The following is a 56231-nucleotide window of genomic DNA, read 5'->3' as shown; positions in this document are numbered from 1 at the left end:
GTTCGACTGGTACCGCGAGGAATGATCCCCAAGCTCTAGACGGGGCCTTCCCTCATGAGTCAATACGTTCTGCGTCGCCTGCTGATCGCGATTCCGAGCCTGCTCGGGATCTCGGCCGTGCTGTTCTTCGTGCTGGCGCTTGCGCCCGGCGATCCATTCTCGGAGCTGGCGACGAACCCGAACGTCCCGCCCGAAGTGCAGGCCGCACTTCGGGCCAAGTTCGGCCTCGATGATCCGATTTACCTCCGCTACCTGCACTGGCTCAACGCCATGCTGCACGGCGACTGGGGCTTCTCCTTCGTCAGCCGGATGGACGTTGACAAGCTGATCCTCCAGCGCCTGCCGACTACGCTCTATGTGATCGGCTCGGCGCAGATCCTGGCGCTGCTGATCGCGATTCCCGTCGGCGTCTATGCCGCGACGAAGCCGTATTCGCTGTTCGACCAGGTCGCCAACACGCTCGCCTTCGTCGGCTTCTCGCTGCCGACCTTCTTCACGGGCATCCTGTTCATCCTGATCTTCTCGGTGACGCTGGACTGGCTGCCGTTCGTCTACACCACCGACATCAAGGCAACCGGAATTCACTGGGTGCTCGAGATGATCCGTCAGGCGATCATGCCGGTGGCGGTGCTCGGCCTGTTCCAGGCGGCGTCGATGACGCGTTTCGTGCGCTCGGCAATGCTCGACGTGATCCGGCTCGACTATGTCACCACCGCGCGGGCCAAGGGGCTCGGGCAGGCCACGGTCATCGTAAAGCATGTGATGCGCAACGCCATGATCCCGGTCGTGACGCTGATCGCGTTGCAGATCCCCGCAGTGTTCGGCGGCGCCATCGTCACCGAGCAGATCTTCCGCATCCCCGGCATCGGCTCGCTGCTGATCTCCTCCATCCTTTCCAACGACACGCCGGTGGTGATGGCCGTCACTTTCGTCTTCGCGTGCCTGGTGGTCCTGTTCAATCTCATCGCGGACGTCCTTTATGGCTGGCTTGACCCTCGCATCTCCCTCCGCTGAGCGGCGGGTCTACTCGCCCTGGCGCGAGACGTGGCGGCGCTATAGCCGCCACAAGCTTGCCGTCGTCAGTGCGTTCCTGCTCCTCATTCTGATCCTGGCGGTGGTGGCTGGCCCCTTCATCTGGCGCGTCAAGATCGACGACATCGATATCGTGGCCGGCTTGCAGGGGCCGTCGCTCGCCCATCCCTTCGGCACCGACGATCTCGGGCAGGACATCCTCGCCCGCATGATCTATGGCGGGCGTATCTCGCTCGCGGTCGGCCTTGCCGCGATGCTGGTCTCGGTCTTCATCGGCGTGCTGGTCGGCGCGCTCGCCGGCATGTCGCGCGGTGCGCTCGGTCATGGGCTGATGTGGCTCACCGATCTCTTTTTGTCGTTGCCGCAATTGCCACTGCTGCTGCTGCTCATCTATCTCTTCCGGGACGGGCTCAAGGCCGCATTCGGCCCCGAAGGCGGCATCTTCATCCTGATCGTGCTTGTGATCGGCGGCCTGCGCTGGATGCCGGTCGCTCGCCTCGTGCGCGCGCAGTTCCTGTCGATCCGCGAGAAGGAGTTCGTCGAAGCCGCGCGCGCGCTCGGAGCCAGCCCGGTGCGGCAGGTGGTGCGCCACATCCTGCCCAATGCGCTCGGTCCGGTGATCATCGCCGGCACCATCGACGTCGCCGCCGCCATCATCGCGGAATCGACGCTGTCCTTCCTCGGCCTCGGCTTTCCGCCGGATACCCCGACCTGGGGCCGGCTGCTCTATGATGCCAAGGACTTCCTCGACATCGGCCCGCACTGGGCGCTGTTTCCGGGCGGCGCGATCTTCATCGCGGTGGTCGCCATCAACTTCATCGGCGACGGCCTGCGTGACGCGCTCGATGCGCGGCGGGTGATCTGATGGCGCCACTGCTCGAGATCAAGGGCCTGAAAACCCATTTCTCCACCGACGACGGCATCCTTCAGGCCGTCGACGGCGTCGACATCTCGATCAACCGTGGCGAGACGCTCTGTGTCGTCGGCGAATCCGGCTGCGGCAAGACCGTGACCGCGATGTCGATCCTGAAGCTGATCGCGATGCCGCCGGGCCGCATCGCGGCGGGCCAGATCATCTTCGAGGGCCGCGATCTCGTGCCGCTGACGAGCAGTCAGCTCGACGAGATCCGCGCCAAGGAGATCGGCTTCATCTTCCAGGAGCCGATGACCTCGCTCAATCCGGTGCTCACGATCGGCGAGCAGATCGCCGAAAGCCTGCGCCGCCATGAGAACGTCACCAGGAAGCAGGCGATCGAACGCACCATCGAGATGCTCAAGCTGGTGCAGATTCCCAACGCCGAAGGCCGCGTGCACAATTATCCGCACCAGTTCTCCGGCGGCATGCGTCAGCGCGTGATGATCGCGATGGCGCTCGCCTGCAAGCCGAAGCTGATCATCGCCGACGAGCCCACCACCGCGCTCGACGTCACCATCCAGGCACAGATCCTCGATCTGCTCCAGGACATGAAGGAGCGCTTCGGCATGGCGGTGATGCTGATCACCCATGCCATGGGCGTCGTTGCCGAAACCGCGCAACGCGTCGTCGTGATGTATGCCGGCAAAGTGGTCGAGGAAGCGCCGGTCGACGATCTGTTCAGCAACCCGGGCCATCCCTATACGCAAGGGTTGATCCGTTCGATTCCGCGCATCGACCTGGACAGCGAGCACAAGACGCGGCTCGAGGCGATCGGCGGCTCGGTGCCGATCCTGATCAACCCGCCGGTCGGCTGCCGCTTTGCGCCGCGCTGCAAGTTCGCAATGAACGTCTGCACCGAGAAGGAGCCGCTGCTGCGCGAGATCGCACCCAGCCATCGCATGGCCTGTCATCTCGGCGATACGCAGTTGGGAGGTGCGGCATGACCGAGCCCTTGCTCCGCGTCAGCGGCCTGAAGAAATATTTCCCCGTGCTCGGCGGCCTGCTGTCGCGCCAGGTCGGCACCGTCTATGCGGTCGACGGCGTGTCGTTCTCGGTCAATCGCGGCGAGACGCTCGGTCTCGTCGGCGAATCCGGCTGCGGCAAGTCGACGACGGGACGCTGCGTGCTGCGCCTGATCGAGCCGACTGACGGCGAGGTTACTTTCGACGGCCAGGACGTGCGCCAGCTCGGCGGCAACGATCTGCGCGCGATGCGGCGGAACATGCAGCTCGTGTTCCAGGATCCGTTCGCCTCGCTCAATCCGCGCATGACGGTCGGCGCCATCCTCGGCGAGGCGCTCGTGATCCATAAGCTTGGTTCATCGGCCAAGGAGCGTGAGGATCGCGTCGCGAGCCTGCTGGTGAAGGTCGGTCTCAAGGCCGAGCACATGCGGCGCTATCCGCACGAATTCTCCGGCGGCCAGCGCCAGCGCATCGTGATCGCCCGCGCGCTCGCGGTCGAGCCGAAGCTGATCGTCTGCGACGAGCCGGTGTCCGCGCTCGACGTGTCGATTCAGGCCCAGGTCATCAACCTGCTGGAAGATCTCCAGGCCGAGCTGAACCTCACCTATCTCTTCGTCGCGCACGACCTCTCGGTGGTCGAGCACATCTCCGACCGCGTCGCGGTGATGTATCTCGGCCGCATCGTCGAGCTGGCGAAGGCGAACGACCTCTACCGCAACCCGCAGCATCCCTACACCAGGGCGCTCCTGTCAGCGGTGCCGGTGCCGGATCCCAAGCTCAAGCGCGAGCGCATCCGTCTCAAGGGCGACGTGCCGAGCCCGATGAAGCCGCCGTCCGGCTGCCACTTCCACACCCGCTGCCCGATCGCCCAGCCGCGCTGCGCCGAAAGCGCGCCGGAGCTGAAGGAGGGAGCAGGCGGGCACTTCGTGGCGTGCCATCTCGCCTGAAGGGGACTTTACCCGTCAAGCGTAAACCCGACCCGCAGCGTCACTTGATAGTGGCGGACCGCGCCGTTCTCGATGTGGCCGCGCGTCTGCGTGACCTCGAACCATTTCATTTCGCGAATGGTCTTGGCGGCGCGGCCGATTGCGTTCTTGATCGCATCCTCGATCGAGGTCTCGGACGATCCGACCAGCTCCAGGATCTTGTAGACGTGATCTTTCTCGGCTGTGGGCATCGCTATTCTCCCCTGCTGTGGCGGGACCGGATACGACCGTCGCGGACAGTCAGCGCCCGCAAGACATCCGCCCCTCGACTCTGAACGGACGCAGGCGCTTAGGGTTCCGTCCTGGGCGACGGCCCGCCAGCTGCTGTCGACGAATTTTGGTCGATTTCTTGCGAGGCACGAAAATGTGGGTCGCGTGTGCGGGCGGCGCTTCCGAATTGGCGTACCGTACAATGGCTGCTCTTGCCCGTCCCGATGCGGGCGATCTAACCTCCATCCGTTCCTGGCAATTTCGAAGCGCGGTGATGATCGAGCGTTGGACGGGGGGCGCTCTGGCTGCGGTCGGTCTCTGCGCTGTGCCCGCACCAGGCATTGCGCAGGACGAGCTCGACGGCGCGCCGGTGAGCATGTCGCTGCAGGTGACGACCGATCCTTCCACCTTCGAATGCCGACGGCCAGGTCTACGACCCCGACCGTATCATGTTCCTGCGCAACTATTCGACCAGATGCAGCGCGCCACCATCGAGGGCGTGCCGATTCGGCAAGCGTTTCGGCCTCTACCGCGTTGACTTCGAGACCCAGGCAAGGGTCCCGAAGCTGAGCGCGGCATTCTATCTCGACGTGGTGGCAAGGAATGCGATCGGGATGTGAGACCAGAGCCTACGGATCCAGCTCCGTATCCCAGTAGAGATAGTCCAGCCAGCTGTCGTGCAGATAGTTCGGCGGGAACAGGCGGCCATTGCGGTGGAGCTGGTGCACGGTCGGGGCGAAGGCGTGCTGGCGCGGAAACATTTTTGCCTGCACCGGCGTAAGATTGCCCTTGCGCAGATTGCAGGGCGAGCACGCCGCGACCACGTTCTCCCAAGTGGTCTGGCCACCTTTGCTGCGCGGGATGATGTGATCGAAGGTGAGGTCTTCGGGCGAGCCGCAATATTGGCAGGCGAAACGATCGCGCAGGAAGACGTTGAACCGGGTGAATGCGGGGTGGGTGGTCGGCTTGACGAAGGATTTGAGCGAGACCACGCTAGGCAGCTGCATTTGCAGCGTCGGGCTATGGACCGCCTGATCGTAATGCGCGACGATGTTGACGCGGTCGAGGAACACCGCCTTGATCGCGTCCTGCCACGACCACAGAGACAGTGGGTAGTAACTCAGCGGCCGGAAGTCCGCGTTCAGCACCAACACCGGCCAACTGCCTTGCGAGACATGTGCGTTCAAGTAACGCTCCCGGCCTCCATGTACGCTGCGAAGCAGCATGTATTGACATACTACATGCAGCGTGACGGGATTGTGAAGCCCGTTGAGCGACTTATTCAGGCGCAAGCAATACGGCGGCGGGGTGGCAAAACGCTCAAAAACGCCGCGATCTGGGGAGCCGCCGCCGGGACGACGTTGGGGGACGACGGCGTTCAATAACGCGGCGGCCTTGCTGGGCAGCTACCCCTGCAGCCGTTCCAGCTTCTGCAGGCATCGTGTCGCGCGCACCGTGGCCGGCATTTCCTCGTCCGGGAAGCTGGTGTCCCAGTTGGTTACGCCAACCTCGCCGACATAGATGTCGCCGCGTGAATCCAGTGCGATGCCGTGGGGTGCTAGGAACTTTCCGCTGGCAACGCCCGGCCCTTCCTCGCCTCCCAGCCGCGCGATGCGTTTTCCCTTGGCGTCGACGATCGACAGCCGCGGGCCGAGATTGGGGACATTGCGATTGATGGCGAGCCCCGGGCCGAGCTCGCCGATCACGAAGGTCGGGGTCTTGCCGCCGCCGCAGCAGCACAGCGCGCAGGGGCGATGCAGATTGTTCCACTGCGTTTCGTATTTGCCCTCGCCGTTGAACACCTGAACGCGGTGGTTCTCGCGGTCGGCGACATAGACCCAGCCGTCGGCATCGGTGGCGATATTGTGCACGATGTTGAACTGGCCGGGGTCGGTGCCGGGCTCACCCCAGCTTTTGATCAGCTTGCCGTCGGGGGTGTATTTGTGCACGCGCGCATTGCCGTAGCCGTCGGACACGTAGATCTCGCCCTTCGGCGACAGCGCCGTGTGGGTGCAGCGGTGGAACGGCTCGCCGCTCATGAACGGGGACGGCTTAGCCGGGATGCCGATCGTCAGCAGCACCTTGCCGTCGGTGGTGCATTTTCGCACGGTGTGGTCGCCGTCGTCGGTGCAGTAGAGATTGTCGTCGGCGTCGATGTGCAGCCCGTGGGCGCGCGAGAACAGCCCTTCGCCGAAACTGCGCAGGAAATTGCCTTCGCGGTCGAGCACGACCATCGGATGGGCGCCGCGGTTGAAGACGTAGACGCGGTCCTTGCTGTCGACCGCGACGGACGCGACGTCGGTCAATTGCCAGCCTTCCGGCAGCTTTGCGAAGTTTTCGACGACGCGGTAGCGATGCTCGCCGGTGCCGAGAATGGCTGGCATTGGTTTCTCTCCTGTCATTCCGGGGCGCGCCCCAAAATCCCTTCCTCGATCCCCTTGATCTGGAGCGCGAGATATTTCGAGTTGATCCGGCATTGCGCCAGGCTGCCGGCGATGAACCACAGGCCGGGCTGGCTCGTGCGCGCATACATGTTGCGCAGCTCGAGGCCGTCGCCAAAGCCCCAGATCGGGCCGACGCGATCGGCGACGGCATCGCCGAACAGCTTTCTCACCAGATATTCCTGTGGCTTGTAGCCCGTGGACAGCACGATGAGATCGGCTGCGATATTCGAGCCGTCCTTCATCCGGGCGCCGCCGGCCGTGAAGCTCTCGACGTCTGCAAACTGCATGAGCTTGATCGCGCCCTCGACGATCAGGTTGGAGCAGCCGACATTGAAGTAATAGCCGCCGCCGCGGGTGAGGTATTTGAATTGCCAGCCAGTGCCGGCCTCGCCGAAGTCGAGCTTGAAGCCGACTTTGCGCAGACCGTCGAGCAGCTCCTTGTCGAGCTCCTTCGACTGCTCCGTCAGCATCACATGCGTCTTCTTCGCCAGCGGCGTCGGCATCGAGGTCGCTATCAGATCATTGTCCTCCAGCGTACCCTCATTGTAGGTCGCATAAGCTAGCTGGGCAGACGGCTCGATATTGGTAACCAGCGTCGGCGAACGCTGCAGCAGCGTCACCTCCGCGCCGCTGGAATGGAGATCCTGCGCGATGTCGTGGCCGCTGTTGCCGGTGCCGACGACGATGGCTCGCTTGCCCGTCCAGTTCTCTCCGTCCTCGTAGCGGCTGGAATGCAGCAATGTGCCCTTGAAATTCTCGAGGGTCGGAATGTCAGGCACGTTGGCGATACCACTGACGCCAGTTGCCATGACCACATGGCGCGGGTGCATGGCGCGCGAACTGCCATCGGCGCGTCGCAGCGTGACGGTCCAGCAGCCTCTGGCCTCGTCATAGGCGCCGCCCTCGAACTCGGTGCCGGTCCAGAAGTTCAGCTCCATCGCGTCGACATAGGCTTCGAACCAGTTGGCGAGCTTGTCCTTGGGGATATAGGTCGGCCAGTTCGGCGGGAACGGCATGTAGGGCAGGTGATTCACCTGCACCTGGTTGTGCAGGGTCAGCGCGTGATAGCGCTTGCGCCAGTTGTCGCCGATCCGGGCCTCGCGATCGACGATCAGCGTGTCGATTTTCAGCTGCTTCAGCCGCGCCGCGATCGCAAGCCCGGCCTGGCCGCCGCCGACCACCAGCACGGCCGGATCGCGATCGGAATACTCGCGCGAGGCGTTGCGTAAATCGAGCCAGTTCGGGCCGCGGAAGTCGCGCGAATAGGCCTGGCCGCGCGGCCGCGACGTGCCAAGCTGTTCCTCGAACCCTTTGAGTGTGTCGAGTGCGGTGAGGAGCGTCCACGCCTTCAGCCGGTCGCCGTCGGCCGCATCGGGCACGAGCCGGACGATGCCGCTGCCGCGGCCAAACGCGGTCTCGAAATCGAAGATGGCTTCGATGTTACTGGTGCCGGCGCGGATCACCCAGCGCGGCGGCGCGCGATTCGGCGCGACCTTGAAATTGGAAGGCACCACCTTGGGTGCAAGCGCAGCCAGTGCCAGTGCAACTTCGTTCCGGCCACCGATCGTCTGCAGGTTCCAGCTCAGCGCCAGCGCGTCGCGCCAAAAGCTGTCGGCGAGGAAGAGGCGGTCGAGCGCGGCGGGATCAGGCTTGACCAGCGTGCGCTCGAATTCATCGAGCCAGGCTTGCGCCGAGACGGAAATATCCTTCGTCTTGTCCAGCATGCGCGACCTCGTGGCCGTCTTCGCGGCATTTGCTCGGAGGTCAAGCTATACCGGATCAGCCGACGTCAAAAGCGCTTTACCCGAGCAGTGAAAGCATGTGGCCCTGCTCCGGCGGAATGCACCCCTTCAGCGTATCGAGATAGATCCGCCGCACCGCCTCCGGGCCGCGGCTCTCGACCACGCTCAGGCTTCTCTGCAGCAGCGGCGCAAAGCCGGACCATGCCGCGCCAAAGCGCTGCTCGATGCCGCCGGGGCCCCATTCCTTGGCGCGCTTGCGGATCTGGTCGGGCGCGAAGAACCAGCGCGGTCTTGCGCCGGGCAGGGCGCCTTCGCCGGCGTCGGTCGCGCGATGCGTCAAACCGACGCGCACCGAGCATTTCATCTGCTCGCCGAAGTGCTGGTGCAGTCCGGCGCGCAACGCGCTGTTGCCGGCCATGTCGACGAAGGCGACAGGCGTATCCGTCGGCAGCGACGTCACGCGGTCATAGGTGGCGACCTCGTCGTAGCAGCCGAGCGAGGTCACGAAGCCGGTGTTGCCGGCCGAGGTCAGCCCGATCACCTTGCGGCCGCGGGTATGCAGGAGATGGGCGAGCCCAAACGCGGTCTTGCTCGAGGCGCTCGAGAGCAGCACGGTGCGCGCGCCGAAATCGCCGGTCTCTGCGAGGAAATCGTCGACCAGGAACGACAGCATGAACAGCGGCCGCAGCAGCGCCTGGTAGTCACCCTGCCGGCCGTCATAGGCGGGATCGCCGCTGACGCGCGCATAGGCGTTGTAGACCGGCGCCACGCCCTGCCGGTGCGCGGCACCGTCGCGCAAGCCGCGCTTGCTGACGTCGGTCGCCTCGATCACGAGATGCGTCGCCATCGGGAAATAGCCGAACAGGCGCTCGCCCACGGCCACGCTGGGGTGTTTCGAGGCGATCACCTGGCCAAAGCCCCATACCGGAATGTTGCCAAAACCGTTCGGCGCGGGAAACAGCTGCCAGTATTTCAGCTCGTCGCCGAGCACCGCATAGGTGATGTTGTTAGCCGTAAAAGCGAAGCGGTCGATCTTGACGAGCAGCGCGTCAGGCGGGAGCGAATCCGCGTCGGGAAGCTCGGTCGCAATCACCTTGCACTGCTCGAGATCATCTCGCGCAACGATGAAGTCGGTCGATGTCATGGCTGTGATCCCGGCTCTATTCGCCGGCATCTCATCATTTACCGGCGACCCTTTTGCAACAGCAACATAGTTTTAAACGCTGTTTGCAGCCGTTCGTCACGCACCGGCGCGTGCATGGCCTGCCCAATAGGGCTCCCGCAGCTTGCGCTTGAAGATCTTTCCGGTTGCCTCGCGCGGCAGCTCGTCGCGGAATTCGACGTCCTTGGGCACCTTGAAATTGGCAAGCCGCTCGCGCAGGAACGATCGGACGGCGTCGGCCGAGAGCTCGGCGCCCGATTCTGGCTCGACAAACGCGCACAGCCGCTCGCCAAATTCGGCGTCGGGAATGCCGAACACGGCGCAGTCGCGCACGCCGGGCATTCCGATCAGCGCGTTCTCGATCTCGGCGGGATAAATGTTCACGCCGCCGGAGATCACCATGTCGCGCTTGCGGTCGCACAGGAACAGATAGCCATCCTCGTCGAGGTAACCGACGTCGCCGACGCTGACGAGGCCGTCGCGGCCGGCCTCGGCCCTGGCCTGCGGCTTGCCGTGATAGTCGAAATCGGGCACCGCCATCTGGCGCATGTAGATCTCGCCGACCTCGTTGGCGCCACAGAGGCCGCCGTCCTCGCGGAAGATTTTGACGATGCCGCCCTCGATGGCGCGGCCGACCGTGCCGGGCTTCGTCAACGCCTCCTCGGCCGAGTGCCACACCGGGATCCCGGTCTCGGTGGAGCCGAAATATTCGTTGATGACCGGCCCCCACCACTCGATCATGGCGCGCTTGATTTCGAGCGCGCAGGGTGCGGCACCGTGCACGACGAAACGCAGCGACGACAGGTCGTAACGCTGCCTGACGGTCTCGGGCAGGCGCAACAGCCGGACGAACATGGTCGGCACCATGTGGATGTGCGTGACCCGGTGGCGCTCGACCAGCGCGAGCAGCTCCTCGGCGTCGAACCGCGCCTGGAGGACAATGGTGCAACCGTTGCGGAACGCCATCATGCCGTAGGAGTGCGGCGCCGAGTGATACATCGGCCCGTTGATCAGCACGACCTGGTTGTCCCGCGGCTTGATGCCATAGGCGATGGCGCCCACGCGCTCTGAGGCGGCCGCCTGGTCAGGCTGCATCGGCATGCGCCGCACGCCTTTCGGCATGCCCGTGGTCCCGGATGTGTAGATCATCGCTGCTGCGCGCCGCGGCGGCTCCTGCGCTTCGGTCTGGCCGTCGCGCCAGCGGTCCCAATCGGGAAGTCCGGCCGGGACCTCGGTCATCACAGGGGGAATGGCGAAGGTCGCGGCGAGCTCGGGCGGCGTCTCGACGACGAGGACGCGGACATCCGCCGGCACGCCGTCACGGATCTGCGGCAGCAAATCGGCGTGGCAGACCAGGATCTTCGCGCCGCTGTCGGCGAGGATGTAGCGGACCTCCTCGGCCTTCAGATGCCAGTTGATCGGCACCACCGGATTGCCCAGCGCGGCGGAGGCCGCGACCACCTCGAACAGGGCGAAATCGTTGCGCAGCATCATTGCGACCGGCGCGGCCTCGGCGAGGCCCAGGGCGCGGAAGCCGCTCATCGCCCGCCTGATGCGGGCCTGGATATCGTCATGGCCGATCCTGCGTCCGCCGCTGATGATCATGGCGCGTCCTTATTCCGCTCGGGTCTACCGATCATCCAGCACGGCGCCAAATCCGACCCAGCTCTTGCCGTTGAAGCGGCGGAGCTGGAGCTGCTGGAACGGCAGGTAATCGTCGGGGCCGGTCGTGACAGACATGCCAGGCAGCAGCAGCGGCAGTTTCACCTCTTTGAGCGAGGCCGCCTGGCGCATGATGTTGTCGCGGCTGACGTCGTCCTTGCACGCCCTGAGCACCGTCATCAGCAGCGTCGCATAGTGATAGCCGGCCGCGTAGTTGGAGTTGGAGAGGTCCGCGGTCGGCATGTATTGCTTCATGAACGCGAAGTACTCTTTGACGCCGGGATCGTCGGCCCATTGAGGGTCCATCGTGTCCTTCTGGTTGCTCGACGAGATCAGGCCGACCGCATTATCGAGCCCTGCCGGCTCCAGGAACGAGATCGACGAGGCGGAAGTCGGCACGAAGAACAGCTCCGGCTTCCAGCCGATCTCGGCCACGCCCTTGACCATCTGCGAGGTGAACTTGCCGAGCACGACGCCGAACAGCACGTTGGCCCCCGAGGCCTTCAGGGTCGAGAGCTGCGAGCTGATCGTCGGCGCACTGGTCTCGTAGCTCGCTTCCGCGATGATCATGCCGGCCGCCTTGGTGCCGAGCGCGCGCTTGAAGCCCGCGACGTAGTCGTGGCCGAAATCGTCGTTCTGCGCTAGGATCGCGATCCTGGCGTCGGGTTTGGTCTGCAGGATGTATTTGGCATAGACCACGCCTTCGGATTCGTAGGCCGCCATGCCCGGCATCGTCCACGGGTTCTTCTGGGGATCGGCCCATTTGGTGGCGCCCGAGAGCACGAACAGCTGCGGTACCTTCTTGGCATTGAGGTAGCGCTGCACGGCGCTATTGGTGGCGGTGCCGAGCGAGCCGAACATCATCAGCACTTCATCCTGCTCCACCAGCTTGCGGGTCTGCTCGACCGTCTTCGGCGGCGAGTAGGCGTCGTCCAGCGTAGTGAACTTGACCTTGCGGCCGTTGATGCCGCCTTCTGCATTGACCTTCTCGAAGAACGCCTCCTGCGTCCGTCCGATCGTGCCGAAGCCGGATGCCGGACCGCTGTAGGGCAGGGTCTGCCCGATGCGGATCTCGTCGCTGCCTTCGGCGCGGGCGCTGCAGGCGGCGAGTGTCAGCAACGACATGCCGATCAGTGCGGATGCAAGCTTCATGTTGTCCTCCCGATTTCTTGTCAGTCCGAGCCGTTTAGGCGCTGGCGCGCATCAGGAAATCCTGTCGCGCCTGGTCGAATTCGCGCTTCATCCGTTCGACGAGTTCGGCGACCGGCGGCGCGTCGGCGATCTGGCCGATGCCCTGGCCTGAGCCCCAGATGTCGCGCCAGGCCTTGGACTTCATGTTGCCGCCTGAGCCGAAGTTCATCTTCGTCTTGTCGGCGACCGGCAGATTATCCGGATCAAGTCCCGCGGCGGCGATGGAAGGGCCGAGATAGTTGCCGTGCACGCCGGTGAAGAGGTTGGTGTAGACGATGTCATGCGCGGCGTGCTGCGTCAGCGCGGACTTGTAGGCTTCGTCCGCGTTGGCTTCCTTCGTCGCGATGAAGCGCGTGCCCATATAAGCAAGGTCGGCACCCAGCGTCAGCGCGGAGGCGATGGCGAAGCCGTCGCTGATGGCACCCGACAGCAGGATCGCGCCGTCGAACCATTGCTTGACCTCGCGCACCAGCGCGAATGGCGACAGCGTGCCGGCATGGCCGCCGGCGCCGGCGCACACCAGGATCAGGCCATCGACGCCCTGTTCGGCGGCCTTGCGCGCGTGCTTGACGTTGATGACATCGTGGAACACGAGGCCGCCATAGGAATGCGCGGCCTCGACGATCTCCGCCGGCGGCCGCAGCGAGGTGATGATGATGGGCGCCCTGTGCTTCACACAGGTCTCCATGTCCTTCATCAGCCGGTCGTTGGAGGCATGGCAGATCTGGTTGACGGCGTAGGGCGCGACCTTCTTGCCCGGATTGCGCGATTTGTATTCGCCGAGTTTGTCCTCGATGCGGCTCAGCCATTCGTCGAGCTTCTCGACCGGACGGGCGTTGAGCGCCGGAAACGAACCGACGACACCGGCCTTGCACTGGGCGATCACCAGCTCCGGTCCGGAGACGAGGAAGAGCGGCGAGCCGACCACGGGCAGCTCGAGCGAATCCTTCAAGAGAGCGGGCAGCGCCATGATGTCCTCCCGGAAGACGCCACCCGCCGACATGCGGAGGACGAGGCGTTTCCCTGTTGATTGTCGCGGGCGGGTTGCCGCCGCTGTTTCGTTTGACGCCACTATAAGGGTTGGAGAGCCGGCTCCTATCGTTCAATATTGAACCGATGGCTATTCAGATATGAACGGGGCGGTCGATGGACTGGGACCTTTGCAAGACCTTCGTCGCGGTCGCCGATACCGGCAGCTTCACCGCCGCCGCGCGCCGGCTGCACACCAGCCATCCCACCGTCAGCCGCAAGATCGCGGCGCTGGAAGCCCAACTCGGCACCAGACTGGTGGCGCGCGCCGCCGACGGTCTGGCGCTGACCGCGGATGGACGGACACTGCGCGAGCATGCCGAGGCGATGGCCGCGGCGGCGCTGCGGGCGGAGACGGCAGTCTCGGCCGGCGGGCGCAAGGCGCGCGGCACCGTGAAGCTGTCGATCGGCGCGACGCTGGCCTCGCATTGGCTGATGCCGCGCCTGCCTGCCTTCCTGCGCGCGCATGATCACATTCAGCTCGAGATCATCACCCATCCGTTTCCGGCCAGCGTGCGCCGGCGCGAAGCGGACGTGGTGCTGCGGCCTTTCGACAGCGGCGAGGAAAACCTCGTCGGCCGCAAGATCGGCCGTCTCGGCACCGGATTCTACGCCTCGCGGGACTATGCCGGCGGGCGGGCCTTGCCGGAACGGCGTGGCGAGTGGAAGGGGCACAGCGTCATCGGTTTCGCCGACCAGACGTCCAATGTGCAGCTTGCGCGCTGGAGCGATGTCGTCTCGCGTCAGGCCAGGGTGGTGATGCGCTGCTCGTCGCAGGGCGACATGCTCGCGGCGGCGCGTGCCGGGATCGGAATCTCCGCGCTGTCGTGCTTCGTCGCCGAAACCTATCCCGATCTCGTTCGCGTCGCGCCGCACAAGCTCGCCAGCGTGGCGGACCTGTGGCTGCTCGCCCATCCCGACCTCGTCGAGCTGCCGGCGGTGCGCGCCGTCGTCGATTTCGTCGCCGAGTGCGCCCGGGCCGATCGCATCAGGTTGCGAGGCTAGGCCGATCCGGCGAGTACGCCCTCGCGCTTTTTCACCGCGCGGTAGTAGCTCCACCACAGATGCGCCGCCGCACCGCGCAGGGGACGCCAGGGTTCGGCGAGCGGCGCCATCTGCTTCTCCGTCGGTCGCGTCTTCAGTCCGAGACCAATCCTGATCCCTTCCTGCACGGCCAAGTCCCCGGCGGGCCAGGCATCGCCATGGCCGAGGCAAAACAGCAGATAGAGGTCGGCGGTCCACGGCCCGATGCCGGGCAGCGAGATCAGTGTGTGATGCGCGGCGTCGGCATCCTCCTCGGCGAGCACCTCGAGGTTCAGCCGCTCCGCGATGATCTCGCGCGCGAGATGTTTCAGCGTCTTGATCTTGGCCGCGGAGAGGCCGAGCCGCCCCAGCCGGTCGGTGCGCGCGCGGCGCACGGCGTCATGGTCGAACGGATCGAAGGCCGTCGACAGCCGTCCCCAGATCGCGGAGGCGCTCGCGGTCGAGAGCTGCTGTCCGCAGACGATGTGGGCAAGCCCGGCAAAACCCGGCTCACGCCGCCGCAATGCCGGCATGCCCGCGATCTCGAGCACGGGCTTGAGGCGCGGATCGCGCTTGATCAGCGTGTGGACGGCCTCTTCGAGGTCCGACTGGGTTTCAAGGTGAATGGTCATGGTGGTTCAACTCGTCATGCGCGGGCTTGACCCCTGCATCCATCTCCTATCGTAACTGAGTCTTGCAGGAAGGATTGCCGGGTCAAGCTGGCAATGACGAGTAACATGAAAGCGATGCCACCCGTTTTCCGATTCGCCCCGAGCCCGAACGGCCTCCTGCATCTCGGCCACGCCTATTCGGCGCTGCTGAACTTTGACCGCGCGTGCGAAACCGGCGGACGGCTGTTGCTGCGGATCGAGGATATCGACGCGACGCGATGCCGGCCGGAATACGAAACTGCAATCTACGAAGACCTCGCCTGGCTCGGGATCGCCTGGGAGACGCCGGTGCGGCGGCAGTCGGAGCATCTCGGCACGTATCGCGCGGCACTGGACGCGCTCTCGGCGCTGGGTCTCGTCTATCCCGCCTTCGAAAGCCGCGCCGAGATCGCAAGGCTCGTCGCGGCGCGCGAGGCGGATGGGCCGTGGCCGCGCGATCCCGACGGTGCGCCGCTCTATCCCGGCGACGCCAAATCGCTGCGCGCCGACGAGCGGGACCGGCTCATCGAGTCCGGCGCGCCTTATGCGCTTCGGCTCGACATGGCGGCCGCCTGCCGCCTCGCCACCAGCCTGAGCTGGAATGAGCTGGGCGAGGGCCCCGACGGCGAGCGCGGCACCGTCCCGGCGCGGCCGGCGGCCTGGGGCGACGTCATCCTGGCCCGCAAGGAGACGCCGACCAGCTACCATCTCTCCGTGGTGGTCGACGACGCGCTCCAGGGCGTCAGCGAGATCGTGCGGGGCCAGGACCTGTTTCACGCCACCTCGGTGCACCGCCTGCTCCAGGTCCTGCTTGCCCTGCCCGACCCCGCCTACCGCCATCACCGGCTGATTCGCGACGAGACGGGGAGGAAGCAGTCGAAATCGGGCCACGCGACCGGTCTGCGCACCTTGCGCGCGGCCGGCGTCACGCCCGCCGGCATCCGCCAGCTGGTGGGATTAGGTTAAGTTTCTCTGGGGGTTAGCCAAACGCCGCCGTGACTCCGGGTGTTCCGCCGTGCCATGCTTGTCCGACAGCCTGGGGTTCGAAGGGGATCAATGGCGGCGAAAACGCGCCCAGCGCGCACCAAGCGGACGCCCAGGCAACCGTCTCGGAAACGGTCCGGGGCAACCGGGCTATTGCGCGAGCGCAGCACGAAGGCGGTCGCGCCAGACGTGATCCAGGCTGCGCTCGCCGCCTTTGCCCATGAGGTCCGCACCCCCCTGACCGGCATTCTCGCGATCAGCGACCTGCTCGCGACCTCCGATCTCGGTGAACGGGAACGGCGCTGGGCCGACACGATCAAGGCCGGGGCCGAGCATCTGGCCAGCCTTGCCACCCTGTTCGTCGATGCCGCCAGGACCGGCAAGGGACCCGGTGGAAGCACACTGCGGCAAGATTTGTTCGACCTGCGTGCGCTTGCCCGCAGCGCCGGCGATTCGCTCGCCGGTCGCGCCGCAGCCAAGGGACTTCAGGCCGAGGTCGATATCTCCGTGAAGCTGCCGGGGCTGGTGGTCGGTGACCCCGTCCGGCTGCGCGCTGCGCTCGAGAACCTGATCGACAACGCCGTCAAGTTCACCGAACACGGCCGCGTGGCGCTCGCGGTCGCGCCCTGGCGTTCCACCAAGGGCGATGCAAAGGGCAACGTCAAGGGCAAGGTGAAGGGCAAAGGCAGGGTCGGTGTCGCCTTTGCGGTGTCCGACAGCGGCATCGGCCTGACCATGGCCGAGATCAAGCGGCTGTTCCGCCCGTTTACCCAGGCCAATGTCACCATTGCCTCGCGCTTCGGCGGGGCCGGCCTGGGCCTGTCCTCGGTCAAGCAACTGGCGCGTGCGATGGGCGGCGATATCACCGTCGCCCCGCGGCGCGGCGGCGGCGCCACCTTCACGTTGACGGTGTCGCTGGAGGCGACCGGATCGGGCAAGTCCCGAAAGTCGAAGGGAGAAGCCGAGGCGGACGCAATGGCGGCGCTGCGCGTGCTCAGCGTCGAGGACAATCCGTTCGGCCGCGTCGTGCTGAACACCATTTTGACCGAGCTCGGCCATCATGCCGAGTTCATCGGGCGCGGCGAGGACGCCGTCGGCCGGCTGGCGCTTGGAGCGTTCGACGCCGTGCTGATGGACATGGTGCTGCCGGGTATCGACGGCGTCGAAGCCATCCGGCGGATACGCACCCTGCCGACGCCGCTGGCTCAGATCCCCATCATCGGGGTGTCCGGTCGCGGCGAGGACGAAATCGCCTCGCGCGAGGCCGGTGCCGACGCCTTCCTGGTCAAGCCTGTGTCTCCGCGGGCTCTAGCGACTGCGCTGCTTGAAGCGACACGCCGTGAGGAAGCCGCGACTTGATGATCGCCGCGTTGAGTTCGCCGCCGTAAACGAAGATCGCGGCGATGAAGTACAGGAACACCAGCGCGATGATCACCGAGGCGAGTCCCGCATACATCGTCACGTAATTGTTGGCGAAGCGCGCCAGATATTGCCCGAACACGACGCCCGAGATCAGCGACGCCACGATGGTGAAGACGATGCCGGGCAGTATCTGGAGGAAGGCGCGCCGTCCCGCAGGCAGCCAGGCATGCAGGATGATGAGCGCCACCACCAGCGCGCCCACGGTGATGCCGTAGCGCAGCCAGGTGAGGATGCTCTCGTTGGATTCGACGACCAGCGGAATGTGGCGCCGTGCCGCCTCGATGAAGAGCGGACCGAGCACGATCAGGAACGCCATGGCGAGCGCGGTGAAGGCCGCGACCAGCGTGTAGCCGATCGACTCCAGCCGCAGCCAGTACCAGCGCCGCATCTCCACCACCGCATAGGCGCGGTTGAGCGCGACCCTGAGCGCCTCGACGCCATTGGAGGCGAAATAAACCGATAGCGCCGCGCCGATGGTCAGCACGCCGGTTCGGGTCGTCGTCAGCACGTCGTGGACCTCTCCCGAGATCGAATCGGCGACCTGCTTGGGCCAGACCTGGAGCATCAGGCTGGCGGCCTGGTCGGCGAGTTCCTTGGAGCCGAAGAAGCCGGCGAGCGAGGTCAGCACGATCAGGAACGGGAACAGCGCCATCAGCGTCGACAGCGCGATATGGCTCGCGATCGCCCAGCCGTCGTCGGCCAGGAACGTGTAGAACGCGTCCATCACGACAACGTAGATGTAGCGGATTGCCTTCACGCGCCACCTACACCGCTGTCGCCGCTCCCTCGCCCCGCTTGCGGGGAGAGGCGAAGAAGGCGGGCAATTCGCGCAAATCAGAAATCATCCAGTCAGCTTCTGATATTATTGGCTTAAAAGCCAGATCGGGAACGCCATAGCGGACCGGCGCACACGGTGATATCTACGCTTGGATGGCATCTGTCCTTGGTACTTTCATCCTGCCGGTGGCGGCCGGCGCCGTGGCGTTGGTGCTGCTGCTCGGCCTCGTCAACATGATGCGTGGCGGCTCGCCCAACACGTCGCAGAAGCTGATGCGCTGGCGCGTGCTGCTTCAGTTCGTGGCGATCGTCATTGCCATGATCGCGGTCTGGGCGATGGGGCGTTGAACATGGTTGTGCTGAATCGCATCTATACGAAGACCGGTGACGACGGCACGACAGCGCTCGGAACTGGCGAGCGCCGTCCGAAATACGATCTGCGCATCGAGGCCTACGGCACTGTCGACGAGACCAACGCCGCGATCGGCGTGGTGCGTCTCCACACCCGCGACATGCCCGAGTTCGACGCGATGCTGGGCCGTATCCAGAACGATCTGTTCGACCTGGGTGCCGACCTTGCGGTACCGGAGCGAGAAGGCAAAGCCGAGCGGCTGCGGGTGGTGGCAAGCCAGGTCGAGCGGCTCGAGCGCGACATCGACGCGCTCAACGAAAAGCTTGCGCCGCTGACCTCCTTCGTTCTGCCGGGTGGCACGCCGTCCGCCGCCTACCTCCATGTCGCCCGCACGATTTGCCGCAGGGCGGAACGCACGATGGTCGAACTGGCGGCCCGGCCCGGCGAGCCCGTTGGCGCGGCTGGCATCCAGTATATGAACCGCCTGTCGGACTTCCTGTTCGTGGCGAGCCGGGCCGCCAACCAAAATGGAGCCGGCGACGTGCTCTGGGTTCCGGGCCAGAATCGCTGACCCATTGAGCGGCGCATTTCTGAGGGCCAAAATTAGGCCCCTTCTCGCGTTGACCGGGCCGGATCAGGCCTTTAGGTTCCGCGCCAGTTGATAACCCCCCTCCCAAATTGAGTGAAAGAGGATCGATGAAGGTCTTGGTACCGGTAAAGCGGGTGGTCGATTACAATGTCAAGGTCCGCGTCAAGGGCGATGGATCGGGCGTTGAACTGGCCAACGTCAAAATGTCCATGAACCCGTTCGACGAAATCGCGGTCGAGGAAGCGCTGCGCCTGAAGGAAGGCGGCAAGGCCACCGAGGTCGTCGTGGTTTCCATTGGACCGGCGCAGGCGTCGGAGACGATCCGCACCGGTCTTGCGATGGGTGCCGACCGCGGCATCCTGGTGAAGGCCGACGGCATCGTCGAGCCGCTCGCTGTGGCCAAGATCCTCAAGAAGGTCGCCGAAGAAGAGCAGCCGGGCCTGATCATTCTCGGCAAGCAGGCAATCGACGACGACAGCAATCAGACGGGCCAGATGCTGGCCGCGCTGCTCGGCTGGTCGCAGGCAACCTTCGCCTCGAAGCTCGAGGTCGAAGGAAGCGACTTCAAGGTCACCCGCGAAGTCGATGGCGGCCTGCAGACCGTGAAGCTGAAGGGGCCGGCGATCGTCACCACCGATCTGCGTCTCAACGAGCCGCGCTACGCCTCGCTGCCCAACATCATGAAGGCCAAGAAGAAGCCGATCGCGGACAAGACCGTCGCCGATTATGGCGTCGACGTCGCTGCGCGCCTGGAAGTTCTGAAGACGGCTGAGCCCGCGGGCCGCAAGGCCGGCGTCAAGGTCAAGGACGTCGCCGAGCTGGTGTCGAAGCTCAAGAACGAAGCCGGGGTGCTCTGATGACGACGTTGCTGATTGCCGAACACGAACACGAGGTTCTCAAGGACTCCACCAACAAGGCGCTGACCGCGGCCTCCCAGCTCGGCGGCGACGTCCACGTGCTGGTCGCCGGCGGCGGGCAGGGCACCAAGGCCGCGGCCGATTCTGCTTCCAAGCTCGCCGGCGTTGCCAAGGTGCTGGTCGCCGAGGGCGAGCTCTATGCGCACGATCTCGCCGAGCCGCTGGCTGCGCTGATCGTCTCGCTGGCCCCGTCCTACGACGCGATCGTCGCGCCCGCGACCTCGCGCTTCAAGAACGTGATGCCCCGTGTCGCCGCCCTGCTCGACGTCATGCAGGTCTCGGAGATCACCAAGGTGATCGCGCCCGACACCTATGAGCGTCCGATCTATGCCGGCAACGCCATCCAGACGGTGAAGTCCAGGGACGCCAAGAAGGTCATCACGGTGCGTACCTCGACCTTCGCGGCGGCAGCTGCCGGCGGCAGCGCGCCGGTCGAGAGCGTTCAGGCTGCGGCCGATCCGGGCCTGTCGTCCTTCGTCGGCGAGGAAGTCGCCAAGAGCGATCGTCCCGAGCTGACCTCGGCGAAGATCATCGTCTCCGGCGGCCGCGCCATGCAGAGCCGCGAGAACTTCGCAAAGTACATCGAGCCGCTCGCCGACAAGCTCGGCGCCGGCGTCGGCGCCTCGCGCGCAGCGGTGGATGCCGGCTATGCGCCCAACGACTGGCAGGTCGGCCAGACCGGCAAGGTCGTGGCCCCCGAGCTCTATGTCGCAGTGGGCATTTCCGGCGCGATCCAGCATCTGGCCGGCATGAAGGACTCCAAGGTGATCGTTGCGATCAACAAGGACGAGGACGCGCCGATCTTCCAGGTCGCCGATTATGGCCTGGTCGCCGACCTCTACCAGGCGGTTCCTGAGCTCACCGACGCACTCGCCAAGCTCGGCAAGTAAAAACGCGATAAAAACACCGGCCGGAGTGGTACACTCCGGCCGGTGTTTCTTTTTCGAGGCGTTTTCTTTGGCGCGGGGCACGCCGGGGGAGCGATCCAATCTAGGTTTCGGGCCGAGATTCTGGTTAGATCAAGCTTCTGATTAAATCAGACCTCCCAGCTCGGGGGACAAGGCAGGCGCGACATGCGCGCCGTTCCGGTGGATGACATTATGGCGGCAGTAATCAAGAAGGTCGGCGTGATCGGCGCGGGTCAGATGGGCAATGGCATCGCGCATGTCGCGGCGCTGGCCGGCTTCGACGTGGTGCTCAACGACGTCTCGGCTGACCGCCTCAAGTCGGGCATGGCGACCATCAACGGTAATCTGGCGCGCCAGGTCTCCAAAAAGGCCGTCAGCGAGGACGACAAGGCCAAGGCGATGGCGCGCATCGTGGCCGCCGAAAAGCTGGATGACCTCGCCGACTGCGATCTCGTGATCGAGACCGCGGTCGAGAAGGAAGAGGTCAAGCGCAAGATTTTCCACGAGCTCTGCGCGGTGTTGAAGCCGGAGGCGATTGTCGCCTCGGACACATCGTCGATCTCGATCACGCGGCTCGCCGCCGCCACCGACCGGCCCGAACGCTTCATCGGCATTCACTTCATGAATCCGGTGCCGTTGATGGAGCTGGTGGAGCTGATCCGCGGCATCGCCACCGACGACCAGACCTTCGAGGCATCCAAGGAGTTCGTCGCCAAGCTCGGCAAGCAGGTCGCGGTCTCCGAGGATTTCCCGGCCTTCATCGTCAACCGCATCCTGCTGCCGATGATCAACGAGGCGATTTACACGCTGTACGAAGGCGTCGGCAACGTCGAGGCGATCGATGCGGCGATGAAGCTCGGCGCGCACCATCCGATGGGCCCGCTGGAGCTGGCCGATTTCATCGGCCTCGATACCTGCCTGTCGATCATGCAGGTGCTGCACGAGGGCCTCGCCGACTCCAAGTACCGTCCATGCCCGCTCCTGGTGAAATACGTCGAGGCCGGCTGGCTCGGTCGCAAGACCCAGCGCGGCTTCTACGACTACCGCGGCGCCAAGCCGGTTCCGACGCGATAACGCCGCCATCCGCACTGTGACAATTCATGTCGCGTTAACCGCTCGCCTCTAGGTTACGGCCAGTACGAGGGTTCGCGTAATGGACATGATGGCAATGGTCAGCGGTATGCTGGCCGCTCAGCAAGGCGCGCTGCAGTCGAATATCTCGGCGACGCTGATGAAGCAGAACGCGGATACGGAGAAATCCACGGTCCTGACGCTGCTCGGCGCCGGCCAGCCCTCGCTCGCCAATGTCGGCGCCGGCGTCGGCGGCAACCTCAACGTCACCGCCTAGCGCTGATCCGGAAAAGTGGATCCCGGTTTTCCGATCAGATCATGCGCCAATAACTAGAGCGACGCGGCGGCATTGCCCGTCGCCGCCCGGATCAGCTTGAGCGCATCCTCGCTTGCCCATTCCGCCGGCCCCGCGATCGTCGCGATCTCGCAGCCCTGGGGATCGACCAGCACCGAGGTCGGCATGCCTAAAGCCCGGCCTATGGCCTTAAGATCCTGGAAAACCTTGGCTTTCTGGTCGTTGAAATAGCCGAGCCTAGTCAGATTGGCCTCCTTCAGGAAGGTCTTGGGCTTCTCGGCGTCGCGGGTGTCGATATTGATCGCCACCACCTCGAAATTCGGGCCCGACAGCTTGCCCTGAAGCTCGTCCAGCGCCGGCATCTCTTTTCGACATGGCACGCACCAGGTGGCCCAGAGGTTGACCAGCAGCGTCTTGCCGCGGAAATCGGACAGCTTTTTCGGCTTGCCGTCGGCGTCCTCGAAGGCGAGATCCGGCAGCTTCAAAGGGGCGCTCGCCATGGTCAGGGCGGCCACCTCGCCATGGGCAAGCGGGGCGATTTTTTGCGCTGTTGCCACCGCCGCCCGGCAGGCCGGGTCGCCGGACGGGGCCCGGCTCAGGCCCAGCCCATAGAGCGCAGCGAAGCCGGCCAGTCCCCCGATCGCCACGGTGGCGATGACGAAAGGGACCCGGCGCGTGGCGGAGGGCTTCTGGTCGAGCATATCGTTTGTCATCCGGTCGCAGATATGGCTATCAGGGGCCTCTTAGTACGGCTGGCAGCAGTCGGCAAACATACGGCAGCCAGCGACAGGCAAAGGCGTGAGCAGGGGATCATGAGCAACAAGATGTGGGGCGGCCGGTTCTCGGAACGTCCCGACGAGATCATGGAAGAGATCAACGTCTCCATCGACGTCGATCGTCACCTCTTTGCCCAGGACATTGCAGCATCCAAGGCCCACGCCGCGATGCTGGCCGCGCAGGGCATCATCACGGCCTCTGATGCGAAAAATATCGGCAAGGGTCTAGACACGATTTTGTCAGAGATCGGCAAGGGCGGCTTCGAATTCAAGCGTGCGCTCGAGGACATTCACATGAATGTCGAAAGCCGCCTGTCCGAGCTGATCGGGCCCGCCGCCGGCCGCCTGCACACCGCGCGCTCGCGCAACGACCAGGTCGCGACGGATTTCCGTCTCTATGTCCGAGACGTTCTCGACGAGACCGACGCCGCGCTGGCCGCGTTCCAGGCCTCGCTGGTCAACCGCGCGCTCGAACATGCCGCGACCGTGATGCCCGGCTTCACGCATCTGCAGACCGCGCAGCCCGTGACCTTCGGCCATCATCTGCTCGCCTATGTCGAGATGGCGGCGCGCGATCGCGGCCGTTTCCAGGATGCGCGCAAGCGGCTGAACGAGTCTCCGCTCGGCGCGGCCGCGCTCGCCGGCACCTCGTTCCCGATCGATCGGCACGCCACCGCCAAAGCGCTCGGCTTCGACCGCCCGATGGCGAATTCGCTCGATGCGGTCTCCGATCGCGACTTCGTGCTGGAGACGTTGTCGGCGGCCTCGATCTGCGCCGTGCACATGTCGCGCTTCGCCGAGGAGATCGTAATCTGGACCTCGCCGCTGGTTGGTCTCATCCGGCTCAGCGACAAGTTCACCACCGGCTCGTCGATCATGCCGCAGAAGCGCAATCCTGACGCCGCCGAGCTGGTGCGTGCCAAGACCGGCCGCGTCATCGGCGCGCTCAACGGGCTGCTGATCGTGATGAAGGGGTTGCCGCTCGCGTATCAAAAGGACATGCAGGAGGACAAGCAGGGGGCCATGGAGGGCTTTGCCGCGCTGTCGCTTGCGATCCGCGCCATGACCGGCATGGTCCGCGACCTCGTCCCCGACGAGGCGAAGATGAAGCTTGCTGCCGGCGAGGGCTATGCCACCGCCACCGACCTCGCCGACTGGCTGGTACGGACGTTGAAGATGCCGTTCCGCGACGCCCATCACGTCACCGGCCGCATCGTGGCGAGGGCCGCCGAGGGCGGCGTGGCGCTGCACGAGCTGCCGCTCAAGGAGATGCAGGCGATCGAGCCGAAGATCACGAAGGACGTGCTTGGCGTGCTCTCGGTCGAATCGTCGGTGAAGAGCCGGACCAGCTTCGGCGGCACCGCGCCGACGAACGTGGCGAGCCAGGCCAAGGCCTGGGCGAAGCGGCTGGAAAAAGAGCGAAAATTGGGCTGAGGGCAAAATTTCGCTTATGTTTCATGGTCATCCGGGTCTCGCCAGAGCGCGCTAATCTCTGTATGGTGCGCCGCGCGTAGTGGGGATTTCGTCGTGACGTCAAAGTTTCGCCCGGCCGGCTCGGCGTGGGCCATCATTGTCTTGAGCCTGACGGCGCTCGCGCTTGCCGGCTGCGGCCGCAAAGGTCCGCTGGATTTGCCGCCGACCGCCTCCAGCGCGTCGACGGCCAACATCGCGCCTCCGACCGACACCGAGACCGAAGCCCAGAAGACGCCGAGCGTGTTCAATCCCACCTATGGTGCGGACGCCGCGCCCGCGGCCGCCAAGGGCAGGAAGAAATCTTTCATTCTCGACCCGCTTCTGGACGACACACCCAGCAGATGAGCTGGGGCAACTGAGCCAACGCCATGAATCATTTCGACTATCGCAACGGCGTGCTGCACGCCGAGGCGGTGAACCTGTCCGAGCTGGCCGCGACCGTCGGCACGCCATTCTATTGCTATTCGACCGCGACTTTGGAGCGCCACTATCGTGTCTTCACCGACGCCTTCGCCGGCGAGAAGGTGCTGGTCTGCTACGCCATGAAGGCGAACTCGAACCAGTCGGTGCTGCGCACGCTGGCAAAGCTCGGGGCCGGCGCCGACGTGGTCTCGGGCGGCGAATTGAAGCGGGCGCTGGCCGCCGGCATCCCGGCGAGCAAGATCCTGTTCTCCGGTGTCGGCAAGACCGAGACCGAATTGCGCGCCGCGCTTGCCGCCGACATCCTCTGCCTCAACGTCGAATCCGAACCGGAGCTCGAGCTGCTGTCGCGCCTTGCGACGGAGATGGGCAAGACCGCGCGCATCTCTATTCGCGTCAATCCGGACGTCGATGCCGGCACGCATGCCAAGATTTCCACCGGCAAGTCGGAGAACAAGTTCGGCATTCCGATCGCCTATGCCCGCGAGGTCTATGCGCGCGCCGCGAAGCTGCCGGGCATCGAGGTGACCGGCACCGACGTGCATATCGGCAGCCAGATCACCGATCTGTCCAAGATGGAGACCGCGTTCCGCATCCTCTCCGAATTCGTGCAGACGCTGCGCGCCGACGGCCACAACATCTCGCATGTCGATTTCGGCGGCGGCCTCGGCATTCCCTATTACATGGACCGCGAGGCGCCGCCGGCGCCCGACGCCTATGCGGCCATGGTCAAGCGCATCAGCCACAATCTCGGCTGCACGCTGATGTTCGAGCCGGGCCGCATGATCGTCGGCAATGCCGGCATCCTCGTCGCCAAGGTCATCTATGTGAAGCATGGCGACGGCAAGAATTTCGTCATCATCGACGCCGCGATGAACGACCTGATCCGTCCGACGCTGTATGAAGCCCATCACGACATCTTGCCGGTAACGCAGCCTGCGAGCGGCACTTCCACGATCCTGGCCGACGTCGTCGGCCCGGTCTGCGAGACCGGCGACTACCTCGCGCTGGATCGTACGCTGCCGACGCCGAAGCCCGGCGATCTCCTCGCCATCATGACAGCGGGCGCCTATGGCGCGGTCCAGGCCGGCACCTACAACACGCGGCCGCTGGTGCCCGAGGTGCTGGTGAAGGGCGACCAGTACGCGGTCGTGCGCCCGCGCATCGAGGTCGAGCAGTTGATCGCGATGGATACGCCCGCGCCGTGGTTGTGAGGCGAGGCGCTACTTCCCCGCCAATCCGCCGGCCTTCCCGCCAACCACTACGCCTGCCTTCTTCTCGATCGGCTTGATCGCGGCGGTGAAATCGGACTCGGCGCCTTCCGCGCTGATCACGGTCTCCCACAGGCGCCCGACCGCATCGGCGACCTCCATCGACAAGCCGAGCTGCTTCATTTCCTCCAGCGCCAGCCGGACGTCCTTCACCATCAGCCCCGTGGCGAAGCCGAAATCGAAGCTGCGCGGCAGCACCGAGCGTGGAAACTTGTCGCGGCTCGCGGTGTTCATGCCCGATCCCGCATTGATAACGTCGATCATCACGGCGGGATCGAGCCCGGCTTTCACCCCCATCACCACGGCTTCCGACGTCGCCACCATCGCGGTGGCCGAGAGGAAATTGTTGGCGAGCTTCATGGTCTGCGCCGCGCCCGGCTTCTCGCCGATGAAGAACACTTTTCCGATCACGTCGAGCGCCGGCTTGAGCAGCTCGAAATCCGCCTTCGGCCCAGAGACCATCACGGCCAGCGTGCCCTTCTCGGCGCCGCCGACGCCGCCGGAGACCGGGCAGTCGATTTGCACGATGTCGTGCTTGGCGAGCAGGCCATGGATCTTCGATGCCATCTGCGAGCCGACGGTCGAAAGGTCGATGAAGCGTCTGACCCGCTTACCCTCGATGACGCCGTTCGCCCCGGTCGCGACCTCGAGCGAAGCTTGCAGCGACGGCAGGCTCGCCATCACCGTCTCGACCTGGTCGGCGACGTCCTTCGGCGAAGTCGCCGCCGTCGCACCGCGCGCCACCAGTTTGTCGACGACTTCCTTGCGCGTATCGAACACGACCAGCCTGTGTCCCGCCTCAACCAGCCGCCGCGCCATCGGGAAACCCATGTTTCCGAGGCCGATGAATCCGATGTCCATGGTGTTGTTTCCTTCCTGTCGTCATTGCGAGGAGCGAAGCGACGAAGCAATCCAGTCTGTTGCCGCGGAGGCTTTCTGGATTGCTTCGCTTCGCTCGCGATGACGAAGCAATAGCGTTAAGAGCGGTTAGTCTGGCGTCACGCCTTCCCGTCGATCTCCGCGAACACCTCGCGCGCGATGCGAAAGCTGTCGACCGCGGCCGGCATGCCGCCGTAGATCGCGACCTGCATCAGAATCTCGCGGATTTCGTCGCGGGTCACGCCATTGGTCAGCGCGCCCTTGAGATGCGCGCGAAACTCGTGCTGGCGGTTGAGGATCGCGATCATCGCGATGTTGAGCATGCTGCGGGTCTTGCGCGGCAGCTCCTCGCGGCCCCACACCGTGCCCCAGCAATATTCGTTGAGCATCTCCTGGAACGGACGGTTGAAATCGTCGACGCTCTTCAGGGCATTGTTGACATAGGCCTCGCCCAGTACCGCTTTGCGGACTTCCAGGCCCTTGTCGTGCATCTTCTTGTCCATGGCGTTTCCTTTGTTTCCCTTGCATTTCCCTTGGGAACGGCGCGCGGAAATTACGGGGTTGCGGCCGGCCAGTCACGTCCTCGTGTTATGCGGGAAAAGGGGTGTCTCCCGTACAGGAACGGATGCCTCAGTGCTGCCGTTGTGGTACGCTTCTCTTCCGGGCAACCTGGAGAGTTGATTGAACGGCGTCACCCCCGACCCGTCAGACCCGATCCGCGATGGCGACGCTCTGTCGCGGCTGAAGCTGGCGCAGGCCCTGCAACGGGCCATTTATGCCATCGCGTGGGAGCGTGCCTGGCCGAATTTGGCGCGGCTTTTGACCGTTGTCGGCCTGTTCCTGGTGGTGTCCTGGGCCGGCCTCTGGCTGTCGCTGCCGTTCATTGCCCGCGCCATCGGTCTCGTGGTTTTCGCCGGCATCGCGATTGCCGTCCTGTTCCCGTTGATTCGTTTCCGCTGGCCGAGCCGTGAGGAGGCGCTGGCCCGGCTCGACCGTGGCTCCGGCATCCGCCATCGACCGGCCACCACGCTGACGGACACGCTGAGCTCAAAGGATCCGGTGGCGCTGGCGCTGTGGCAGGCGCAGCGCGAGCGCACGCTGGCTTCGATCAAGCGCATCCGCGCCGGTCTGCCGAACCCGCGGCTGGCTCTGCATGATCCCTGGGCGCTGCGCGCGCTGGTCATGGTGATGCTGGTGGCGACCTTCTTCGCAGCCGGAGACGAGCGAGCCATGCGGCTCGGGGCCGCGTTCGACTGGAACGGCGTGCTGGCACCGGCCAATATTCGTGTCGACGCCTGGGTCACGCCGCCGCTCTATGCCGGCAAGCCGCCGATCATCCTGTCGGCCGCCAACAAGGAGGCCGCGGCGCTACCCGCCAGCGGTCCGCTTGCCGTTCCCGCCGGCTCGACCCTGATCGTGCGCTCCTCCGGCGGCAGCCTCGATGTCGTCGTTTCCGGTGGCCTCAAGGAGGTTGCCCCCACGGAAGCCGCGCCCAAGGGCACCAACGAGAAGCATTTTGCCATCGCCGGCGACGGTACCGCGCATGTCCGCGCGCCCTCCGGCCAGCCGCAATGGGCGTTTGTGGCAACGCCGGACCGGCCGCCGACGATTGCGCTGGCCAAGGACCCCGAGCGCCAGGCGCGCGGCGCGCTCCAGCTCTCCTACAAGATCGAGGACGATTACGGCGTCACCGGCGCCGAGGCGCAAATCGGCCTGCGCCCCGCCGATGCCAAGGATGGTGTGAAGGATGGCGTGAAGGACGCCGGCAAGGAGACCGACACCAAGGCGGCCGCGCGGCCGCTGTTCCAGCCGCCGCAGTTTCCGCTCGTGCTGCCGAATGCGCGCACCCGCAACGGCGTCGGCCAGACGGTGAAGGACCTCAGCGAGGACCCGTATGCGGGCGCCGACGTCACGCTGACGCTTACCGCCAAGGACGAGGCCGGCAACGAGGCCAAGAGCGAACCCTTCAACATGCGCCTGCCCGAGCGGCTCTTCACCAATTCGCTCGCCCGCGCGCTGATTGAGCAGCGCCGCATCCTCGCGCTCGATGCCAACAGGAATTCCGACGTCTACGCCGCGCTCGACGCGCTGATGATCGCGCCCGAATTGTTCACGCCGGACGCGGGCTGCTATCTCGGCCTGCGCAGCCTGGCGCTGCAGCTGGAAGCCGCCCGCACCGATGATGCGTTGCGCGATGTGGTGGGAAGCATGTGGGCGTTCGCGGTCACCATCGAGGATGACGGCGTCGCCGGCAGCGTCAACGCCGCGCTGCGCTCGGCGCAGGACGCGCTCAAGCGTGCGCTGGAACGCGGTGCCAGCGAGGACGAGATCAGGGTGCTGACGCAGAAGCTGCGCGAGGCGATGGCCGGCAAGGTGCGCGATCTCGCCCGCCGTTCCGAGCAAAATCCGCTCGGCGCCCGGCAGCCGTTCCCCGCCGAAGTCCAGCTCATCCTCGACAAGGCTGTCGAGCTGAAACAGAAGACTCAGAAAGCCACGCCCGACCAGTTCGAAGAACTGTCGAAGCAGCAGGATGCGTTGCGCGAGCAGCTTCAGGCCTATCGGAAATCGGCGAACAACCGGGCCAACAAGGCGGGCAACGACGGCGCCAATCAGTTCACACGGGACCGGAAATGCGGAAGCTAGCGCGCGTGCCAGTCTTGAAGGCGATCTCGATCGCCGCTCTCGCCGTCCTGCTCGGAGGCGTGCCCGCAGCCGTCTCGGCCCAGCAGGACCAGGATCCCGATGCGCTGCTCGACAGCGCCGAAAAGGCGATGCAGGAGTCCGGCGACAGCCTCAGGCAGAAGGAATCCGGAAAGAGCCTCAACAATCAGTCCGACGCCATCCAGAAGCTCGAGGACTACAAGCGCGCGACCGAGCGCAGCCAGTCCTCAAGCCGCGATCGCTCCGTCATCACCCAGCGCGACCTGGACGAACTTCTGAAGCAGATCGAGAAGGCGGCCAAGGAAGGCAATAAAGAAGCGGCCGAGCGCATGCTCGAGCAGCTTGCGCAGATCATGGAAAACCTCCAGATGGCGCAGCCCGGGCAATCCGGCGACAGCGACATGGAGCAGGCGCTCAACGAGCTCAGCGACATGATCCGCAAGCAGCAGCAATTGCGTGACAAGACATTCAAGCAGGGCCAGGACTCCCGGCGTGATCGCTCGCGCGGCAAGCAGCAGGGCGACCAGTCGATGTCGGACCTCCAGCAGGATCAGCAGTCGCTGCGCGACCGCCTGAAGAAGTTGCAGGACGAGCTCGCCAAGCGCGGCCTCGCGCAGAAAGGGCAGAAGGGCCAGAGCCAGAAAGGGCAGAAGGGGCAGCAGGGCGAGCAGGGGCAGTCCGGCCAGGATGGCGATCAGGACGGTGACCAGGGCGATGACGATGGCAGCCTGGACGCCGCCGACGGGGCCATGGGCGATGCCGGCTCGAAGCTCGGCGAGGGCAATTCCGACGGTGCCGTGGACTCGCAGGGCAAGGCCCTCGACGCCTTGCGCAAGGGCGCGCAGAAGATGGCCGAGGCGATGCAGCAGGGCGACGGCGACGGGCAGGGCGATGGTCCCGGCAATCGTGCCGGCCGCCAGCAGAGCGGCGGCAATCAGACCGATCCGCTCGGCCGCCCCCTGCATGGCCGCGATCTGAGCGACGACTACACGGTGAAGATCCCCGGCGAGATCGACGCCCAGCGCGTCCGCCGCATCCTCGAAGAGCTCCGCCGCCGCTTAGGGGATTCCTCGCGCCCGCAGATCGAGCTCGACTATATCGAGCGGCTGCTGAAGGATTTTTGAGGCTGCGGCGGCTCTCGTAGCCCGGATGAGCGAAGCGATATCCGGGGCCGCCGGTCCTGCATATCGCCCACGCGGGCTACAATCCCGCCCGCGCTACGCCTTCTTCGCCGCCAGCGCATCCGCCACGGCGGTGCGGATGTCGGCGACCGAAAACGGCTTGGTCACGACGTCATGCACCAGCGCATTGAGGTTCGAGGCGCGCTCGCGTTGATCGGCGAATCCGGTCATCAGCAAAATCGTCAGGTCGGGGAAATCGCGCGCGACGGACAACGCCAGCGCGATGCCGTCCATGACGGGCATCTGGATGTCGGTGAGCAGCAGATCGAAGGCGCCGTCCGCGCGGGTCAGGATTTCAAGTGCCTCTGCGCCGTCCTGCGCGGTGACGATCTCGTGGCCGTCCATGGCGATGGCACGCGCCACCAGCTGGCGCATCGAATCCTCGTCGTCGGCGATCAAGATTTTCGGCATGAGATCAAACCTTGGGACCAACCTCCCGTGCGGGCCTGCGGGACCGATTATACGCTGCCGCCGGCGATGTCGCGCCGGTTGAAGAAGCGAACGTCGATATTGCGGCCCTCCGGCGGCGGCGAGGCCAGGCGCGAGCGGAAGAAGGCCCGCTCGCCGGGCTGCAGCACGGTCTGCTCCAGAACGGTGTTCCAGGCGTAGATCTCGGCGCCTTGCGCGTCTCGCACCGCGAAACGCAGCCTGGGAATGTCGAGCGGCTTCTTGCCTTGACCGACGATGACGCCCTCGATCACCAGCACCTGCTTACCGTCCACGGTCTCGCTGGAGAGCTTGACGTCCTTGAAGGCCAGTCCGCGCAGGTTAACCTCAAGGCCGACCATCTTGTAGAAGGCCGCCGTCTGCGGGAGCAGCCGCACCATGTCGCCGCGCCAGACGACGAGCGCAAGCACCAGCGCACCCATGGCGGCGCAGGCGGTCGGCAGGCCGAAATAGGATTTTCGCGGAGCTACGGTGGGCGCCTGACGCCTCACCCGCGCCCCGCGGCGGCCGAACAGGCCGCGGAACCAGGATTGATGCTGTGCGCCGACGACCTCCTCCTCGGCATCCCGGGCCGCCGCTGACCATTCGTCCTCGGTTTCCCGGGCCTCCTCGTCCGGCCAGTCGCTGGCGATCGACGGGCTGTCGACAACGGGCGCATCGGTGGCGCCGTCGTCCTTTGCGTAGGAGTTCCACTGCTCGGCGAGGTCGGACTGGTCGTCGGCCTGGCTGGCCGCGGCCATGGCCGGGATGGACGCCTCCTCGATGGCATCCTCGGCATGGGCGACCCAGGTCTCCTTGCAACGGGAGCAGCGGACCGTCCGGCCGTTCGCGCCCAGGCTCGCAAGCTTGATGGCGTAGGATGTCGTACAATGGGGGCAGACGATATGCATGGACGAGCCTTGATGCATGGACGGGTCTTGACGATGACGCGGTCGCGGAGAACCGGGCGGCAATTATGCTACAAGGCGACCGTTAACGAACCGGAAACCATAACGGCCGCAGAACCCCTTGATCGCGTGCGGCGGAGCGCAGCGACGCGGCCCGCGCCCTCTCTCGAACGGAGCTGAACTTGGTTCGGTTCGAAAATGTCGGATTGCGTTACGGTCTGGGGCCGGAGATCCTGCGCGACCTCAGCTTCCAGATTCCGGCGCACTCCTTCCAGTTCCTCACCGGCCCGTCCGGCGCCGGCAAGACCTCGCTGCTGCGCCTGCTGTTCCTGTCGCATCGGCCGACGCGCGGCCTGGTCAATCTGTTCGGCCACGACATCTCGCAGCTCGGCAAGGACGAGATCGCGGATCTGCGCAAGCGCATCGGCATCGTGCTGCAGGATTTCCGCCTGCTCGACCACATGACGACCTATGAGAACGTCGCGCTGCCGTTCCGCGTCATGGGCCGCAGCGAATCGAGCTACCGCAAGGAGGTCATCGACCTGTTGAAATGGGTCGGGCTCGGCGAGCGCATGGACGCGCTGCCGCCGATCCTGTCCGGCGGCGAGAAGCAGCGCGCGGCGATCGCGCGCGCCGTGATCTCGCGGCCGCAGCTCCTGTTGGCGGATGAGCCGACCGGCAGCGTCGATCCGACGCTCGGCCGCCGCCTGCTGCGACTGTTCATCGAGCTCAACAAATCGGGCACCGCCGTCATCATCGCCACCCACGACATCGCCCTGATGGACCAGTACGAGGCGCGCCGCTTCGTGCTGCATCAGGGCCGGCTGCACGTCTATGAGTAGACCCGACGAGCGCGGCGTCTTGGTCGACCTCGGACAGGAGGGGCCGCCGCTTCCTCCTCGGGCGCGCAACCTGTCGCCGATCGTGCCGCGCGCCTCGATCCATGGCCGTGCCCTGGTCGCCGTCGTGGCCATCATGACCTTCCTGGCGTCGATGACCACGGGCACGGTGCTGCTGGTCAGCGCCTCCGCCGCGGAATGGCAGTCGGACGTCGCCAGCGAAATCACCATCCAGGTCCGCCCGCAGACCGGCCGCGATCTCGAGCGCGACACCGCGGCGGTGGCCGAGGCCATGCGCGCGCAAGCCGGCATCGTCGAGGTCAAGCCGTTCACCAAGGACGAGAGCGGGAAGCTGCTCGAGCCTTGGCTCGGCACCGGGCTGTCGATGGACGATCTGCCGGTGCCGCGCATGATCATCGCGCGCGTGCAGCCCGGCACGCCGCTCGATCTCGGCGCCCTGCGCGCCCGGGTGACCCAGGTGGCGCCGAGCGCCAGCGTCGACGATCACCGCGCCTGGATCGAGCGCATGCGCTCGATGACCAATGCCACCGTGCTCGCCGGCCTCGGCATTCTCGCGCTCGTCATCATCGCGACCATCATCTCGGTGTCGTTTGCGACCCGCGGCGCCATGGCGGCGAACCGTCCGATCGTCGAGGTCCTGCACTTCGTCGGCGCCGGCGACCGCTACATCGCCAACCGTTTCCTGCGGCATTTCCTCAGGCTGGGCCTGGAGGGCGGCGTCATCGGCGGTGGCGCCGCAATGCTGGTGTTCGGCTTCTCCGAGTCGATCGCCGGCTGGTTTTCCGGCACCCCCGTCGGCGACCAGTTCGCAGCCCTGCTCGGCACCTTCTCGCTGCGGCCGTCCGGCTACATCGTGCTTGCGGTGCAGGCCGTGCTGATCGGCGCCATCACCGCCGTGGCCTCGCGCCAGACCCTGTTCGCGACGCTGAACGATGTCGATTGAGAATATTTGTGCGTGTGGCTTCTTCCCCTCTTCCCGCTTGCGGGGCGAGGGAGCGCACCGCTGACGCGGATAGGGTTGTGTCCATTGCGTTCGCGGAGCCCGATAAACCGGACTCCACTTCGCCTCAAAACGTCCTAAAATCGTCCGGGGAAGGGATTACCGACATCACATGACCTCGCCGACCGATGATCGACCGCCGAAACTGCCGCGCGGCTGGCTGCGTGCGGCATTGGTGTCGACGATTGCGCTCGCCTTCGTCGGCGCGGCGGCGGGCTTCATCGCGTTCCTGTCGCAATTGCGCGGCGCCGAGATCGCGCCGGATCGCAAGGCTGATGGCATCGTGGTGCTCACAGGCGGCTCGTCGCGGGTGTTGGACGCGATGGAGCTGCTCGCGGCCGGCTATGGCAAGCGGCTCCTGATCTCCGGCGTGCACCCGACCTCGACGGCGAGCGACATCTCCCGGACGTTGCCGGAGAACCAGTCCTTCATGCATTGTTGCGTCGATCTCGACCGCACGGCGGTCTCGACCCGTGGCAATGCTGCGGAAGCGCGGCGCTGGGCCGAGGGACGGGGCTTCAGATCGCTGATCGTGGTCACCTCGAACTATCACATGCCGCGCGCGCTGGTGGAATTCTCGCATGCGATGCCGGAGACGAATCTGATCCCGTTCGCGGTGGTCGGCGACAAATGGCGCGAGGAGCCGTGGTGGACCTCGGCATCCACCTTGCGGCTGCTGCTGCTGGAATATGTCAAGTATATCGCGGCCGAGCTCAGGGTACGGCTGGAGGATTTCGGGATTGACCTTTCGCCCGAGATGTCGGAGCAGCCTCCCGGTCTCCAGCCGAGACGGCCCGCCACCGCACAGGCCAATTGACCGGCAATTGAACGGATCGTCGATGTTCTTGATTTTCCTGCGCTCGCTCGTGTTCAACGTGCTGTTCTACGCCGTGCTGGTGTGCCTTGCGATCGTGGCGCTGCCGACCTTCGCCTTGCCGCCGCGCGCGATGCTGACGGTCGCGAAATGGTGGGCGAAGGCGACGCTGTTCCTGATGCGCGTGGTCTGCAACATCAAGGTGGAATTCCGCGGCGTCGAGAAGATCCCGGAGGGGCCGCTGGTGATCGCGGCAAAGCATCAGTCGTTCTGGGAGACTTTCGTGCTGCCGGGCTTTTTCAATCGCCCGATCTTCATCCTCAAGCGTCAGCTCATGCAGATCCCCGTGTTCGGCCAGTTCCTGGTCAAGACCGGGATGATCGCGATCGACCGCAAGGCCGGCGTGAAGGCGCTTCTCGACATGACCCGCCGCGCCCGTGAAGCGGTGCGTTCAGGCCGCCAACTCGTGATCTTCCCCGAAGGCACGCGCCGTTCGCCGGGTGCTGCGCCCGACTACAAGACCGGCTTTGCGCAGATCTATTCGTCCTGCGGCGTCCGGTGCCTGCCGATCGCGCTCAATTCCGGCCTGTTCTGGCCGCGTCGCACCTTCATGCGCTATCCCGGCACGCTGGTGGTCGAGTTCCTCGATCCGCTGCCCTCAGGCCTGCCGAAGGACGAGTTTCTCTCCCGCGTGCAAACGGCGATCGAAGACGCGACCGGCCGCCTCGTCGAAGCGGGCCGCAAGGAACAGGAGCAGTTGATCGGCTCGGCGCCGAGCTACGCGCCTTCTGAGCGCTAACGGTTCTCTCGATCTTCAGCGGGAGCCTGCGCGTGCAGGGGATGCGCATCACCATGCAGCATGGTCGCGAGCTGGTGCAGCTGGGTGTCGCGAAAGCCTTCGGCCTCGATCGCCTTCACCGTCGCGGTCACGTAGTCGCGGTTGGCGCCGGACTGGCCATGGCCCTGGAGCACGTGGCGGTGTTGCTCGGTGAGCGACAGCCGGCCGGCATATTGCACATGGCCGCGGTCGACCACATAGGCGAGGGCGGAGACGCGCTGCCGCGCGTCGTTCTCCAGCCACACCGAGCGCATCACTTCCCGATAGACCGACGTCACCTGCTCGCGCGCCCTCAGATAAGCGACCACGTCGGCGCGGTTCTTCTCGGCGACGCGGAAGGCGATGCCGCGGCAGGCGCCGCCGCGGTCGAGCCCGAGCACCAGGCCCGGCCTCTCCGGCGTGCCGCGGTGCACGAAGGAATAGACGCAGAGCGCGCGATGCTCGCCGACCAGCCGCGCCGGGACACGTTCCTCGAATTCGAAGCCCGGCCGCCACATCAGCGAGCCGTAGCCGAACACCCAGAGGTCGCCCTTGGCTGTGGTGACGGAGGGGAGGGTGATTTCCGACATTTCGGGCACGGCTACAGCATGATCCGGAAAAATGTGAAGCGGTTTTCCGAAAAGATCATGCTCGAACAAGGAGCTAAAGCGCGATGACGATTTTTCTGAAGCGCGTCGCGCTGTAGCAGAACCGCGCCCACAAGCGAAGCGAATTCTCCGCCTTTCGTCGCAGCCGAACCTCGCTTACATTTGCCATCATCTGGGGCCAAAGGGTCGCCGCATGTCCGATATGACCGTTGCCGCAGGCCGGCGCTCCCGTTGGGGCCTTTTCATCGCACCGATTATCCTCCTGATCCTCGCCGTCGCGTGGAGCTGCTTCTGGTTCTATGCCGCCTCGCAGGCCGAAGTGGCGGCTGATGCCTGGCGCGCGCAGGAGGCCAAATCCGGCCGCATCTATGATTGTGCCAAGCGCGCGATCGCTGGATTCCCGTTCCGTTTCGAAGTCCAGTGTTCCGGCGCCAGCGTCGCCCTGGTGTCGCAGAACGCCAGCAAGACGCCGTTCACGGCCAAGCTCGACAACATCCTGGTCGTTGCGCAGGTCTACGATCCCAAGCGCGTCATCGCCGAATTCTCCGCGCCGGCGACGCTCACCGACGGCGTTACGCAAAACACCTTCGTGGTGAACTGGAGCAAGGGTCGCAGCAGCGTGATCGGGCTTCCGGCGGTGCCGGAGCGCGCCTCGATCGTGTTCGAGGATCCCACCGTCAACCGTCTCGACGGCAGCGTGCAGGTGCCGCTCGCGCGCGCCAAGCAGATCGAATTGCACGGGCGTCTCGCGGATGGATCGTCGGCCGATCATCCCGTGATCGAAACCGTGCTCCAGATCGCGCAGGGCAGCATCCAGGGCGTTCATCCGCTGCTGGCCGAGCCGTTCCAGGCGGATACGCGCGCGAAGATCACCGGCCTCTCGGACCTCACGCCAAAGCCGTGGCCGCAGCGTTTCCGCGAGATCCAGGCCGCCGGCGGTCACATCGAGATCGTGCAGTCGCGGATCCAGCAGGGCGAGATGATCGCGGTCGCCGCCGGCACGCTCGGGCTCTCGGCCAATGGCCGTCTAGACGGCGAACTGCAGATGACGGTCACGGGCCTCGAGCGCGTGATCCCGGCGCTCGGCATCGAGAAGGTGCTGGAAGAGGGCGTGCCGCAGGCAACCCTCGACCGCCTCGCGCCCGGTGTGAAGTCGCAGGATCTCAATAATCTGTTCGGCGCGCTTGACCGCGCCGTTCCCGGCCTCGGCAAGGTGATCAAGCAGAACGCCAATGCCGGCGTCGCCGCGGGCATCAATTCGATCGGCACCGAGAGCACGCTGGAAGGCAAGAAGGCCCGCAGCTTCCCGCTGAAATTCGTCGACGGCGCCGTGCTGCTCGGCCCGGTCAAGGTCGGCCAGATCCCGCCGCTGTATTGATTGTCTCCCGTCATTGTGAGCGAAAGCGAAGCAATCCAGACTTTCTCCTCGGAGACAGTCTGGCGTGCTTCGTCGCTGCGCCGCTTGCAATGACGGAAGAAAGAGGAGGCTACGGCTTCTTCAGCGCTGCATGCGGCCGGCCGAAGTCGGGCGCGGCCGAATCCTGGCCGATCTCGACGATGCCGCGGCGGATGGCACGGGTGCGGGTGAAATGGTCGAACAGCGCCTCGCCGTCGCCGCGGCGGATCGCGCGGGTGAGCTTTGCCAGATCCTCGGTGAAGGTGCCCAGCATCTCCAGCACGGCGTCCTTGTTGGCAAGGAACACGTCGCGCCACATCGTCGGATCGGACGCCGCGATGCGGGTGAAATCGCGAAAGCCGCCGGCCGAGAATTTGATGACCTCGGACTCCGTCACCTGCTGCAATTCGTCGGCGGTACCGACGATGGTGTAGGCGATCAGATGCGGCAGATGGCTGGTGATCGCGAGCACGAGATCATGATGATCGGGCGTCATGATCTCGACCTTGGCGCCCATCGCCGCCCAGAACGCGCGCAGGCGATCGGTGGCCGCCGCATCGACGCCTTCAGGCGGCGTCAGGATGCACCAGCGGTTGATGAAGAGCTCGGCGAAGCCGGAATCGGGGCCGGAATGCTCGGTGCCTGCCACCGGATGCGCCGGCACGAAATGGATGGTGTTCGGCAGGTGCGGCGCCATGTCCCGGACGATGGCGCCCTTCACCGAGCCGACGTCGGAGACGATCGCGCCGGGTTTCAGATGCGGCGCAATCTCCTGAGCCACCGGCCCGCAGGCGCCGACGGGAATGCAGAGGATGACGAGATCGGCGTCCTTCACGGCTTCCGCATTGGTCGACATGACCTGATCGACGATGCCGAGCTCCATCACCCGCGCGCGCGTTGTCTCCGAGCGCGCGGTGGTGACGATCTCTCCAGCCAGGCCCTGGAGCTTCGCAGCGCGCGCGATCGAGCCGCCGATCAGGCCGAAACCGATCAGCGCGACGCGCTGGAAGTGCGGCGTCGCGCTCATTTGCCGGCCATGAAGTCGCGCAACGCCTCGACGACGAGGCGGTTGGCCTCCTCGGTGCCGATGGTCATGCGCAGCGAATGCGGCAGGCCGTAGTTCTTCAGGCCGCGCAGCACGAGGCCGCGCCTGGTCAGGTAGGCGTCGGCCTCGTCCGAGGTCTTGCCCTTTTCCGCGAAGTGGATCAGCACGAAATTGGCGACGCCCGGCGTCACCTTGAGCCCGAGCTTGCCGATCTCCTCGGTCAGCCAGTTGCGCCAGGTCTCGGTGAACTGCTTCGACATCGCCTGGTGCGCGGTGTCCTCGATCGCGGCAACGGCGGCGTACATTGCCGGCGTCGACACGTTGAAGGGGCCGCGGATGCGGTTGACGGCGTCGATGACGTGTTCGGGCCCGAACATCCAGCCGACGCGCAGCGCGGCGAGGCCGTGGATCTTGGAGAAGGTGTGCGTCACCACCGTGTTCTCGGTGGTGGCGACGAGCTCGATCCCCATCTCGTAATCGTTGCGCGAGACGTAATCCGAATAGGCGGCGTCCAGCACCAGCAGCACGTGCGAGGGCAGGCCGGCGCGCAGGCGCTTGACCTCGTCGAACGGCACATAGGTGCCGGTCGGATTGTTGGGGTTGGCGAGCCAGACCAGTTTCGTGCGCGGCGTCACCGCCTTGAGGATGGCATCGACGTCGCAGGTGAGGTTCTTCTCCGCGGCAACGACGTTCCTGGCGCCGACCGCCATGGTCGCGATCGGGTAGACCAGGAAGCCGTGGGTGGTGGAGATCGCCTCGTCGCCGTGGCCGAGATAGGTGTGGGCGAGCAGGTTGAGGATCTCGTCCGAGCCGGCGCCGCAGATGATGCGGTTGGGATCGAGCCCGAAAGAACGGCCGATCGCTTCGCGGAGCACGCGCGAGGTTCCTTCCGGATAATCCTCCAGGTGGTCGGCCACGTGCTTGAACGCCTCGATCGCCTTCGGCGAGGGCCCGAACGGCGTCTCGTTGGCCGAGAGCTTGAACACCTTGCGGCCCGGCTCCGCCACCGGGCTCTTGCCGGGCGTGTAGGGCGCAATATCGAGAATGCCGGGATTCGGCACGGGGCGGGACATCTTCAACTCCGGAAGTAGCTTTAAGCGGTTCGCGATTTACGATTTCGACCCGGTCGGGGGCACCGTATAGCGCGTTGCGTGGCTGCCGACGAGGGCCGTGGAGCGCACCGAGGCCCCCGCTTCGATCAGGGCAGCCTTGATTTTGTCGAGGCTGCTGGCCGCGGTGACCGAGACCAGCAACGCCGCGCCGTCGAAGGCGGTATCAGGCACCGCCACGATCTCGGCGAGCGGCGACAGGGCACGCGCGACCTCGGCATTCCACCCGGAGACGCGCACGCTGAAGGTCTCGACCTCCGTCACCAGGGCGCTGTCGGCGACGCGCGAGACCGCGAACACCGGCAACGCCGCCGGATGGTCGGCGCGCTCGACGAAGGGCAAGCGCGCGATGATTTTGGGCGCACCGGCTTGTTCAAGCGACAGCCACCACGGCGTGCGGCTCGATGTCGCCGAGACCAGCGCCAGGTCGCCCTTGGATTTCGCCACAGCCTCGACCGCCGCCTGCGCGCTGAAATGCGCGACGTAAGGCACCGTAAAACCAAAATGGAATCGCGCCGAATCGCGCATCGCCGGCTCGCTCACCGAGATGTCGGCATGCACTGAGAACGGCGCCTGCACATAGGTGAACGTCGAGATGATCACGCGCCAGATGCTTTCGACCGTGTCGAGCGGCAGGATGCCGCGATGACGCTGGACGAGGTCGCGCATCATGGCGGCCTCGCGCGCCGGGCGGAACGCCGACCCGACCTCCTGGGTCTGCTTCACCTGGATCAGGCGGTCGATGATGTCGCCGCGCTGCATCAAGAGGCGATGCATGCTCTCGTCGATCGCGTCGATCTCCTTGCGCAGTTCCTGCAATGATGGTGGCGCGGGCGGACGTTGGGACATGTCTGACAAGGGCTGTTGCGAGGGTTGTTGAGAGGCTTTCCAGTGCGGATCGGTCGAGCCGTTACCGCTGCGGTCGATGTCCTGATTAGGCAGTCGGAACGGCGAAAGCAAAGAGAAATGCAAGAGAAATTGGCGCCTTTTCGGCTGTCGCTTCGGAGGCGAATTTGGTCGATCCGGGCCGCGACTTGACGAAAACCGCCCGGGACGGTAACTTTTGCATGTTCCGTGGTCATTTGAGCCGGCCGGCTTGCAGCCACGTTAAAAAACTCGCTAAACAGGCCGGGGACCCTTTCGATCCCGGCCGAACCTATCGTTCAGGCCGGGTTTTTCATGGCCTGATGTCAATGCGGTCGCCACTACGATCGCAAACGAGGTCGATGGTCAGATGGTTGGCGTCCAGTCAATTCCGAGTCCCGCGATCACTGCCGACGAGCGGTCGCACGAGGTCGATCATCCGAGCTCGCAGGTCGCGCAGTTCGGTATCGAGCAGCCGCTGCGGCTCGATTGCGGTGTCGATCTCAGCCCGTTCCAGATCGCCTACCAGACCTATGGCGTGCTCAACGCCGATCGCTCCAACGCTGTTCTGATCTGCCATGCGCTGACCGGCGACCAGCATGTCGCCAACGTCCATCCGGTCACTGCCAAACCCGGCTGGTGGGAGACCCTGGTCGGTCCGGGCCGACCACTTGATCCTCAACACTACTTCATCATCTGCTCCAACGTGATCGGCGGCTGCATGGGCTCTACCGGTCCGGCTTCGATCAATCCGGCGACCGGCAAGGTTTGGGGCCTCGATTTCCCCGTCATCACCATCCCCGACATGGTGCGCGCGCAGGCGATGCTGATCGACCGGCTCGGCATCGACACGCTGTTCGCGGTCGTCGGCGGCTCGATGGGCGGCATGCAGGTGCTGCAATGGACCGCGGCCTATCCGGGTCGCGTGTTCTCCGCGCTGGCGATCGCCTGCTCGACGCGGCACTCGGCGCAGAACATCGCGTTCCACGAGCTTGGCCGTCAGGCCGTGATGGCCGACCCCGACTGGCACAGTGGCGGCTATGCCGATCACGGCATCCACCCGCACCGCGGGCTCGCCGTGGCGCGGATGGCCGCGCACATCACCTATCTCTCTGACGCGGCGCTGCATCGCAAATTCGGACGGCGCATGCAGGACCGCGAGTTGCCGACCTTCTCGTTCGACGCCGACTTCCAGGTCGAATCCTATCTGCGCTACCAGGGCTCGTCCTTCGTCGAGCGCTTCGACGCCAACAGCTATCTCTACCTGACCCGCGCGATGGACTATTTCGACATCGCCGCCGACCATGGCGGCGTGCTGGCAAAAGCGTTCGCCGGCATCCAGACCCGCTTCTGCGTCGTCTCCTTCACCAGCGACTGGCTGTTCCCGACCTCGGAATCGCGCGCGCTGGTGCACGCGCTGAATGCGTCGAGCGCGCGGGTCTCGTTCGCCGAGATCGAGACCGATCGCGGCCACGACGCCTTCCTGCTCGACGTGCCCGAATTCTTCGACATCTCCCGCGCCTTCCTGCAATCGGCGGGCAAGGCGCGCGGGCTCAAGGACAAGGACGGCTAGCGATGTCCGTACAGGAGGTGCTGCCGCTGGGCGGCGTTGCGACCGGGCAGCCCGGTGATTTTCGCGCCGATCATGTGCTGGTCGCCGAGATGGTCAAGCCGGGCTCGAAAGTGCTCGACGTCGGCTGCGGCGAGGGCGATCTGCTCCAGCTGCTGGAGACCCGCGGCATCGACGGCCGCGGTATCGAGCTGTCGCGCGAGGGCGTCAACCGCTGCGTCGCCAAGGGCCTCGCGGTGGTGCAGGGCGACGCCGATACCGACCTCGTCAACTATCCCGACGACGCCTTCGACTACGTGATCCTGTCGCAGACGCTGCAGGCGACGCGGCAGCCCAAGGTCGTGCTGGAGAACCTCTTGCGCATCGGCCGCCGCGCAATCGTCACGTTCCCGAATTTCGGCTTCTGGAAGATGCGGCTTCAGCTCCTGATCGGCGGCCACATGCCGCGCACCGAGAACCTGCCGGCCAGCTGGTACGACACCGCCAACATCCATTTCTGCACCATCAAGGATTTCATCGAGCTCTGCGACGCCATCGGTGTCAAGATGGAGCGCGCCGAAGCGCTCGATCTCTACGGCCGTCCGCTGCGGCTGCGGCTGCCATGGTGGGTGTGGAATCTGTTCGGCGAGCAGGGCGTGTTTTTGCTCACGCGCGGGCAAGGAAAATAGTCAGGTGACGCCTTCGCGCTAATGCGCCGCAAGCGACCGTGGATCGCGGACCGGCCATCGTCCCGCTTCCACCAGCGCCACGAATCGCTCCACGCTCTCGTTGAACAGCGCGGGCTCTTCCAGGTTGAGCACGTGGCCCGACTTCGGGAGCATCGCCAGCCCCGCCGCGGGCAGGTGCTTCTTCAGGAACAGGCTCGGCCCAATGCACTGATCGTCCTCGTCGCCGCAGATGATCAGCGCCGGTGTCGCGGCGCCTCTGATCGCTTCCGTCATGGTGTAGATCGAGGGGCGGCCGCCCTGGAAGCCGCGCATTGTCCGCGCCGATCCCTTGGCGTCGTGGCGCGCCAGCGCGGCGTAGAATTCGGCGTGGCCGCGCGGATCCTTCACCAGGAAGGGAATCCGGCTCGGCGCCTCGCGTGTGACCTTTGCGACTTCGATGGAGCCGAGCGTCTCGAACTGCTCGGCATTGGCGCGGCACTGCCTGCGCCAGGCGTCGAGGTTCTCGATCTCCGAGCCGGAGCCGATTCCGGCCAGCGTCATCGACAGCGCGCGCTGCGGCGCGTTCAATCCGATCTGGAGCGATGAGTATGCGCCCATCGAGAGACCGACGAGATGCGCGCGCTCGATTCCGAGATGGTCGAGCACCGCGAGCGCGTCGGTGTAGAAATGCTTGTAGCTGTAGACATCGCCATCAGGCACGTCCGACGGCGTGTAGCCGCGCGCGGAATGGGTGATGCAACGGTGGCCGCGCGAGAAGTAACGCATTTGCGGCTCCCAATTGGTGTAGTCGGCCGCGAACTCGTGCAGAAAAATAATCGGCGTTCCCTGACCCGCTTCCTCGAAATAGATACGGACGTCGTCCCTGGTCGTGGCGTGGGGCATTAACTGTTTCCCTCTCTTCAAGCCGCATCCTGAAGATCGCAGTTAATGTTGTTGTCCGCAATGCGGCAGCATCGAACGAGCATCGGCACAAAATCATCGCAGCCATTCGCCGTCGCGGCGTCTTTTTCTCGCCACATCCGGCGGCTTAACGGCCAGACGGATGTCGGCCGCCGCACGGGCCGACTGGGAAGTGGGGTGTCAACGAAGGATGAAGTATGTTCGAGTTGTTTGCGTCTCGCCTGTCGCGCTGCCTTGTCGCGCTGGCTCTCTTCTTCGCGGCGGCCGCCGCGTTCTCGTCTCCGGCCTCGGCACGGCCTCACCGTCATAGCGCAGAGCGGCATGCTCACGCGCATCACGTCAGCAGATACCATCATTATCGGCACACTGCGCGCAGCTCGCGCTTCGAGCGCAGCGCCGCGCAGTTGCAGGCCGGCGGATTCGGCAACAGCTTTGCCAGCTATGACCCGACCGCCAATAGCGGCGGCATGATCATGGGCGGCAGCGGTGGAATGACCATCAGCGGCAGCGTTGGAATGACGACGCGCGCCAGCCGTCGAATGGCCAAGAGCGATGGCGGTGTGATAGCCAGGAGAGATAGCACTGGGATGGCCAGCAACGCCATGAGCAGCGGCAGCTTCGGTGGCGGATCGGGCCTCGTGTCTGAGGCACGCCGCTACGTCGGCGGCAATCCGACCGGGCGCGGCAGCCTGTGGTGCGCGCGCTTCATGAACATGGTGCTTGAGAAAACCGGCCACCATGGCACCGGCTCCGACATGGCGAACTCGTTCGCGCATTACGGCACGCGCGTCTCCGGCCCGCAGGTCGGCGCCATCGCAGTGATGTCGCGCGGCGGTCGGGGCGGTCATGTCGGCATCATCACCGGCATCGACGCGCAGGGCAATCCGATCATGATCTCCGGCAACAACGGCAACCGCGTCCGCGAGGCCCCGGTCTCGCGCGGCCGGATCTATGCGTATGTGATGCCGAATTGACGGTGCTGCCTCGTCATTGCGAGCGAAGCGACTTGTCCGCCGAAGCCTTTGGCGAAGGCGGAAGCAATCCAGAATCCCTCCGCGGAAATAGTCTGGATTGCTTCGCCGCTTCGCTCCTCGCAATGACGGAATGCGTGGAGCCAGCGTCGCTCGTTCACACCAGCTTTGGCTGTTCCACCGCGACCGCATCCCCCACGCCGATCTCGCCGTCGGCGATCACCTCGGCATAGATGCCGCAGTCCATGTGGCCGAGATTGCGCGAGAGTGTCGGCGGGATTTCGAGGTCGCGCTTTGCGGTCTCCGGATCGACATTGGTGGCCGGGCAACGGACGATGCGCTTGACCACTCGCAACCGGGCCTGACCGATCGCGAGGGTCTGGCCGACCAGGTCGAGCTCTGACCAGGCCGGCCAGCCCTTCACGTAGAGATTGGCGCGGAAGCGCAGCGGGTGCACTGCGGTCCCGCCGAGCATGGTCTCGAGCGCGCGGACGCTGCCGAGATTGATGATGGAGACGACCTTGCGGGCCACGTCGGAAAAGCTGTGGTCACGGCCCGACAGGACCTTGGGCGGGCCCTTCAACTCCGGCTGGAAGTTCTCGCTGAAATAACCCTCGATGGCGGCGCGCCCGGCGGCGGTCTCGAGATCGCCGCTGGCGACGATCTGGCCGTCCTTGCGGATGGTCAGGCGGTTGGTCGCGTCCTCGAACCGGCTGTCGAGTGAAGCCAGCCGCTCGTTGCGCGCCAGCATCAGGAACTGGATCTTCGGCTTCCACTGCGGCTGTTCGGGATCGAAGCCGCTGGGACCGTTTTCGATGGCGTAGCGGCGGTCGGCGGGCAGGGTCTGGCCGGCTCGCAGGGAGACGCGGGACAGGGGCTCCGGCGTCAGGCCTTTGATCGGGTAGCGGTAAAGGCCGGTGATTTCGGCGGTCTGGCGGGCCGTCATTGCGTCAGGTGTCATGCCGCTACTTAAGGGATTCGGCGGCGCCCCGCCAAGCACGCGGATTCGCGCACGAAATTGTGAACTCGCCTCTTCCGATCCGAGGGCACGCTTCCCACATCAGGGTCAGGCCGGCGCCAGCGCCGGCTGATAACGACCGTTGCCGGTTGAGGAACGTCAACGCGGCCAGCGGAAACCCAGTGAAGATGCCGTTTGGAGTGCCTTAGAGGGCTCCAGGGGCAGGCCGAGGGAAAGAAAAGACCATGAATATCGACAAATATACCGAACGCTCCAGGGGCTTCATCCAGTCCGCGCAGTCGCTTGCTGTGCGCGAGGGGCACCAGCAATTTTCGACCCTGCACGTGCTGAAGGTGCTGCTGGACGACAATGAGGGGCTCGCTGCCGGTCTGATCGACCGCGCCGGCGGCAATTCCCGCGCAATTCTCAAGGCGACCGAGGACGCCCTGAGCAAGGTGCCGAAGGTCTCCGGCGGCGGTGCCGGGCAGATCTATCTGGCGCCCGAGCTCGCTCGTACCTTCGACGCCGCCGAAAAGGCCGGCGAGAAGGCCGGCGACAGCTTTGTCACCGTCGAGCGGCTGCTGCTCGGGCTCGCGCTGGAGAAGACCAGCGAGGCCGGCGCGATTCTGGCCAAGGGCGGCGTCACCCCGCAAAACCTCAATGCCGCCATCGAGGCGCTGCGCAAGGGCCGCACCGCGGACAGCGCGACCGCCGAGAACGCCTATGACGCGTTGAAAAAGTATGCCCGCGACCTGACCCAGGCTGCGCGCGACGGCAAGCTCGATCCGGTCATCGGCCGCGACGAGGAGATCCGCCGCACCATCCAGGTGCTGTCGCGGCGGACCAAGAACAATCCCGTCCTGATCGGCGAGCCCGGTGTCGGCAAGACCGCCATCGCCGAGGGCCTCGCGCTGCGCATCGTCAATGGCGACGTGCCGGAGAGCCTGAAGGACAAGAAGCTGCTCTCGCTTGACCTCGGCTCGCTGATTGCGGGCGCAAAATATCGCGGTGAGTTCGAGGAGCGGCTGAAGGCCGTGCTCCAGGAAGTGACCGCCAGCGAGGGCAATTTCATCCTGTTCATCGACGAGATGCACACGCTGATCGGCGCCGGCAAGGGCGACGGTGCGATGGACGCCTCCAATCTGCTCAAGCCGGCGCTCGCCCGCGGCGAGCTGCATTGTATCGGCGCGACCACGCTCGACGAATACCGCAAGCATGTCGAGAAGGATGCGGCGCTGGCGCGGCGCTTCCAGCCGATCTTCGTCAGCGAGCCCACGGTCGAGGACACCATCTCGATCCTGCGCGGCCTGAAGGACAAGTACGAGCAGCACCATGGCGTGCGGATCACCGATTCCGCGCTCGTTGCCGCCACGACCCTGTCCAACCGCTACATCACGGACCGCTTCCTGCCCGACAAGGCGATCGACCTGATGGACGAGGCGGCGGCGCGGCTGAAGATGCAGGTCGATTCCAAGCCGGAAGAGCTGGATTCGCTCGATCGCGAGATCATCCGGCTCAAGATCGAGCAGGAGGCGCTCAAGAAGGAAAGCGATCTCGGCTCCAGGTCCCGTCTCGAAACGCTCCAGAAGGAGCTCGCCGAGCTCGAGGAGAAGTCCGCGGCGATCACCGCGCGCTGGAGCGCGGAGAAGAACAAGCTCTCCGACGCCCAGAAGCTGAAGTCCGAGCTCGACGCCCTGCGCGTCGATCTCGCCGACGCGCAGCGGCGCGGCGAATTCCAGAAGGCGGGCGAGCTGGCCTATGGCCGGATCCCGCAGCTCGAGAAGCAGCTCGCGGACCTCGAGGCCAAGGAAAATACCACGCAAAACTCCGGCGAGATGATGGAGGAGGCTGTTACCGCCAACCACATCGCGCAGGTGGTCTCGCGCTGGACCGGCGTGCCGGTCGACAAGATGCTGGAGGGTGAGAAGGAGAAGCTCCTGAAGATGGAGGAGCAGCTCGGCACCCGCGTCGTCGGTCAGGCCGAGGCCGTGCGTGCGGTCGCAACCGCCGTGCGCCGCTCGCGTGCCGGCCTGCAGGACCCGAACCGGCCGACCGGCTCGTTCATGTTCCTGGGCCCCACCGGCGTCGGCAAGACCGAGCTGACGAAGGCTCTCGCCGAGTATCTCTTCAACGACGAGACCGCGATGGTCCGCCTCGACATGTCCGAATACATGGAGAAGCACTCGGTCTCGCGGCTGATCGGCGCGCCTCCCGGCTATGTCGGCTATGACGAGGGCGGCGCGCTCACCGAGGCGGTGCGGCGACGGCCCTACCAGGTCGTGCTGTTCGACGAGATCGAGAAGGCGCATCCCGACGTCTTCAACGTCCTGTTGCAGGTGCTCGACGACGGCCGCCTGACCGATGGCCAGGGCCGCACCGTCGATTTCCGCAACACGCTGATCATCATGACCTCGAACCTCGGTTCGGAGTTTCTGGTGAATCAGCCGGAGGGCGAAGACACCTCGGCCGTGCGCGAGCAGGTGATGGGAATGGTGCGGGGGCATTTCCGCCCCGAGTTCCTCAACCGCGTCGACGAGATCATCCTGTTCCACCGCTTGCAGAGGAACGAGATGGGCCGGATCGTCGAGATCCAGTTCGCGCGGCTGCAGAAGCTTTTGACCGATCGCAAGATCGTGCTGACGCTCGACACCGCGGCCCGCGACTGGCTCGCCGCCAAGGGCTGGGATCCCGCCTACGGCGCCCGGCCGCTCAAGCGGGTGATCCAGCGCCACCTCCAGGACCCGCTGGCCGAGATGATCCTGGCTGGCGACGTCAGGGATGGCGACAGCGTTGCAATCTCCTCCGAAGGCAACGTGCTGACCTTCAACGGCAAGGCGCCGCAGACTGCGGAGATCGCCCAGTTCGAGGCGCCGGTGACGAAGCGCAAGCTGAACTGATTTCGCGAAACGACGAACTGAAGCTGTCCAAACCTCCCCGCGATGCGGGGAGGTTTTTTTGTACACGCAATGCGAGCAATCTGCCTCGCGTGACAACGCGGTAGATTTTTCGCACCGTATGCAGGGCCAATGGCACAACCGAGGGCTGTGTCGCTCCGGCGCACGCAAGGGCGGTGTGTTATAAATAGAACACGCCCTGCGCTTTCTCTGAGAGCGTGCATAAATTCACTTGAACAATCTGCTCAAGACTCGCCACAATCCCCAATAATTATTTAATGGGATTGCGTCGATGCGTAGCGTCAGTGAAGTGTTGGCGTCGAGGTTCTGCGCGGCTGGCCGGTCACGCGTCGGCGATAGATCGAATGTGCGTTTCCCATTGCGAACCGTGTTGCTGCGACTTGTGGCGTGCGTCTTCACGGCGTTGACCGTGTCGGCCTGCGATCCGGTCACGGAACGGCGCTACATCACCGAGGGTGCTGGTGCCGATCTGTATTCGCCCGACGCAGCGAGGCAGGCGCAACTCCTGAACGAATATATTCAGTTCATCTGCAGTCAGGCCGGCCAGAATTGCGGAGGCGACTGGAGAGGTTTCGTGCAAGCCGGCATGAACGACATCGATCAACGGTGCGACGGCTTCCTGTTGTGGATCGACGCGAAACGCCGCGACCGCGAGCCGATTTTGGCGGAAATATCGGCGGTCAACACCGCGGTCCATACGATCATGACCGTGACAGGATCGAATCCGGACGCACTCAATATTGTGACGGCGGCGTTCGGGCTTGCGAGCGCAACCTATGCGAATTGGAATTCGCGCCTGCTCATTGCGGTGAACCAGTCGACGATCCAGCAAGTGGTCTATGATTCCCAGGGAGAATATCGGAAGAAGATTCAAGACTGGGCGGTGCCGGATCAGCCGACGGCGATCTATTTGCTGCGTAATTATCTCCGCCTGTGCATGCCCACCACTATCGAGGCAACCATCAACATCACGACGACGCTCGTTCACAGCGACGCCCCGGCGGCGGCGAAGAGGGGTGTTGTCGTTAGCAACATGACAGCGCCGAGCGCGACTGTCCCGAAAGCGACCCGAATTTCCTCGACCTTCGGGCCCGATAACCCGACCGTTATTCTCATGAAGTTCCTCGATCCCAATGGAACTGGCGAACGTGATGCCGATCGAGTGAACCAGCTTGCGCCGTTGTTGGCGCAAATCACCGACCCGGCGACCGGTCAACCGTTGCGTACGCCGCGCGATCTCACGCGCTTCCTGCAAAGCAAGGAATTGGCCACTCAACGGCAGAATGTCGTGGGACAGCTCAAGGCGGCCGGGAAATTGTAGGCCACGTTTCGTCGAGGGCAATGAAATGAGTTTAGAAATACAGGTTATGAATGAGGTTCCGGAAGAGAGCCTCAAGGCAATCGTCAAGAGTTTTGCACAAGACGGTGCCAATATCGTTACGGCTATCAATGATTCCAAAGGCAAGTTTTCGGTTGAAGCCACCTTCATTGATCCCGGTCCGCAAACGAGCGTCATCATAAGCGGCAAGATGTCGATCTTCGGTGGCCCGCAGGATATGGGGGTTGGCGCGAACGAGGGGCTGGCAATTTACGATGCCGCGAACGCTGGCACGGCACCTGCCGGGCTTTTCCTCGACGCGCAACCGCAGGGCACGACCGGACTCGCGCGACGCCTCAACCCGGGCTTCAACTATCTTGCATGCCGTTGGGATTATTCCGTTACTCCGCAAGACTTCCTGCGCGGGGCCACGGTCACGGTGTCCGCAAACGGGAAGTCGGTCACGGCAAGTCCGGCGGATTGGGGACCCAACGTTGCAACAGGCCGCATTGCTGATCTTTCGCCCGGCCTGGCGCACGCGCTCCACCTGGACACGGATGACAACTGCACGCTTCGAATTCCGATGCCGGAGGGAGCACAAATAGCGGCGCCCGAGACACCGCCGGCGCTTGCAATCGACATCAGAGCCGTCAGTGCTGCAATCCTGCCCGCGAACATGGCTCAAAGCCTGGCCGTTGTGACCGCCTATGGAGATACGCTCTATTGGGTGATCAACCTTGTCGGTTCGGACGATGGCGGTCAAAGCCTGTTGCGGAGCGTTGGCGGAGCGGTTGCCCAAGCGATCCTCAACGATACCGTCGTTCTTCCGGTCCAAGCGGGACCTGATATCCCGGATGCCGTGGCGGGCGAACTGAACAAGGCCGTTCGCAAGGATCCATCGATCATCTCGGGGCCTCCGGGTACGGCGCCTGCGACCAGCAGCGAAGCACGGGCTAAAATGTTCGCGGCGGCGCGAGCGTTCGTCGGCCACAGCACGCGCAATGTGCCGGGCACGCAGAACGGCAATCTGGCTTGTGCCTGGGCCGTGAATGAGGTTGCACGTATTGCTCTCGGCAAGCCCATTTCCACCGAAGGACATGGTGACAACGGGCTGGGCACCGATGGGTTGTTCGAAGCCCTGAAAGCTGGCCATACCCGGCTGAAGTCAAAAAAAGACGCTCGGGCAGGGGATGTGATCATCGCTCCCACTGTCGGCGTAAACCATGGACATACCGGCATCGTCGGCGAGACGAGTGGCAGTGTCGATGCCACTCAGATATTTTCGAACAGCTCGGGTCACGCCGCGTTCGCGCAGAACTTCAGCATTGGATCGTTTCAACAGCACTACGAGGCAAATGGATTGCAAGTGCTGTTCTTCTCGCTGAAGCCCACGGCTTTCGTTTGACACTGGATCACACCGTTGTTGGTGTCGTTCGCGACGGTGCCCGTCATCGGATCGGCTGGCGGGCCTGATGACGTCGTGCTCCAGGAGCGTCGCCGGCTTCACTTTGCTGGCTTGACGAAAGCGATCGACGCGCGCCTGCGATGCTTCTCGTGGGTGCAGCGAGGTCGGCTCGAGAGAGCCGACCGCCCCTCCGGAGTTTACCGGTTCGTCACTTGCAACGGGCCGCCGGTTGCGTCCGACATCCGGGCGATGGCGCCGCCGCGGCCGCTCATCATGCCGTCGAGCCGGTCGCGCTCCTTCTCGAAGCCGGCCAGCATCGGGCCTTCCAGCGAACGGCCGCGCGGCAGCTTTACGCGCATCGGGTCGACGAAGCGGCCGTTGACCAGGATTTCGTAATGGACGTGCGGTCCGGTCGACTGGCCGGTCGAACCGACGAAGCCGATCACCTGGCCCTGCCGTACCTTCTTGCCCGGCTCCATGCCCTTGGCGAAGGCCGACATGTGGCCGTAGGCGGTCTCGTAGCCGTTGTTGTGCTTGATGCGGATATATTTGCCGTAACCGCCCTCGAGCTGGGCCTTTTCGATCACGCCATTGCCGGCGGAGAAGATCGGCGTGCCGTAGGCGGTGGCCCAGTCGACGCCGGTGTGCATCTTCACATAGCCCAGGATCGGATGGCGGCGGCCGCCGAAGCCGGAGCGCATGATGGCGTTGTTGACGGGCTTCCTGACCAGGAACTTCTTCGCGCTCTTGCCGGTCTCGTCATAGTAGTCGACGACGCCGTCGTCGGGGCTCTGGTAGCGGTAGTATTTCTTGGTCTCGCCGCCGACCGTCAGCGAGGCGAACAGCACTTCGTTCTTCTCGCTTGCGGTCACGCCCTCGTCCTCGCCGGCGTAGAACACGTCGAACGAGTCGCCCGGCGCCACCTTGCGCTGGAAGTCGACGTCGTAGGAGTAGATCTTGATCATGTCGTCGATGACCGGCATCGGCACCTTGTTGCGCATCGCGGTCTCGTAGATGCTCTGGTAGAGCCGCACGCCGGTGCCGTCATCGTCGTCATCGTCGTCGCTGTTGGCGTTGGCCGCAGCGTCGGCGACGGTGTTCATGCTGGAGACGTCGACCGCGACGTATTTGCCGAGATCGGACAGCGCCGCGATCGCCTCGACCATGGTCTCGTTGGCGATGACGACGCGGTAGGGCTGCAGCCTTGCGCCGGGGCTTGAGGGCGCCATCAGGATGCGCAGCTTCTCGCCTTCCTTGAGGCCGCCGTCGCGGCCGCGCGGCCCGAGCGTCGCGGCGATCGCCTTGATCTCGTCAGCCGTGGCGCCGAGATCGCGCAGCACGCCAGCGACGCTGTCGCCCTTCTTGACCACGTGGACGCGTTCGCCGTTGGGATTGCCGCCGGTGATCTGCTCCTTGGTCTTCGGCAGCAGCGTGACGTTTTCCGGCACCACGCGCGTCTCGAAGCCGGCATAGGGATCGGACGGCGACGCTTCGCTGGCGTAGGCGCTTCTCATGTCGGACGGGCCGGTCGTGCCGGAGATGTCGGCCGCGGCATTGGCAAGCGAGGCGTAGCGCACCCCGCCATTGCCGCGCCAGTTGGCGGCGTCGCGCACCCGCATCAGGATGTCGTCGAGCGCCACCACCGCGGAAATCTTGGCCTTCGGCAGCACCGACGACAGGTCCTTGGTGACGAAGGAGACCTCGGCGTCGGGTTCGACCGCTTCCGGATTGTTGGGATCGTCGGATGCGGTCTTCGGATCGGAGCCGACGTCGGTGAGCATGCGCTGGGCGTTGAACGGCGGGATCTTGGCCGACAGATCGCTTGTCGTCATCGACAGATTGCCGGCGATCCGGACGAAGGGACGCACCCGCATCACGTCGCGATTGCCGACGCGCGCGACGGTGGAGACGCGCACGATGTTGCGCGAGGCCGTGGATTCGCTCGGCGGCGGCAGGCGGTCGCTCTTGTGCAGGGTGGCGGCGCGGTCGGCTGCGCCGAATGCGCCGCGCAGCGCGCCTTCGACGCGCTCGGGCACCTTGGCGAAGGTCATCTCGCCGTCGAGTGATGCGAAAACGGCACCGCCGATCAGGGCTGCGCCGCAAAGTCCGGTCAGGATTGTCCCGCTGAACCATTGCACGGAGACGCGGCGGCGATCGATGACGGCAGCTTCAGAACCGTCGACGGACAGCGGCGGCTCGTGGCCGAGATCGATGATCCCGGTCTCACGCCCGTAAGCGCCGCGTGACGTCCTGTGGTTCAACCCAAGTCCCCCAATCAACGACCCAAGAGCCCGGTTTCGAACCCCTCCCCAGGCTGCCCTCTTCGGGGGCATCGCTGGAAAGAGGAAAGCCGCACAGGCGTCCGCGGTCCGAAGGCCCTGATGACAGGCCGGCCGAAATTACGAACAGCTAAGCGGAAAAAGATCTCTCGATGTCTCTCGAATGTCTGAAGAAGGCCGCTTCATCGTATGATCGCCTTCCTCGGACCCCACGCAAACCGCAGGCAGCCCCCACTGGCATCCCTGCGATTCAAGCTTCGTCTCTACCAGAACGCCGCGGGATTGTGGCTCAAGTACGGCGGGGCTGCAAGCCGCCGCCGGAGCCCCTCCCGGAGTCCCCATGGAGGCCAAACTTTTTTTGGATTTTTTCACCGCGCCGGCCCGGATCGCGCGCCCAGACCCCTCCTAACCAACTGGAATCGCATGAATTTTATCAACGATCCATCGTGCGACGATTTGTTGACAATGGGCGTTGACAATCCCGATGGGTGGGGCCTATAACCCGACCACTGAGCGCGGCGCCGCCGGGTCACTGACCAAGGCGAGCGAACGCGCCACTGATGCTCCTCACCTTGTTGAGTGACACAACAGTCGACGTAAGTCGATTGGAGTTCATCCATCGTCGGTAAGGGTGTCGGAACCCTTCCTCTACGGAAGGTTGGGGCCTACTGGTCCCGGGCTGTTTGACAAGTGAAGATGAAGAAAGAGAAACGTGGACGGCGGAGTCCTTGCGCCTCTCGGAATACTTGAGAGCTTCGGCTTTTGAGTTCTGAGAGGGGACGAAAGACTTCGGCGGTACACGTTTTAAGGTTACACCATCGTTGCCAGCGATGTGAATCGCGGGCAGCTCGTCGACTTCGGTCGATGAAAAATGGTGGGACCTCGTCAAACGTTGTGATCAGCCGGTTCAAAGTTCAAGTCCAACTTGAGAGTTTGATCCTGGCTCAGAGCGAACGCTGGCGGCAGGCTTAACACATGCAAGTCGAGCGGGCGTAGCAATACGTCAGCGGCAGACGGGTGAGTAACGCGTGGGAACATACCTTTTGGTTCGGAACAACACAGGGAAACTTGTGCTAATACCGGATAAGCCCTTACGGGGAAAGATTTATCGCCGAAAGATTGGCCCGCGTCTGATTAGCTAGTTGGTGAGGTAATGGCTCACCAAGGCGACGATCAGTAGCTGGTCTGAGAGGATGATCAGCCACATTGGGACTGAGACACGGCCCAAACTCCTACGGGAGGCAGCAGTGGGGAATATTGGACAATGGGGGCAACCCTGATCCAGCCATGCCGCGTGAGTGATGAAGGCCCTAGGGTTGTAAAGCTCTTTTGTGCGGGAAGATAATGACGGTACCGCAAGAATAAGCCCCGGCTAACTTCGTGCCAGCAGCCGCGGTAATACGAAGGGGGCTAGCGTTGCTCGGAATCACTGGGCGTAAAGGGTGCGTAGGCGGGTCTTTAAGTCAGGGGTGAAATCCTGGAGCTCAACTCCAGAACTGCCTTTGATACTGAAGATCTTGAGTTCGGGAGAGGTGAGTGGAACTGCGAGTGTAGAGGTGAAATTCGTAGATATTCGCAAGAACACCAGTGGCGAAGGCGGCTCACTGGCCCGATACTGACGCTGAGGCACGAAAGCGTGGGGAGCAAACAGGATTAGATACCCTGGTAGTCCACGCCGTAAACGATGAATGCCAGCCGTTAGTGGGTTTACTCACTAGTGGCGCAGCTAACGCTTTAAGCATTCCGCCTGGGGAGTACGGTCGCAAGATTAAAACTCAAAGGAATTGACGGGGGCCCGCACAAGCGGTGGAGCATGTGGTTTAATTCGACGCAACGCGCAGAACCTTACCAGCCCTTGACATGTCCAGGACCGGTCGCAGAGATGTGACCTTCTCTTCGGAGCCTGGAGCACAGGTGCTGCATGGCTGTCGTCAGCTCGTGTCGTGAGATGTTGGGTTAAGTCCCGCAACGAGCGCAACCCCCGTCCTTAGTTGCTACCATTTAGTTGAGCACTCTAAGGAGACTGCCGGTGATAAGCCGCGAGGAAGGTGGGGATGACGTCAAGTCCTCATGGCCCTTACGGGCTGGGCTACACACGTGCTACAATGGCGGTGACAATGGGATGCTAAGGGGCGACCCTTCGCAAATCTCAAAAAGCCGTCTCAGTTCGGATTGGGCTCTGCAACTCGAGCCCATGAAGTTGGAATCGCTAGTAATCGTGGATCAGCACGCCACGGTGAATACGTTCCCGGGCCTTGTACACACCGCCCGTCACACCATGGGAGTTGGTTTTACCTGAAGACGGTGCGCTAACCCGCAAGGGAGGCAGCCGGCCACGGTAGGGTCAGCGACTGGGGTGAAGTCGTAACAAGGTAGCCGTAGGGGAACCTGCGGCTGGATCACCTCCTTTCTAAG

At 64.7% G+C, this 56231-nt stretch carries 52 protein-coding genes, 1 rRNA gene, 1 pseudogene and 1 riboswitch (1 of these 55 only partly in view); of the genes and pseudogenes, 32 read left to right on the top strand and 22 right to left on the bottom strand.

The annotated features are described in order from the left end of the window. The 5 genes in view from NR187_RS19505 to NR187_RS19485 are tightly spaced (at most 29 nt apart) and all read left to right on the top strand, a layout consistent with a single transcriptional unit that may run on beyond the window. On the top strand, positions 1–25 hold the 3' portion of the coding sequence (locus NR187_RS19505) for a peptide ABC transporter substrate-binding protein (RefSeq protein WP_211381206.1). It extends 1769 nt beyond the left edge of the window; 25 of the gene's 1794 nt are visible here — the last part of the coding sequence; the start codon falls outside the window, past its left edge; it ends in the stop codon at positions 23–25. 29 nt (positions 26–54) lie between these two features. Continuing rightward, positions 55–1014 (top strand): ABC transporter permease, encoded by a 960-nt coding sequence (locus NR187_RS19500; RefSeq protein WP_211381207.1) that lies wholly within the window; start codon positions 55–57, stop codon positions 1012–1014. Continuing rightward, the gene (locus NR187_RS19495; protein WP_211381208.1) at positions 980–1897 is read left to right on the top strand and encodes an ABC transporter permease; all 918 of its coding nucleotides are present in this window, start codon (positions 980–982) and stop codon (positions 1895–1897) included. Before NR187_RS19500 ends, NR187_RS19495 begins: the two co-directional genes overlap by 35 nt. After that, complete coding sequence (locus tag NR187_RS19490) at positions 1897–2892, top strand: ABC transporter ATP-binding protein (RefSeq protein WP_211381209.1); 996 nt, start codon at positions 1897–1899, stop codon at positions 2890–2892. Before NR187_RS19495 ends, NR187_RS19490 begins: the two co-directional genes overlap by 1 nt. Next, positions 2889–3857: an ABC transporter ATP-binding protein gene (locus NR187_RS19485; RefSeq protein WP_211381210.1), complete on the top strand. Its 969-nt coding sequence runs from the start codon at positions 2889–2891 to the stop codon at positions 3855–3857. Before NR187_RS19490 ends, NR187_RS19485 begins: the two co-directional genes overlap by 4 nt. Positions 3858–3865: 8 nt before the next feature. Here NR187_RS19485 and NR187_RS19480 read toward each other — a convergent pair whose 3' ends face one another. After that, positions 3866–4087 (bottom strand): dodecin, encoded by a 222-nt coding sequence (locus NR187_RS19480; protein ID WP_256807309.1) that lies wholly within the window; start codon positions 4085–4087, stop codon positions 3866–3868. 438 nt (positions 4088–4525) lie between these two features. On the opposite strand from NR187_RS19480, the pseudogene NR187_RS19475 reads away from it, so the two are divergent. Beyond that, positions 4526–4726, top strand: a pseudogene (locus NR187_RS19475) (family 1 glycosylhydrolase); the annotation flags it as partial. Positions 4727–4735: 9 nt separating this feature from the next. Here NR187_RS19475 and NR187_RS19470 read toward each other — a convergent pair. The 7 genes from NR187_RS19470 to NR187_RS19440 form a co-directional block, all read right to left on the bottom strand. After that, positions 4736–5293, bottom strand: a complete 558-nt coding sequence (locus NR187_RS19470; RefSeq protein ID WP_018316280.1) for an HNH endonuclease — start codon at positions 5291–5293, stop codon at positions 4736–4738. Between the two features lie 219 nt (positions 5294–5512). Continuing rightward, positions 5513–6490 carry a peptidyl-alpha-hydroxyglycine alpha-amidating lyase family protein gene (locus tag NR187_RS19465; protein ID WP_211381213.1) on the bottom strand — a complete coding sequence of 326 codons (978 nt, stop codon included), beginning with the start codon at positions 6488–6490 and terminating at the stop codon, positions 5513–5515. Positions 6491–6504: 14 nt separating this feature from the next. Then, on the bottom strand, positions 6505–8274 hold the full coding sequence (locus NR187_RS19460) for an NAD(P)/FAD-dependent oxidoreductase (protein WP_256807308.1): 1770 nt from the start codon (positions 8272–8274) through the stop codon (positions 6505–6507). 76 nt (positions 8275–8350) lie between these two features. After that, positions 8351–9436 (bottom strand): DUF2855 family protein, encoded by a 1086-nt coding sequence (locus NR187_RS19455; protein ID WP_256807307.1) that lies wholly within the window; start codon positions 9434–9436, stop codon positions 8351–8353. Between the two features lie 96 nt (positions 9437–9532). Further along, on the bottom strand, positions 9533–11059 hold the full coding sequence (locus NR187_RS19450; RefSeq protein WP_256807306.1) for an acyl-CoA synthetase: 1527 nt from the start codon (positions 11057–11059) through the stop codon (positions 9533–9535). A gap of 24 nt (positions 11060–11083) precedes the next feature. After that, entirely contained in the window at positions 11084–12268 is a 1185-nt protein-coding gene (locus tag NR187_RS19445; protein ID WP_256807305.1) for an ABC transporter substrate-binding protein, read from the bottom strand. Positions 12269–12302: 34 nt separating this feature from the next. Then, on the bottom strand, positions 12303–13277 hold the full coding sequence (locus NR187_RS19440) for a nitronate monooxygenase family protein (protein WP_256807304.1): 975 nt from the start codon (positions 13275–13277) through the stop codon (positions 12303–12305). A gap of 176 nt (positions 13278–13453) precedes the next feature. Between NR187_RS19440 and NR187_RS19435 the strand changes: the two genes are divergently transcribed. Continuing rightward, positions 13454–14341: a LysR family transcriptional regulator gene (locus NR187_RS19435; RefSeq protein WP_256807303.1), complete on the top strand. Its 888-nt coding sequence runs from the start codon at positions 13454–13456 to the stop codon at positions 14339–14341. On the opposite strand, the gene NR187_RS19430 is transcribed toward NR187_RS19435, so the two are convergent. After that, entirely contained in the window at positions 14338–14991 is a 654-nt protein-coding gene (locus NR187_RS19430; RefSeq protein ID WP_256807302.1) for a DNA-3-methyladenine glycosylase, read from the bottom strand. The two genes, NR187_RS19435 and NR187_RS19430, sit on opposite strands and share 4 nt — an antisense overlap. A gap of 114 nt (positions 14992–15105) precedes the next feature. Between NR187_RS19430 and gluQRS the strand changes: the two genes are divergently transcribed. After that, on the top strand, positions 15106–15975 hold the full coding sequence (gene gluQRS / locus NR187_RS19425) for a tRNA glutamyl-Q(34) synthetase GluQRS (RefSeq protein WP_256807301.1): 870 nt from the start codon (positions 15106–15108) through the stop codon (positions 15973–15975). Positions 15976–16065: 90 nt separating this feature from the next. Next, positions 16066–17352: an ATP-binding protein gene (locus NR187_RS19420; protein WP_256807300.1), complete on the top strand. Its 1287-nt coding sequence runs from the start codon at positions 16066–16068 to the stop codon at positions 17350–17352. Here the strand turns inward: NR187_RS19420 and NR187_RS19415 are convergent. Then, a complete protein-coding gene (locus tag NR187_RS19415; RefSeq protein ID WP_211381223.1) occupies positions 17279–18172 on the bottom strand; it encodes a YihY/virulence factor BrkB family protein in 894 nt (297 codons plus the stop codon). The genes NR187_RS19420 and NR187_RS19415 overlap by 74 nt on opposite strands. Positions 18173–18345: 173 nt before the next feature. On the opposite strand from NR187_RS19415, the gene NR187_RS19410 reads away from it, so the two are divergent. From NR187_RS19410 to NR187_RS19385, 6 genes are all read left to right on the top strand, one after another. Continuing rightward, a complete protein-coding gene (locus NR187_RS19410; RefSeq protein WP_211381224.1) occupies positions 18346–18540 on the top strand; it encodes a twin transmembrane helix small protein in 195 nt (64 codons plus the stop codon). 2 nt (positions 18541–18542) lie between these two features. Further along, positions 18543–19115 (top strand): cob(I)yrinic acid a,c-diamide adenosyltransferase, encoded by a 573-nt coding sequence (locus NR187_RS19405; protein ID WP_211382382.1) that lies wholly within the window; start codon positions 18543–18545, stop codon positions 19113–19115. 125 nt (positions 19116–19240) lie between these two features. Further along, positions 19241–19990 carry an electron transfer flavoprotein subunit beta/FixA family protein gene (locus tag NR187_RS19400; protein ID WP_211381225.1) on the top strand — a complete coding sequence of 250 codons (750 nt, stop codon included), beginning with the start codon at positions 19241–19243 and terminating at the stop codon, positions 19988–19990. Continuing rightward, complete coding sequence (locus tag NR187_RS19395) at positions 19990–20940, top strand: electron transfer flavoprotein subunit alpha/FixB family protein (protein WP_211381226.1); 951 nt, start codon at positions 19990–19992, stop codon at positions 20938–20940. Before NR187_RS19400 ends, NR187_RS19395 begins: the two co-directional genes overlap by 1 nt. A 210-nt stretch (positions 20941–21150) precedes the next feature. Continuing rightward, on the top strand, positions 21151–22032 hold the full coding sequence (locus tag NR187_RS19390; protein ID WP_211381227.1) for a 3-hydroxybutyryl-CoA dehydrogenase: 882 nt from the start codon (positions 21151–21153) through the stop codon (positions 22030–22032). Between the two features lie 79 nt (positions 22033–22111). Next, a complete protein-coding gene (locus tag NR187_RS19385; RefSeq protein ID WP_211381228.1) occupies positions 22112–22306 on the top strand; it encodes a hypothetical protein in 195 nt (64 codons plus the stop codon). 53 nt (positions 22307–22359) lie between these two features. Here the strand turns inward: NR187_RS19385 and NR187_RS19380 are convergent, their stop codons facing one another. Then, the gene (locus NR187_RS19380; RefSeq protein WP_211381229.1) at positions 22360–23025 is read right to left on the bottom strand and encodes a TlpA disulfide reductase family protein; all 666 of its coding nucleotides are present in this window, start codon (positions 23023–23025) and stop codon (positions 22360–22362) included. A 111-nt stretch (positions 23026–23136) separates the two neighbouring features. On the opposite strand from NR187_RS19380, the gene argH reads away from it, so the two are divergent. From argH to lysA, 3 genes are all read left to right on the top strand, one after another. Further along, positions 23137–24534, top strand: coding sequence for an argininosuccinate lyase (gene argH / locus NR187_RS19375; RefSeq protein ID WP_211381230.1), 1398 nt, complete (start codon positions 23137–23139; stop codon positions 24532–24534). Positions 24535–24627: 93 nt separating this feature from the next. Beyond that, positions 24628–24918, top strand: a complete 291-nt coding sequence (locus NR187_RS19370; protein ID WP_211381231.1) for a lipoprotein — start codon at positions 24628–24630, stop codon at positions 24916–24918. 23 nt (positions 24919–24941) lie between these two features. Continuing rightward, the gene (gene lysA, locus NR187_RS19365; protein WP_211381232.1) at positions 24942–26207 is read left to right on the top strand and encodes a diaminopimelate decarboxylase; all 1266 of its coding nucleotides are present in this window, start codon (positions 24942–24944) and stop codon (positions 26205–26207) included. A 9-nt stretch (positions 26208–26216) separates the two neighbouring features. Here lysA and NR187_RS19360 read toward each other — a convergent pair whose 3' ends face one another. Together NR187_RS19360 and NR187_RS19355 are read right to left on the bottom strand one after the other, a co-directional pair. Next, positions 26217–27125 carry an NAD(P)-dependent oxidoreductase gene (locus NR187_RS19360; RefSeq protein WP_211381233.1) on the bottom strand — a complete coding sequence of 303 codons (909 nt, stop codon included), beginning with the start codon at positions 27123–27125 and terminating at the stop codon, positions 26217–26219. Between the two features lie 137 nt (positions 27126–27262). Beyond that, on the bottom strand, positions 27263–27646 hold the full coding sequence (locus NR187_RS19355) for a carboxymuconolactone decarboxylase family protein (RefSeq protein WP_211381234.1): 384 nt from the start codon (positions 27644–27646) through the stop codon (positions 27263–27265). A gap of 178 nt (positions 27647–27824) precedes the next feature. Between NR187_RS19355 and NR187_RS19350 the strand changes: the two genes are divergently transcribed. Further along, entirely contained in the window at positions 27825–29786 is a 1962-nt protein-coding gene (locus NR187_RS19350; protein ID WP_211381235.1) for a TIGR02302 family protein, read from the top strand. Further along, the gene (locus tag NR187_RS19345) at positions 29774–30928 is read left to right on the top strand and encodes a DUF4175 family protein (RefSeq protein ID WP_211381236.1); all 1155 of its coding nucleotides are present in this window, start codon (positions 29774–29776) and stop codon (positions 30926–30928) included. Before NR187_RS19350 ends, NR187_RS19345 begins: the two co-directional genes overlap by 13 nt. Before the next feature lie 93 nt (positions 30929–31021). Here NR187_RS19345 and NR187_RS19340 read toward each other — a convergent pair whose 3' ends face one another. Together NR187_RS19340 and NR187_RS19335 are read right to left on the bottom strand one after the other, a co-directional pair. Then, positions 31022–31396 (bottom strand): response regulator, encoded by a 375-nt coding sequence (locus NR187_RS19340; RefSeq protein WP_211381237.1) that lies wholly within the window; start codon positions 31394–31396, stop codon positions 31022–31024. Between the two features lie 47 nt (positions 31397–31443). Next, entirely contained in the window at positions 31444–32322 is an 879-nt protein-coding gene (locus tag NR187_RS19335; RefSeq protein WP_211381238.1) for an MJ0042-type zinc finger domain-containing protein, read from the bottom strand. A gap of 179 nt (positions 32323–32501) precedes the next feature. On the opposite strand from NR187_RS19335, the gene ftsE reads away from it, so the two are divergent. The 4 genes from ftsE (at position 32502) to NR187_RS19315 (ending at position 35792) form a co-directional block, all read left to right on the top strand. Beyond that, a complete protein-coding gene (gene ftsE, locus NR187_RS19330) occupies positions 32502–33161 on the top strand; it encodes a cell division ATP-binding protein FtsE (RefSeq protein ID WP_211381239.1) in 660 nt (219 codons plus the stop codon). Continuing rightward, positions 33154–34122, top strand: a complete 969-nt coding sequence (locus NR187_RS19325) for an ABC transporter permease (protein ID WP_211381240.1) — start codon at positions 33154–33156, stop codon at positions 34120–34122. Before ftsE ends, NR187_RS19325 begins: the two co-directional genes overlap by 8 nt. Before the next feature lie 169 nt (positions 34123–34291). Then, positions 34292–34996, top strand: a complete 705-nt coding sequence (locus NR187_RS19320) for a YdcF family protein (protein ID WP_211381241.1) — start codon at positions 34292–34294, stop codon at positions 34994–34996. 22 nt (positions 34997–35018) lie between these two features. Then, a complete protein-coding gene (locus tag NR187_RS19315; RefSeq protein ID WP_211381242.1) occupies positions 35019–35792 on the top strand; it encodes a 1-acyl-sn-glycerol-3-phosphate acyltransferase in 774 nt (257 codons plus the stop codon). On the opposite strand, the gene NR187_RS19310 is transcribed toward NR187_RS19315, so the two are convergent. Next, positions 35789–36400: a gamma-glutamylcyclotransferase gene (locus tag NR187_RS19310; protein WP_211381243.1), complete on the bottom strand. Its 612-nt coding sequence runs from the start codon at positions 36398–36400 to the stop codon at positions 35789–35791. The two genes, NR187_RS19315 and NR187_RS19310, sit on opposite strands and share 4 nt — an antisense overlap. Before the next feature lie 211 nt (positions 36401–36611). Between NR187_RS19310 and NR187_RS19305 the strand changes: the two genes are divergently transcribed. Then, positions 36612–37796 (top strand): DUF2125 domain-containing protein, encoded by a 1185-nt coding sequence (locus NR187_RS19305; protein WP_211381244.1) that lies wholly within the window; start codon positions 36612–36614, stop codon positions 37794–37796. A gap of 109 nt (positions 37797–37905) precedes the next feature. Here NR187_RS19305 and NR187_RS19300 read toward each other — a convergent pair whose 3' ends face one another. Genes NR187_RS19300 through NR187_RS19290 form a run of 3 tightly spaced genes read right to left on the bottom strand, consistent with a single transcriptional unit; the run spans position 37906 to position 40817 of the window. After that, positions 37906–38841 carry a prephenate/arogenate dehydrogenase family protein gene (locus NR187_RS19300; RefSeq protein ID WP_211381245.1) on the bottom strand — a complete coding sequence of 312 codons (936 nt, stop codon included), beginning with the start codon at positions 38839–38841 and terminating at the stop codon, positions 37906–37908. Further along, positions 38838–39932 (bottom strand): histidinol-phosphate transaminase, encoded by a 1095-nt coding sequence (locus tag NR187_RS19295; RefSeq protein ID WP_211381246.1) that lies wholly within the window; start codon positions 39930–39932, stop codon positions 38838–38840. Before NR187_RS19295 ends, NR187_RS19300 begins: the two co-directional genes overlap by 4 nt. 36 nt (positions 39933–39968) lie before the next feature. Next, complete coding sequence (locus tag NR187_RS19290; RefSeq protein ID WP_211381247.1) at positions 39969–40817, bottom strand: chorismate mutase; 849 nt, start codon at positions 40815–40817, stop codon at positions 39969–39971. A 215-nt stretch (positions 40818–41032) separates the two neighbouring features. Beyond that, positions 41033–41112: riboswitch (SAM riboswitch) on the top strand. 90 nt (positions 41113–41202) lie between these two features. Between NR187_RS19290 and NR187_RS19285 the strand changes: the two genes are divergently transcribed. Beyond that, entirely contained in the window at positions 41203–42405 is a 1203-nt protein-coding gene (locus NR187_RS19285; protein WP_211381248.1) for a homoserine O-acetyltransferase, read from the top strand. Positions 42406–42407: 2 nt separating this feature from the next. Then, positions 42408–43070, top strand: a complete 663-nt coding sequence (metW, locus tag NR187_RS19280; RefSeq protein ID WP_211381249.1) for a methionine biosynthesis protein MetW — start codon at positions 42408–42410, stop codon at positions 43068–43070. A gap of 18 nt (positions 43071–43088) precedes the next feature. Here metW and NR187_RS19275 read toward each other — a convergent pair whose 3' ends face one another. After that, positions 43089–43952, bottom strand: coding sequence for an alpha/beta fold hydrolase (locus NR187_RS19275; protein WP_256807298.1), 864 nt, complete (start codon positions 43950–43952; stop codon positions 43089–43091). A 215-nt stretch (positions 43953–44167) separates the two neighbouring features. Between NR187_RS19275 and NR187_RS19270 the strand changes: the two genes are divergently transcribed. After that, the gene (locus NR187_RS19270) at positions 44168–44944 is read left to right on the top strand and encodes a TIGR02594 family protein (protein WP_211381251.1); all 777 of its coding nucleotides are present in this window, start codon (positions 44168–44170) and stop codon (positions 44942–44944) included. Positions 44945–45098: 154 nt separating this feature from the next. Here the strand turns inward: NR187_RS19270 and NR187_RS19265 are convergent, their stop codons facing one another. Further along, complete coding sequence (locus NR187_RS19265; protein WP_211382383.1) at positions 45099–45887, bottom strand: MOSC domain-containing protein; 789 nt, start codon at positions 45885–45887, stop codon at positions 45099–45101. A 257-nt stretch (positions 45888–46144) separates the two neighbouring features. Here NR187_RS19265 and clpB point away from each other — a divergent pair, with 257 nt between their 5' ends. The 3 genes from clpB to NR187_RS19250 all read left to right on the top strand — a co-directional run bounded on the left by clpB (position 46145) and on the right by NR187_RS19250 (position 51537). Further along, complete coding sequence (clpB, locus tag NR187_RS19260; RefSeq protein ID WP_211381252.1) at positions 46145–48796, top strand: ATP-dependent chaperone ClpB; 2652 nt, start codon at positions 46145–46147, stop codon at positions 48794–48796. 289 nt (positions 48797–49085) lie between these two features. Beyond that, on the top strand, positions 49086–50135 hold the full coding sequence (locus NR187_RS19255) for a hypothetical protein (protein ID WP_211381253.1): 1050 nt from the start codon (positions 49086–49088) through the stop codon (positions 50133–50135). 25 nt (positions 50136–50160) lie between these two features. After that, positions 50161–51537 (top strand): hypothetical protein, encoded by a 1377-nt coding sequence (locus tag NR187_RS19250; RefSeq protein ID WP_211381254.1) that lies wholly within the window; start codon positions 50161–50163, stop codon positions 51535–51537. A gap of 197 nt (positions 51538–51734) precedes the next feature. On the opposite strand, the gene NR187_RS19245 is transcribed toward NR187_RS19250, so the two are convergent. Then, positions 51735–53798 carry a M23 family metallopeptidase gene (locus NR187_RS19245; RefSeq protein WP_211381255.1) on the bottom strand — a complete coding sequence of 688 codons (2064 nt, stop codon included), beginning with the start codon at positions 53796–53798 and terminating at the stop codon, positions 51735–51737. A gap of 939 nt (positions 53799–54737) precedes the next feature. Here NR187_RS19245 and NR187_RS19240 point away from each other — a divergent pair. After that, a 16S ribosomal RNA gene (locus NR187_RS19240) occupies positions 54738–56226 on the top strand. Positions 56227–56231 lie beyond the last annotated feature (5 nt).

Origin of the sequence: Bradyrhizobium sp. Bra64 (assembly GCF_024519875.1) — a bacterium.
In the GTDB taxonomy this organism is placed as follows: domain Bacteria; phylum Pseudomonadota; class Alphaproteobacteria; order Rhizobiales; family Xanthobacteraceae; genus Bradyrhizobium; species Bradyrhizobium japonicum_G.
The sequence above is the reverse complement of the archived record's forward strand: the minus strand, read 5'-3'. Positions and strand labels throughout refer to the sequence as shown.

Excerpts from the sequence above, each read along its gene's own strand:
- NR187_RS19500 (WP_211381207.1), top strand. The coding sequence starts at position 55 with ATGAGTCAATACGTTCTGCGTCGCCTGCTGATCGCGATTCCGAGCCTG.
- NR187_RS19495 (WP_211381208.1), top strand. The coding sequence starts at position 980 with ATGGCTGGCTTGACCCTCGCATCTCCCTCCGCTGAGCGGCGGGTCTAC.
- NR187_RS19490 (WP_211381209.1), top strand. The coding sequence starts at position 1,897 with ATGGCGCCACTGCTCGAGATCAAGGGCCTGAAAACCCATTTCTCCACC.
- NR187_RS19485 (WP_211381210.1), top strand. The coding sequence starts at position 2,889 with ATGACCGAGCCCTTGCTCCGCGTCAGCGGCCTGAAGAAATATTTCCCC.
- NR187_RS19480 (WP_256807309.1), bottom strand. The coding sequence starts at position 4,087 with ATGCCCACAGCCGAGAAAGATCACGTCTACAAGATCCTGGAGCTGGTC.
- NR187_RS19465 (WP_211381213.1), bottom strand. The coding sequence starts at position 6,490 with ATGCCAGCCATTCTCGGCACCGGCGAGCATCGCTACCGCGTCGTCGAA.
- NR187_RS19460 (WP_256807308.1), bottom strand. The coding sequence starts at position 8,274 with ATGCTGGACAAGACGAAGGATATTTCCGTCTCGGCGCAAGCCTGGCTC.
- NR187_RS19455 (WP_256807307.1), bottom strand. The coding sequence starts at position 9,436 with ATGACATCGACCGACTTCATCGTTGCGCGAGATGATCTCGAGCAGTGC.
- NR187_RS19450 (WP_256807306.1), bottom strand. The coding sequence starts at position 11,059 with ATGATCATCAGCGGCGGACGCAGGATCGGCCATGACGATATCCAGGCC.
- NR187_RS19445 (WP_256807305.1), bottom strand. The coding sequence starts at position 12,268 with ATGAAGCTTGCATCCGCACTGATCGGCATGTCGTTGCTGACACTCGCC.
- NR187_RS19440 (WP_256807304.1), bottom strand. The coding sequence starts at position 13,277 with ATGGCGCTGCCCGCTCTCTTGAAGGATTCGCTCGAGCTGCCCGTGGTC.
- NR187_RS19435 (WP_256807303.1), top strand. The coding sequence starts at position 13,454 with ATGGACTGGGACCTTTGCAAGACCTTCGTCGCGGTCGCCGATACCGGC.
- NR187_RS19430 (WP_256807302.1), bottom strand. The coding sequence starts at position 14,991 with ATGACCATTCACCTTGAAACCCAGTCGGACCTCGAAGAGGCCGTCCAC.
- gluQRS (WP_256807301.1), top strand. The coding sequence starts at position 15,106 with ATGCCACCCGTTTTCCGATTCGCCCCGAGCCCGAACGGCCTCCTGCAT.
- NR187_RS19420 (WP_256807300.1), top strand. The coding sequence starts at position 16,066 with ATGGCGGCGAAAACGCGCCCAGCGCGCACCAAGCGGACGCCCAGGCAA.
- NR187_RS19410 (WP_211381224.1), top strand. The coding sequence starts at position 18,346 with ATGGCATCTGTCCTTGGTACTTTCATCCTGCCGGTGGCGGCCGGCGCC.
- NR187_RS19405 (WP_211382382.1), top strand. The coding sequence starts at position 18,543 with ATGGTTGTGCTGAATCGCATCTATACGAAGACCGGTGACGACGGCACG.
- NR187_RS19400 (WP_211381225.1), top strand. The coding sequence starts at position 19,241 with ATGAAGGTCTTGGTACCGGTAAAGCGGGTGGTCGATTACAATGTCAAG.
- NR187_RS19395 (WP_211381226.1), top strand. The coding sequence starts at position 19,990 with ATGACGACGTTGCTGATTGCCGAACACGAACACGAGGTTCTCAAGGAC.
- NR187_RS19390 (WP_211381227.1), top strand. The coding sequence starts at position 21,151 with ATGGCGGCAGTAATCAAGAAGGTCGGCGTGATCGGCGCGGGTCAGATG.
- NR187_RS19385 (WP_211381228.1), top strand. The coding sequence starts at position 22,112 with ATGGACATGATGGCAATGGTCAGCGGTATGCTGGCCGCTCAGCAAGGC.
- NR187_RS19380 (WP_211381229.1), bottom strand. The coding sequence starts at position 23,025 with ATGCTCGACCAGAAGCCCTCCGCCACGCGCCGGGTCCCTTTCGTCATC.
- argH (WP_211381230.1), top strand. The coding sequence starts at position 23,137 with ATGAGCAACAAGATGTGGGGCGGCCGGTTCTCGGAACGTCCCGACGAG.
- lysA (WP_211381232.1), top strand. The coding sequence starts at position 24,942 with ATGAATCATTTCGACTATCGCAACGGCGTGCTGCACGCCGAGGCGGTG.
- NR187_RS19360 (WP_211381233.1), bottom strand. The coding sequence starts at position 27,125 with ATGGACATCGGATTCATCGGCCTCGGAAACATGGGTTTCCCGATGGCG.
- NR187_RS19355 (WP_211381234.1), bottom strand. The coding sequence starts at position 27,646 with ATGGACAAGAAGATGCACGACAAGGGCCTGGAAGTCCGCAAAGCGGTA.
- NR187_RS19345 (WP_211381236.1), top strand. The coding sequence starts at position 29,774 with ATGCGGAAGCTAGCGCGCGTGCCAGTCTTGAAGGCGATCTCGATCGCC.
- NR187_RS19340 (WP_211381237.1), bottom strand. The coding sequence starts at position 31,396 with ATGCCGAAAATCTTGATCGCCGACGACGAGGATTCGATGCGCCAGCTG.
- NR187_RS19335 (WP_211381238.1), bottom strand. The coding sequence starts at position 32,322 with ATGCATATCGTCTGCCCCCATTGTACGACATCCTACGCCATCAAGCTT.
- NR187_RS19325 (WP_211381240.1), top strand. The coding sequence starts at position 33,154 with ATGAGTAGACCCGACGAGCGCGGCGTCTTGGTCGACCTCGGACAGGAG.
- NR187_RS19320 (WP_211381241.1), top strand. The coding sequence starts at position 34,292 with ATGACCTCGCCGACCGATGATCGACCGCCGAAACTGCCGCGCGGCTGG.
- NR187_RS19315 (WP_211381242.1), top strand. The coding sequence starts at position 35,019 with ATGTTCTTGATTTTCCTGCGCTCGCTCGTGTTCAACGTGCTGTTCTAC.
- NR187_RS19310 (WP_211381243.1), bottom strand. The coding sequence starts at position 36,400 with ATGTCGGAAATCACCCTCCCCTCCGTCACCACAGCCAAGGGCGACCTC.
- NR187_RS19305 (WP_211381244.1), top strand. The coding sequence starts at position 36,612 with ATGTCCGATATGACCGTTGCCGCAGGCCGGCGCTCCCGTTGGGGCCTT.
- NR187_RS19300 (WP_211381245.1), bottom strand. The coding sequence starts at position 38,841 with ATGAGCGCGACGCCGCACTTCCAGCGCGTCGCGCTGATCGGTTTCGGC.
- NR187_RS19295 (WP_211381246.1), bottom strand. The coding sequence starts at position 39,932 with ATGTCCCGCCCCGTGCCGAATCCCGGCATTCTCGATATTGCGCCCTAC.
- NR187_RS19290 (WP_211381247.1), bottom strand. The coding sequence starts at position 40,817 with ATGTCCCAACGTCCGCCCGCGCCACCATCATTGCAGGAACTGCGCAAG.
- NR187_RS19285 (WP_211381248.1), top strand. The coding sequence starts at position 41,203 with ATGGTTGGCGTCCAGTCAATTCCGAGTCCCGCGATCACTGCCGACGAG.
- metW (WP_211381249.1), top strand. The coding sequence starts at position 42,408 with ATGTCCGTACAGGAGGTGCTGCCGCTGGGCGGCGTTGCGACCGGGCAG.
- NR187_RS19275 (WP_256807298.1), bottom strand. The coding sequence starts at position 43,952 with ATGCCCCACGCCACGACCAGGGACGACGTCCGTATCTATTTCGAGGAA.
- NR187_RS19270 (WP_211381251.1), top strand. The coding sequence starts at position 44,168 with ATGTTCGAGTTGTTTGCGTCTCGCCTGTCGCGCTGCCTTGTCGCGCTG.
- NR187_RS19265 (WP_211382383.1), bottom strand. The coding sequence starts at position 45,887 with ATGACGGCCCGCCAGACCGCCGAAATCACCGGCCTTTACCGCTACCCG.
- clpB (WP_211381252.1), top strand. The coding sequence starts at position 46,145 with ATGAATATCGACAAATATACCGAACGCTCCAGGGGCTTCATCCAGTCC.
- NR187_RS19255 (WP_211381253.1), top strand. The coding sequence starts at position 49,086 with ATGCGTAGCGTCAGTGAAGTGTTGGCGTCGAGGTTCTGCGCGGCTGGC.
- NR187_RS19250 (WP_211381254.1), top strand. The coding sequence starts at position 50,161 with ATGAGTTTAGAAATACAGGTTATGAATGAGGTTCCGGAAGAGAGCCTC.